The organism is Stenotrophomonas sp. GZD-301 (assembly GCF_049310345.1).
In the GTDB taxonomy this organism is placed as follows: Bacteria; Pseudomonadota; Gammaproteobacteria; order Xanthomonadales; family Xanthomonadaceae; genus Stenotrophomonas.
The window spans coordinates 1-56,454 of sequence record NZ_JBMOWY010000071.1 but is presented as its reverse complement, the minus strand read 5'-3'; the positions used below and the strand labels follow the sequence as shown (position 1 = coordinate 56,454).

At 67.5% G+C, this 56,454-nt stretch carries 46 protein-coding genes and 1 pseudogene; 28 read left to right on the top strand and 19 right to left on the bottom strand.

Going from position 1 to position 56,454, the window contains the following annotated elements:
- Positions 1-571: 571 nt before the first annotated feature.
- Positions 572-1,342, bottom strand: coding sequence for a C40 family peptidase (locus ACO6VK_RS18125; RefSeq protein WP_017355805.1), 771 nt, complete (start codon positions 1,340-1,342; stop codon positions 572-574).
- Positions 1,343-1,473: 131 nt separating this feature from the next.
- On the bottom strand, positions 1,474-2,016 hold the full coding sequence (locus tag ACO6VK_RS18120; RefSeq protein WP_422509587.1) for a C40 family peptidase: 543 nt from the start codon (positions 2,014-2,016) through the stop codon (positions 1,474-1,476).
- A 110-nt stretch (positions 2,017-2,126) separates the two neighbouring features.
- Between ACO6VK_RS18120 and ACO6VK_RS18115 the strand changes: the two genes are divergently transcribed.
- The 7 genes from ACO6VK_RS18115 to ACO6VK_RS18085 all read left to right on the top strand — a co-directional run bounded on the left by ACO6VK_RS18115 (position 2,127) and on the right by ACO6VK_RS18085 (position 8,098).
- Entirely contained in the window at positions 2,127-2,606 is a 480-nt protein-coding gene (locus ACO6VK_RS18115; RefSeq protein ID WP_422509585.1) for an FKBP-type peptidyl-prolyl cis-trans isomerase, read from the top strand.
- Between the two features lie 88 nt (positions 2,607-2,694).
- Positions 2,695-3,954: a DUF418 domain-containing protein gene (locus ACO6VK_RS18110; RefSeq protein ID WP_422509596.1), complete on the top strand. Its 1,260-nt coding sequence runs from the start codon at positions 2,695-2,697 to the stop codon at positions 3,952-3,954.
- A gap of 101 nt (positions 3,955-4,055) precedes the next feature.
- The gene (gene gorA, locus ACO6VK_RS18105; protein WP_422509583.1) at positions 4,056-5,411 is read left to right on the top strand and encodes a glutathione-disulfide reductase; all 1,356 of its coding nucleotides are present in this window, start codon (positions 4,056-4,058) and stop codon (positions 5,409-5,411) included.
- A 97-nt stretch (positions 5,412-5,508) separates the two neighbouring features.
- Positions 5,509-6,429 carry a DMT family transporter gene (locus ACO6VK_RS18100; protein ID WP_422509581.1) on the top strand — a complete coding sequence of 307 codons (921 nt, stop codon included), beginning with the start codon at positions 5,509-5,511 and terminating at the stop codon, positions 6,427-6,429.
- Positions 6,426-6,794: an MGMT family protein gene (locus tag ACO6VK_RS18095; protein ID WP_422509579.1), complete on the top strand. Its 369-nt coding sequence runs from the start codon at positions 6,426-6,428 to the stop codon at positions 6,792-6,794. Before ACO6VK_RS18100 ends, ACO6VK_RS18095 begins: the two co-directional genes overlap by 4 nt.
- Positions 6,795-6,864: 70 nt before the next feature.
- Positions 6,865-7,533 (top strand): rhomboid family intramembrane serine protease, encoded by a 669-nt coding sequence (locus ACO6VK_RS18090; protein ID WP_411851671.1) that lies wholly within the window; start codon positions 6,865-6,867, stop codon positions 7,531-7,533.
- A gap of 19 nt (positions 7,534-7,552) precedes the next feature.
- Entirely contained in the window at positions 7,553-8,098 is a 546-nt protein-coding gene (locus tag ACO6VK_RS18085) for a DUF4166 domain-containing protein (RefSeq protein ID WP_422509577.1), read from the top strand.
- 84 nt (positions 8,099-8,182) lie between these two features.
- On the opposite strand, the gene ACO6VK_RS18080 is transcribed toward ACO6VK_RS18085, so the two are convergent.
- The gene (locus ACO6VK_RS18080) at positions 8,183-10,192 is read right to left on the bottom strand and encodes a M13 family metallopeptidase (protein WP_422509575.1); all 2,010 of its coding nucleotides are present in this window, start codon (positions 10,190-10,192) and stop codon (positions 8,183-8,185) included.
- Between the two features lie 145 nt (positions 10,193-10,337).
- A complete protein-coding gene (locus ACO6VK_RS18075; protein ID WP_422509594.1) occupies positions 10,338-12,446 on the bottom strand; it encodes a M13 family metallopeptidase in 2,109 nt (702 codons plus the stop codon).
- A 225-nt stretch (positions 12,447-12,671) separates the two neighbouring features.
- Between ACO6VK_RS18075 and ACO6VK_RS18070 the strand changes: the two genes are divergently transcribed.
- Positions 12,672-14,270, top strand: coding sequence for a phytoene desaturase family protein (locus ACO6VK_RS18070; RefSeq protein WP_422509592.1), 1,599 nt, complete (start codon positions 12,672-12,674; stop codon positions 14,268-14,270).
- A gap of 64 nt (positions 14,271-14,334) precedes the next feature.
- On the opposite strand, the gene ACO6VK_RS18065 is transcribed toward ACO6VK_RS18070, so the two are convergent.
- The 5 genes and pseudogenes from ACO6VK_RS18065 to ACO6VK_RS18045 form a co-directional block, all read right to left on the bottom strand.
- Positions 14,335-16,203 carry a TonB-dependent receptor domain-containing protein gene (locus tag ACO6VK_RS18065; RefSeq protein WP_422509590.1) on the bottom strand — a complete coding sequence of 623 codons (1,869 nt, stop codon included), beginning with the start codon at positions 16,201-16,203 and terminating at the stop codon, positions 14,335-14,337.
- Positions 16,192-17,406, bottom strand: a pseudogene (locus ACO6VK_RS18060) (TonB-dependent receptor plug domain-containing protein); the annotation flags it as partial. The pseudogene ACO6VK_RS18060 and the gene ACO6VK_RS18065, both read right to left, overlap by 12 nt.
- A gap of 354 nt (positions 17,407-17,760) precedes the next feature.
- Positions 17,761-20,577, bottom strand: a complete 2,817-nt coding sequence (locus tag ACO6VK_RS18055) for a TonB-dependent receptor domain-containing protein (protein ID WP_422509573.1) — start codon at positions 20,575-20,577, stop codon at positions 17,761-17,763.
- A gap of 330 nt (positions 20,578-20,907) precedes the next feature.
- Complete coding sequence (locus ACO6VK_RS18050; RefSeq protein WP_422509571.1) at positions 20,908-23,712, bottom strand: TonB-dependent receptor domain-containing protein; 2,805 nt, start codon at positions 23,710-23,712, stop codon at positions 20,908-20,910.
- 373 nt (positions 23,713-24,085) lie between these two features.
- Positions 24,086-26,890, bottom strand: a complete 2,805-nt coding sequence (locus ACO6VK_RS18045; RefSeq protein WP_422509569.1) for a TonB-dependent receptor plug domain-containing protein — start codon at positions 26,888-26,890, stop codon at positions 24,086-24,088.
- Positions 26,891-27,094: 204 nt separating this feature from the next.
- On the opposite strand from ACO6VK_RS18045, the gene apbC reads away from it, so the two are divergent.
- Positions 27,095-27,952 (top strand): iron-sulfur cluster carrier protein ApbC, encoded by an 858-nt coding sequence (gene apbC, locus ACO6VK_RS18040; RefSeq protein ID WP_017354314.1) that lies wholly within the window; start codon positions 27,095-27,097, stop codon positions 27,950-27,952.
- Positions 27,953-28,041: 89 nt separating this feature from the next.
- Complete coding sequence (dcd, locus tag ACO6VK_RS18035) at positions 28,042-28,614, top strand: dCTP deaminase (RefSeq protein ID WP_019182646.1); 573 nt, start codon at positions 28,042-28,044, stop codon at positions 28,612-28,614.
- Between the two features lie 118 nt (positions 28,615-28,732).
- Here the strand turns inward: dcd and ACO6VK_RS18030 are convergent, their stop codons facing one another.
- From ACO6VK_RS18030 to ACO6VK_RS18020, 3 genes are read right to left on the bottom strand one after another with little or no spacing between them, the layout of a single operon-like run.
- Positions 28,733-28,900 (bottom strand): LiaI-LiaF-like domain-containing protein, encoded by a 168-nt coding sequence (locus ACO6VK_RS18030; protein WP_017354312.1) that lies wholly within the window; start codon positions 28,898-28,900, stop codon positions 28,733-28,735.
- Positions 28,901-28,915: 15 nt separating this feature from the next.
- Positions 28,916-29,338 (bottom strand): HIT domain-containing protein, encoded by a 423-nt coding sequence (locus tag ACO6VK_RS18025; protein ID WP_422509566.1) that lies wholly within the window; start codon positions 29,336-29,338, stop codon positions 28,916-28,918.
- Positions 29,335-30,006: a dienelactone hydrolase family protein gene (locus tag ACO6VK_RS18020; RefSeq protein WP_422509564.1), complete on the bottom strand. Its 672-nt coding sequence runs from the start codon at positions 30,004-30,006 to the stop codon at positions 29,335-29,337. Before ACO6VK_RS18020 ends, ACO6VK_RS18025 begins: the two co-directional genes overlap by 4 nt.
- 188 nt (positions 30,007-30,194) lie before the next feature.
- Between ACO6VK_RS18020 and rimO the strand changes: the two genes are divergently transcribed.
- Complete coding sequence (gene rimO, locus ACO6VK_RS18015; RefSeq protein WP_422509562.1) at positions 30,195-31,562, top strand: 30S ribosomal protein S12 methylthiotransferase RimO; 1,368 nt, start codon at positions 30,195-30,197, stop codon at positions 31,560-31,562.
- Positions 31,559-32,488 carry a DUF3025 domain-containing protein gene (locus ACO6VK_RS18010; RefSeq protein WP_422509560.1) on the top strand — a complete coding sequence of 310 codons (930 nt, stop codon included), beginning with the start codon at positions 31,559-31,561 and terminating at the stop codon, positions 32,486-32,488. The genes rimO and ACO6VK_RS18010 overlap by 4 nt, the downstream gene beginning before the upstream one ends.
- On the opposite strand, the gene greB is transcribed toward ACO6VK_RS18010, so the two are convergent.
- Together greB and ACO6VK_RS18000 are read right to left on the bottom strand one after the other, a co-directional pair.
- Positions 32,376-32,903 carry a transcription elongation factor GreB gene (greB, locus tag ACO6VK_RS18005; protein ID WP_422509558.1) on the bottom strand — a complete coding sequence of 176 codons (528 nt, stop codon included), beginning with the start codon at positions 32,901-32,903 and terminating at the stop codon, positions 32,376-32,378. The two genes, ACO6VK_RS18010 and greB, sit on opposite strands and share 113 nt — an antisense overlap.
- A gap of 34 nt (positions 32,904-32,937) precedes the next feature.
- The gene (locus ACO6VK_RS18000; RefSeq protein WP_422509556.1) at positions 32,938-34,449 is read right to left on the bottom strand and encodes a helicase HerA-like domain-containing protein; all 1,512 of its coding nucleotides are present in this window, start codon (positions 34,447-34,449) and stop codon (positions 32,938-32,940) included.
- Positions 34,450-34,565: 116 nt separating this feature from the next.
- Here ACO6VK_RS18000 and ACO6VK_RS17995 point away from each other — a divergent pair, with 116 nt between their 5' ends.
- Both ACO6VK_RS17995 and ACO6VK_RS17990 read left to right on the top strand, forming a co-directional pair.
- Positions 34,566-36,176 carry a transglycosylase SLT domain-containing protein gene (locus tag ACO6VK_RS17995; protein ID WP_422509554.1) on the top strand — a complete coding sequence of 537 codons (1,611 nt, stop codon included), beginning with the start codon at positions 34,566-34,568 and terminating at the stop codon, positions 36,174-36,176.
- Between the two features lie 64 nt (positions 36,177-36,240).
- Positions 36,241-36,582: a ribonuclease E inhibitor RraB gene (locus ACO6VK_RS17990; protein ID WP_422509552.1), complete on the top strand. Its 342-nt coding sequence runs from the start codon at positions 36,241-36,243 to the stop codon at positions 36,580-36,582.
- A gap of 63 nt (positions 36,583-36,645) precedes the next feature.
- Here ACO6VK_RS17990 and asd read toward each other — a convergent pair whose 3' ends face one another.
- Both asd and ACO6VK_RS17980 read right to left on the bottom strand, forming a co-directional pair.
- Positions 36,646-37,488 (bottom strand): archaetidylserine decarboxylase, encoded by an 843-nt coding sequence (asd, locus tag ACO6VK_RS17985; protein ID WP_422509550.1) that lies wholly within the window; start codon positions 37,486-37,488, stop codon positions 36,646-36,648.
- A complete protein-coding gene (locus ACO6VK_RS17980; RefSeq protein ID WP_422509547.1) occupies positions 37,485-38,135 on the bottom strand; it encodes an SCO family protein in 651 nt (216 codons plus the stop codon). The genes asd and ACO6VK_RS17980 overlap by 4 nt, the downstream gene beginning before the upstream one ends.
- Positions 38,136-38,277: 142 nt before the next feature.
- Between ACO6VK_RS17980 and prmB the strand changes: the two genes are divergently transcribed.
- The 8 genes from prmB (at position 38,278) to ACO6VK_RS17940 (ending at position 46,543) form a co-directional block, all read left to right on the top strand.
- The gene (gene prmB, locus ACO6VK_RS17975; RefSeq protein ID WP_422509545.1) at positions 38,278-39,204 is read left to right on the top strand and encodes a 50S ribosomal protein L3 N(5)-glutamine methyltransferase; all 927 of its coding nucleotides are present in this window, start codon (positions 38,278-38,280) and stop codon (positions 39,202-39,204) included.
- Complete coding sequence (locus ACO6VK_RS17970; RefSeq protein ID WP_422509543.1) at positions 39,194-39,706, top strand: hypothetical protein; 513 nt, start codon at positions 39,194-39,196, stop codon at positions 39,704-39,706. Before prmB ends, ACO6VK_RS17970 begins: the two co-directional genes overlap by 11 nt.
- Entirely contained in the window at positions 39,696-40,799 is a 1,104-nt protein-coding gene (aroC, locus tag ACO6VK_RS17965; protein ID WP_422509541.1) for a chorismate synthase, read from the top strand. The genes ACO6VK_RS17970 and aroC overlap by 11 nt, the downstream gene beginning before the upstream one ends.
- Positions 40,792-41,847, top strand: a complete 1,056-nt coding sequence (locus ACO6VK_RS17960; protein ID WP_422509539.1) for a 2-hydroxyacid dehydrogenase — start codon at positions 40,792-40,794, stop codon at positions 41,845-41,847. The genes aroC and ACO6VK_RS17960 overlap by 8 nt, the downstream gene beginning before the upstream one ends.
- 149 nt (positions 41,848-41,996) lie before the next feature.
- On the top strand, positions 41,997-43,022 hold the full coding sequence (locus ACO6VK_RS17955; RefSeq protein WP_422509537.1) for an aspartate-semialdehyde dehydrogenase: 1,026 nt from the start codon (positions 41,997-41,999) through the stop codon (positions 43,020-43,022).
- Positions 43,023-43,134: 112 nt separating this feature from the next.
- A complete protein-coding gene (locus ACO6VK_RS17950) occupies positions 43,135-45,036 on the top strand; it encodes a FimV/HubP family polar landmark protein (protein ID WP_422509535.1) in 1,902 nt (633 codons plus the stop codon).
- An 80-nt stretch (positions 45,037-45,116) separates the two neighbouring features.
- The gene (gene truA, locus ACO6VK_RS17945; RefSeq protein ID WP_422509533.1) at positions 45,117-45,890 is read left to right on the top strand and encodes a tRNA pseudouridine(38-40) synthase TruA; all 774 of its coding nucleotides are present in this window, start codon (positions 45,117-45,119) and stop codon (positions 45,888-45,890) included.
- Entirely contained in the window at positions 45,887-46,543 is a 657-nt protein-coding gene (locus ACO6VK_RS17940; protein ID WP_411851648.1) for a phosphoribosylanthranilate isomerase, read from the top strand. The genes truA and ACO6VK_RS17940 overlap by 4 nt, the downstream gene beginning before the upstream one ends.
- Positions 46,544-46,642: 99 nt before the next feature.
- Here the strand turns inward: ACO6VK_RS17940 and ACO6VK_RS17935 are convergent, their stop codons facing one another.
- Positions 46,643-47,530, bottom strand: coding sequence for a LysR family transcriptional regulator (locus ACO6VK_RS17935; protein WP_422509531.1), 888 nt, complete (start codon positions 47,528-47,530; stop codon positions 46,643-46,645).
- Positions 47,531-47,625: 95 nt separating this feature from the next.
- On the opposite strand from ACO6VK_RS17935, the gene trpB reads away from it, so the two are divergent.
- The 5 genes from trpB to glmM all read left to right on the top strand — a co-directional run bounded on the left by trpB (position 47,626) and on the right by glmM (position 52,765).
- On the top strand, positions 47,626-48,852 hold the full coding sequence (gene trpB, locus ACO6VK_RS17930) for a tryptophan synthase subunit beta (RefSeq protein WP_422509529.1): 1,227 nt from the start codon (positions 47,626-47,628) through the stop codon (positions 48,850-48,852).
- Complete coding sequence (locus ACO6VK_RS17925; protein ID WP_422509527.1) at positions 48,849-49,547, top strand: hypothetical protein; 699 nt, start codon at positions 48,849-48,851, stop codon at positions 49,545-49,547. Before trpB ends, ACO6VK_RS17925 begins: the two co-directional genes overlap by 4 nt.
- 1 nt (position 49,548) lies before the next feature.
- A complete protein-coding gene (gene trpA / locus ACO6VK_RS17920) occupies positions 49,549-50,361 on the top strand; it encodes a tryptophan synthase subunit alpha (protein WP_422509525.1) in 813 nt (270 codons plus the stop codon).
- Positions 50,362-50,513: 152 nt separating this feature from the next.
- Complete coding sequence (accD, locus tag ACO6VK_RS17915) at positions 50,514-51,398, top strand: acetyl-CoA carboxylase, carboxyltransferase subunit beta (RefSeq protein ID WP_422509523.1); 885 nt, start codon at positions 50,514-50,516, stop codon at positions 51,396-51,398.
- Positions 51,398-52,765 carry a phosphoglucosamine mutase gene (gene glmM, locus ACO6VK_RS17910; RefSeq protein ID WP_422509521.1) on the top strand — a complete coding sequence of 456 codons (1,368 nt, stop codon included), beginning with the start codon at positions 51,398-51,400 and terminating at the stop codon, positions 52,763-52,765. The genes accD and glmM overlap by 1 nt, the downstream gene beginning before the upstream one ends.
- Before the next feature lie 75 nt (positions 52,766-52,840).
- Here the strand turns inward: glmM and ACO6VK_RS17905 are convergent, their stop codons facing one another.
- A complete protein-coding gene (locus tag ACO6VK_RS17905; RefSeq protein WP_422509519.1) occupies positions 52,841-53,695 on the bottom strand; it encodes a polysaccharide deacetylase family protein in 855 nt (284 codons plus the stop codon).
- The gene (locus ACO6VK_RS17900) at positions 53,682-54,965 is read right to left on the bottom strand and encodes a glycosyltransferase family 4 protein (RefSeq protein WP_422509517.1); all 1,284 of its coding nucleotides are present in this window, start codon (positions 54,963-54,965) and stop codon (positions 53,682-53,684) included. Before ACO6VK_RS17900 ends, ACO6VK_RS17905 begins: the two co-directional genes overlap by 14 nt.
- A gap of 199 nt (positions 54,966-55,164) precedes the next feature.
- Here ACO6VK_RS17900 and ACO6VK_RS17895 point away from each other — a divergent pair, with 199 nt between their 5' ends.
- The gene (locus tag ACO6VK_RS17895; RefSeq protein ID WP_422509515.1) at positions 55,165-56,100 is read left to right on the top strand and encodes an isopenicillin N synthase family dioxygenase; all 936 of its coding nucleotides are present in this window, start codon (positions 55,165-55,167) and stop codon (positions 56,098-56,100) included.
- Positions 56,101-56,454 lie beyond the last annotated feature (354 nt).

Below are 56,454 nucleotides of genomic sequence, written 5' to 3'. Positions count from 1 at the left end.
CTTTCCCCTGGGGCCCGCGCACCACGACGGGGCTCGGCTTGCGGTGCGCGCGCGGGAAAGCAGGTCTTTTGAGGCGCCGGCAGTCTCGACACGTGGGCCGCGATGCCCTTGTGGGCGAAGTAAAGGAGGAGGGGGCGGCCACGGGCCGGCGCCGGGGGACATTCGCCGGCAAGGGCATCGTGGCCCAGCGCCCGACGTCCCATCCGCCGCGTGGAGGAGAGATACACGTGCCAGGCGGAGGGCTGAAGCAGAAGGCGCACGGCGCTGTCTCCGCTCGGGTCTGCCGCAAGCGTGAAGGGCCCCGTCGCGGCGCGCAGGCCCCTGGGCAACTGTCCCCCGGCGTCGGCCTTCGGCCGCCCCCTCCTCCTTTATGTTGCCCTGGGGCCCGCGCACCACGACGGGGCTCGGCTTGCGGTGCGCGCGCGGGAAAGCAGGTCTTTTGAGGCGCCGGCAGTCTCGACACGTGGCCCAGCGCCCGACCCACCCGCCGCGATGCATGGAATGGCTCCCAGCGTTCCAAAAAAAAAGCCGCTGCAGGGCAGCGGCCTTTTGGCGGGCGGTGGCGGCGGGCTCAGAGCTCGACGCGACGGGCCTGCATGAACTTGGCGCTCCAGTAACCGGTGACCAGGCTGTCCACGCGGACGTCCTTGCCGGTGCTGGGGGCGTGCAGGAAGCGGCCCTCACCGACATAGATGCCGACGTGGTCGACCCGGCCCTTGCGGCCGAAGAACACCAGGTCGCCGGCTGCCAAGGCATTGCGGTCGTTGATCAGTTCGGCCTCGCCGTCGTGGGCCATCTCGCGCGAGACGCGCGGCAGTTCGATGCCCAGGGCGGTACGAAACACATAGCCGACCAGGCCGCTGCAGTCGAACCCGCTGTCCGGCGAGGTGCCGCCCCAACGGTACGGGGTGCCCAGCAGGGTCATCGCGCGGCGCAGCAGGGACTGCACCTTGCCGTTGTCGGCGGCGCTGCCGACCACGGCGCCGGTGCTGGCGTCGTAATTGGCAAGCAGGCGGCTCAGATCGCCGGCGACCATCGCCGAGCGGTCCATCAGGGGAATGGTGTCGTTGGCGGCCAGGTGCGGAAGCAGGGCGGCGAGGGTGGCGCTGGCAGCGGCATCTGCCTTGCTGCGGGCCGGCGCTTCAGCCTTGGGACGGGCCGGCGCGGTGGAATCGGGGGTAGCGGTGACGGCGGGTGCAGCAGCCTCGGAGCCGGTCGTCGGAGCGGTCTGGGCCCAGGCCGGAAGGCTGGCCAGGCAGAGCGCGAAAGCGAGGAGGGCGGGTCGGGCGCTTCGCCGGGAAGCGGCGGTCTGGCCTTTGCAAGTCAGGTCGTCTGTCGTCACGCGGCGGTCACTGAATAAAAACGATGGGTGATCATGCCGTGTAAGACCTGTGATTTGGTACAAATTCCGTTAAATTTTCGTTTTGGTCAGTGTGATATCCGTCACAAATTTGTACCTTGCCCCTGTTCAGCTTAGTGCAGGACACGTTTCGCCCCCGTGTAATGGTCCTTCCAGTACGACCCACCGAGCGAATCCAGGCGCACCGTTCCGCCGGTGCTTGGGGCGTGAACAAACCGCCCTTCGCCCACATAGATGCCCACGTGCGAGACACTGCCGCGGCTGCCGAAAAAGACCAGATCGCCCGGTGCCAGCCGCTGCGGGTCGATCTTCGGCCCCTGTACCGCCGCCAGGTCGCGCGAGGTGCGCGGCAGGCGCAGGTCCAGCATTTCCCTGTAGACGTAGGCGACCAGGCCGCTGCAGTCGAAGCCGGACTCGGGCGTGTTGCCGCCATAGCGATATGGGGTGCCGACCAGGCCGATGGCGCGCATCAGCACCGCGTTGGCCGCCGCCGGGTCGTTCGGCGCCACCGTGGGCCAGGCATGGCTGGTGGCCGGCGGAGGCGAGGGGCGGACGGCCTTGCCGCCGCCGCAACCGGCCAGCAGGGCGAGCGCGAGCAGGGCCAGCGCCCGGCGGACGGGCAGGCGGGTTGCGGGCGAAACTGGCGTCAGCTGCATGTTGTCCGGATAATGCGCCACCTTAGATGGCCGTCATCATGGCGGCGTATCCGGCGGGCGACAACCCGCCTCACCCGTCTGCCCGATGGCAGTCCCAGACAGAGTTGCGCATGAAGATCGAAAAAGACCGCGTCGTCCGTTTCCATTACACCGTCTCGGAACTCGGCCAGGAGCCGATCGAGAGCTCCAAGGATCGTGATCCGCTGGCGATCCTGATCGGCCACGGCAACATCATCCCGGGCCTGGAAAACGCCATGATGGACAAGGAAGCCGGCGCGACCTTCGCGGTCGACGTGAAGGCGGCCGATGCCTACGGCGAACGCCGTGACGGCCTGAGCCAGCGCGTGCCCAAGAAGCACTTCGGTACCACCCGCCTGGTGCCGGGCCAGCAGGTCGTGCTGCAGACCAACTTCGGCCCGCGCGCGGTCACCGTGCAGAAGGTCGGCATGAGCGTGGTCGACGTCGACCTGAACCACCCGATGGCCGGCAAGGATCTGCACTTCGACGTGGAGATCATCGAAGTGCGTGAAGCCAGCAAGGAAGAAATCGAGCACGGCCACGTGCACGGCGACGGCGGCCACCAGCACTGATTTGCCGCCAACGCGCTGTACCGCAACGGCCCGCTTCGGCGGGCCGTTTGCATCTGCAGCGCCGCCATGCCGCGCGTGCGGCGCCATACTGTCCGCCCTTGCCCCCGGAACGCCCGTGAACGCAGCCGCTCCTTCCTTGCAGCCGATCGGTGCCGGCGAGCGCATCGCGGTGATCGACATCCTGCGCGGTTTCGCCCTGCTGGGCATTCTGCTGATGAACATCGAAGCGCTCAGCGGTCCGCTGGATCTGTCCTTCACCAGCATCGACCCGCACTGGCAGGGCGTCGACTACTGGACGGACGCGGCGATCTACGTGCTCGTCCAGGGCAAATTCTTCACCCTGTTCTCGCTGCTGTTCGGCGCCGGCTTCTCGGTGATGGCGCAGCGTGCGGCGGCCGCCGGCCGCGACTTCACCCCCTTCTACCTGCGGCGCAGCGCCGCGCTGCTGCTGATCGGCCTGTGCCACGCACTGCTGGTGTGGTCCGGCGACATCCTGGTGATGTACGCGCTGATCTCGCTGCCGCTGCTGGCCTGCCGCGAGGCGCCCCGCAGCTGGCTGCCGGTGATGGGCGTGGGCAGCTATCTGCTGGCGGCCGTGCTGTTGCTGCTGCTGGGCGCGCTGATGGGCGCAATGGCCGCCAACGGCGATCCGGGCGGGCAGACCCGCGAGGCGATGCTGCAGGCCCAGCAGACCATCGAACTGCAGCGGCAGGCCTATGGCCACGGCAGTTGGAGCCAGGCCGTCGCGCAGCGGCTCAGCGACCTTGGCGCGATGCTGTCGGGCATCGCCATCATCGGCCCGGAAGTGCTGGGCATGTTCCTGATCGGCAGCTGGTTCGCGCGCAGCGGGGCACTGGCCGAGCCGGCACGCTTCGACCGCCTGTATGCGGCGCTGCGCTGGGTCGCGCTGCCGGTGGGCCTGGTGCTGATGCTGGTCAGCGCGTACTGGGTGCCGTACCTGGCACCGGGCACGTTCACGCCGGCCAGTGGCGCCGCCTACGCGCTGTCGTCGGTGGCCGGCCTGCTGATGTGCCTGGGCTACCTGGCCTGGATCGTGCGCGCACGCGCTCGGCTGCAGTGGCTGGCGCCGGTGGGGCGGATGGCGCTCACCCATTACATCGGCCAGTCGCTGGTGTGCACGTGGATCTTCTACGGGTATGGGCTCAGCCTGTTCGAACAAATGCCGCGGGTGTGGCAGGTGCCGTTCGCGTTGGCGCTGTTCGGCGTGCAGGTGCTGGTCAGCCATTGGTGGCTGCGGCGCTTCCGTTTCGGTCCGCTGGAATGGGTGTGGCGCGCCATGACCTACCTGCAGTGGCCGCCCCTGCGGCGCGCCGACGTGCGCGCGTGAACCCGGCATCCTCACGTATGGCTCGCGGCCGGGCGTGGCATGCTCGGGGTCCTGTCTGAAGGTGGGCGACCGCCCACCTGCCCTCTGTTCGAGTACTGCCAATGACGACGCACTACGACTATGACCTGATCGTGCTGGGGGGCGGCTCCGGTGGGCTGGCCGCCGCCTTCCGCGCCGCGCAGCATGGCCGGCGGGTGGCCATGCTGGAGCCTGGCGAACTCGGCGGCACCTGCGTCAACGTCGGCTGCGTGCCGAAGAAGGCGATGTGGCTGGCGGCGGACCTGGCCGGGCGCATCGGCCTGGCGGCGGCGATGGGCTTCGATGTCCCGGTGCGGCCGGCGTTGGACTGGAAGGAACTGGTGGTGCACCGCCAGGCCTACATCGCCAATATCCATGCCAGCTATCTCAAGCGCCTGGATGAGAACAAGGTGGTCCGCGTGCCGCGCCGCGGCCGTCTGGTCGATGCGCATACGGTGGAATGCAGCGATGGCGTGCGCATCAGCGCCGAGCACATCCTGATCGCCACCGGCGCGCATCCGCAGCGCCCGGACATTCCCGGTGCGGCGCTCGGACAGGTCTCCGACGACTTCTTCAACCTGTGCAGTGCTCCGGCGCGGGTGGCCATCGTGGGCGGTGGCTACATCGCCGTGGAGCTGGCGGGCCTGCTGCAGGCGCTGGGCAGCCGGGTGACGCTGCTGGTGCGTGGCGACCGCCTGCTGGAACGGTTCGACGCGGAGTTGACCGCGCAGCTTGCCGACAACCTTCGCCACCAGGGCGTGCAGCTGCATTTCGGCTATCGCCTGCGCGAGCTGCAGCGCGACGGCGATGCGGTGGTGGCGCTGGGCCACGACGGTCCGGTGGACGGACATTTCGATGCGCTGTTCTTCGCCACCGGTCGCCGCGGCAACAGTGCCGACCTCGGGCTGGAAGCGCTGGGCGTGGGGGTGGGCGACAAGGGCGAGGTGGAGGTCGACGAATGGCAGACCACGGCCGTGCCGAGCGTGCATGCGGTGGGCGATATTGCCGGCAAGGTCGGTCTGACCCCGGTGGCGATCGCCGCGGCGCGCACGCTGATGGATCGCCTGTTCGGTGGCCAGCCGCAGGCGAAGATGGACTATGAGAACGTGGCGAGCGTGGTGTTCTCCCACCCCGCGCTCGGCGCGGTGGGCCTGAGTGAGGAGGAGGCCTGCGCGAGGTACGGCGACGTGCGCGTGTACCGCAGCAACTTCCGCCCCATGCTGCAGGCGCTTGCCGACGGTACCCAGCGCAGCCTGTTCAAGCTGGTCTGCGTGGGCGAAGAGGAACGCGTGGTGGGCGTGCACCTGCTCGGCGAGGCGGCCGATGAAATCCTGCAGGGCTTTGCGCTGGCGGTGAAGATGGGCGCAACCAAGGCGCAGTTCGATGCCACCGTGGCGATCCACCCGACCTCGGCCGAAGAAGTCGTGCTGATGCGGTAAGGCGGCCAGTCCAGCAAGGTCGCCGCGTCGGACCGCGTGCGACAATCCACTCCCCATCGCCTGTTCCGGCCGCCCCGCGCGGCTGCCCGCCGTCCTGATGCCGCCCACCGTGTCGTCGCTTCCCACCTCGTCCAGCCGCATCGCCGCCGGTGGCATCGCGCTGGCCGCGATCGGTGCCATCGCCGCGTCCGGCAAGGCGGTGATCGTCAAGCTGGCCTACCGGCATGGCGTGGATGCGACCACGCTGCTGGCGCTGCGCATGCTGATGGCCTTCCCGTTGTTCGCCGCGCTCGCGGTGTGGTCGGCGCGGCGCGCCACGGCACTGTCCTGGGCGGATCGGGGCAGGGTGGTGTGGCTGGGCTTCACCGGTTACTACCTGTCCAGCCTGCTCGACTTCCAGGGCCTGCAGTACATCAGCGTGACCCTGGAACGGCTGATCCTCTACCTCAACCCGACCCTGGTCCTGCTGATCAGCCTGGTGCTGCTGAAAAAGCGCCCCGGTCGCTGGCAGCTGGCCGCGCTCGCACTGAGCTACCTCGGCGTGCTGCTGGCGTTCGGCCATGACCTGCAGCTGGAGGGCGGACGCATCGTGCTGGGCAGTGCGCTGGTGTTCGCCAGTGCCCTCAGCTACGCGTTGTACCTGTTCGGCAGCGGGCAGGTGGTGGCGCGGATCGGTGCGATCCGCCTGACCGCCTATGCCAGCTGCGTGGCGTGCGTGCTGTGCGTGCTGCACTTCGCGCTGCTGCACCCGCTGGCCGCGCTCGGCCAGGCGCCGGCGCCGGTGTATGGGCTGTCGCTGCTCAATGCGACGGTATGCACGGTCCTGCCGGTGCTGGCGATCATGCTGGCGGTCAAGCGGATCGGTTCGTCGCTGGCCGCGCAGGTCGGTATGCTCGGGCCGGTATCCACCATCGTGATGAGTCTATGGCTGCTCGACGAACCAATGGGCCCGTGGCAGATTCTGGGGACCGCGCTGGTCCTGCTCGGCGTGCTGCTGGTCAGCCGCGTGCGCGCGTGACGGCCGCGCCCCCGGCGAAGGACGACGATCCGGCCGCACAGGCCCGCGAACGCATTCTGGCGGTGATCCGGGCGATTCCGCGCGGGCAGGTGATGGGCTATGGCCAGGTGGCGGCCAAGGCCGGACTGCCGGGACGGGCGCGGTTGACTGCGCGCGTGCTCGGGCAGAACGAGGACCCTGACCTGCCGTGGCATCGGGTGCTGCGCTCGGACGGGCGCATCGCGATGCCGGAAGGATCGCGTGGCTGGCGTGAACAGAGCCAGCGGCTGCGCGCCGAAGGCGTGGCGATCGAACGCGGCAAGGTCAGGCACATGCCGCGCAGCGGCGCCGATGATCTGGATGCGGCGGTGTGGGGCCCGGGCTGACCGGTTGCCCGGGCCGGGTCGGGGATGAACGGGCCGCGCTATGATGCACACGGTTCCAAAGGATGCCTCCATGTTTCCGCGACTGCCCACCGTCACCAAGGCGCTGTTGATCGCCAATATTCTGCTGTTCGTGCTGCAGCAGCCGTTCCTGCTTGGCAACGGCACGTTCGAGCCGTTCATGCTGCAGCCGCTGCGCAGCGGATTCGATCCGTTCTCGCCGGGCGGCAACTTCCAGCCCTGGCAGCTGCTCACCTACGGCTTCCTGCATGGCAGCTTTGGCCACCTGTTCTTCAACATGCTCGCACTGTTCATGTTCGGTGCGCCGCTGGAACAGACCTGGGGTGAAAAGCGCTTCCTGACCTACTACCTGGTCTGCGTGGTCGGCGCCGGCCTGTGCCAGCTGGTGGTCGGCATGATGATGGAGAACCCGGCCACGGTGCTGGGCGCATCCGGTGGCGTATTCGGGCTGCTGCTGGCCTACGGCATGCTGTTCCCGAACCAGCGGGTGATGCTGCTGTTCCCGCCGATTCCGATGAAGGCACGCACCTTCGTGATCGTGTTCGGTGCGATCGAGCTGATGCTCGGCGCCACCGGCTGGCAGCCGGGCGTGGCCCACTTCGCGCACCTGGGCGGCATGCTGTTCGGCTGGCTGCTGATCCGCTACTGGCGCGGCCAGCCGCCGTTCAACCGGCGTCCGCCGGGCGGCCCGCGGCCCAACCACCTGCGTCGGGTCAAGTAGGCCGGGGCAGGGGCGCCACATGCCGGTCGCAAGCCTGTACCACCAGGTGCTGGGCAGCGCCTTCGACGCGCTGCCGGCGCCGGTGCAGGCGCTGCATGCGGATACCGGCGCACGCTGCTGGCGCGGCGAGGCCGAGGTGCGGCGCGGCCGCGGGATGGCGTCGCGCGCCGTCGCGGCCGTCTTCGGATTTCCACCGGCGGGATCGAACGTGCCGGTGAGCGTGCGGCTCTCGCCGGAGCGGGGCGGCGAACGCTGGACCCGCGATTTCGCCGGGCACACCTTTTCCTCCTGGCAACGCCGCGGACACGGCCGGAACGCACACCTGCTGGTGGAGCGCTTCGGCATCGTGGATGTCGCGCTGGCCCTGGTGGTGGACGGGGATCGCCTGCGGCTGGTGCCACGGCGCTGGTCCTGTCTGGGCATCCCGTTGCCGGCCCGGCTGCTCCCGGCTGGCCGTACGTTCGAGACTGCCCACGATGGGCAGTTCGTGTTCGACGTCGAGATCGCCGTGCCGATCATCGGGCTGATCGCCGCGTATCGCGGCACGCTGCAGCCAGGCCGCTAGGCCCGCGCGGGACGGCGAGGCGGGCGAGCCGCAACGAAAAAGGCGCCCATTGGGCGCCTTTTTCAGATCCTCACCGCGACAGGCTCAGCGCCAGACCTTGATCTGGTCGCCGTCCACGCGCTGCATCGGCTGACCCGGCTTGCAGCTGAAGGTCGCGCCGAACGCCGGCAGGTTGGACAGCGGGCCATTGGTGCGCCAGCGGCCCGGGGCCAGGATGTCCGAGGTCACGCGCTGCGCCGCTTCGTTCGGCGACAGCTGCTGCGGCCACAGGGTGGCCCAGGCGCGGAAGAAGCCCTGGCGGGCGGCCGGCTTGGCGTTCGGCTCGACCGCGTTGTAGGCCTCCCACGCCAGTTCCAGGCCGGCCAGATCGGCCAGGTTCTCTTCGCGGGTCAGCTCGCCGTTGACCTTGGCGCCCTTGACGCCCGGGAACTCGTAGCCGCTGTACTGCGCGGCCACGCGGTTGCCGAACAGGGTCCAGGCGGTCTTGTCGGCCGGGGTCCACCAGCTGCGCAGTTCACCCTTGGCATCCACCAGCGCACCCTTGGCGTCGATGGCGCGGGTCAGCTCGTGCGCGACCAGCGCGCCGAAGCTGCCGAACTTGTCGGCGGTGTCGGCCTTGGCGTTGAACACCGGGCCCTGCAGCACGGCGGCGGTGACGATCAGGCGGTTCTGCGCGATGTCGTACGCCAGCGCCGGCTGCTGCGGCAGCACGTCCCAGCGACGGTCCGCGTTGCCCTTGCCGATGCGCTTCATTTCCTCGCGGTGGCGCCAGGTCGAGGCAATCAGCATGTTGCCGCCGAAGCTGCCACGGCCCATCGGCTGCACGGTGTAGTCCAGGTCGCGCAGCGGGGTGCCGATCTCGATCTTCATCGCGGCCAGCTTGGCCTGCGCCTCGGTCTTGGCGTCCGCGCTCATCCAGGTGCTGCGCTTGACCGCGTCGATCTGCACCTCGCGCAGCTTGTCCACGATCAGCGCCGCCTGGCGGCGATCATCGGCCGACAGGTACTTGCTGGCGTACTCGCGGCCGAGCATCGGGCCGGCGGCCACGTTGATGGCATCCAGGGTCTGCTCCCAACGCGCCGGGGCGATGGTTTCGCCACGGATCACACGGCCGCGGAATTCGAACTCGGCGTCGCGGTAGGCCTTGGACAGGTACGGTGCCATCGCATCGCCCACGCGCCAGCGCAGGTAGGCCTTCCACTGGTCCGGCTTGATCCGGGTGACCATGCCGTCGAGCTGCTTGAACAGCGCCGGATCGGACAGCGAGACCAGGTCGTCATTGACGCCCTGTACCTTGAGGAACGCATCCAGCTGCAGGTTGCGGTACCGGCCGGTGAGCTCCTTGGTGGAGATCGGCGCGTAGTTGTTGAACGGGTTGTTGATGCCGGCCAGCGACTGCGCGTTGCGCGCCAGCTCGGTCTCCAGGGCGATCACCGCCTGCGACTCGGCATCCAGCTTGGCGGCCGGCGTACCGGTCAGCGCCAGGATCTGCTTGACGTAGGCGCGGTAGCGGCCCATCAGCGCCACGGTGTCGGCGTCGGTGCGGGTGTAGAACGCCGGATCGGGCAGGCCCATGCCGCCCTGCATGAAGTAGCCGATGTGGCGGTCCAGCGCCTTCAGGTCCACATCCGGGGCGAAGTTGAAGGCCACTGGGATGCCCACCTGGTGCAGCGCGGCGATCGAGGCCGGGACGTCCTTGGCCTTCTTGATCGCGTTGATGCGGGTCAGCAGCGGGGCGATCGGGTTGGAGCCGTCGGCCTCGACCGCCGCCTCGTCCAGGCCGCTGGCCCAGAAGTCGCCCAGCAGCTTCTGCACGTTGCCCTGCGGGGCCGTCATCGCGGCATCCAGCAGTTCGCGCTGCTGCACGCGGGTACGCTCGGCCATCAGGCCCAACGCCGTGGTGGCTCCCACCTGCGGCACCGGATTGGACTTCAGCCAGGCGGCATTGGTCGCCTCGTAGAAATCGGTGCACTGCGCGCTGGCGGCCGGCACGCGGGCGGCCTTCTTCTTGGGAGCGGCATGGGCGTCGTTGGCGGCGACCAGGGTGACCAGGCTGAGGCCCAGCGCGATGGCGAGCGGACGGAAGTTGGGCATGTAAAGCAAATCCATCGAGGATTGAAGATCGCGCGAGTGTACCAAGCCGCGCTGCACGGCGGCATGCATGGCGCATCCTTCCTCGCGTCCAAAAGCAAAGGCCCGGAAATCCGGGCCTTTGCGGGTTCAACAGGTCAGGCGGGGCTTACCAGATCACCACCTGCTGGTCGCCGGCACGGACCATCGGCGAGCCGGCCTTGCACTGGAAGGCGGCCGCGAAGGTCGGCAGGTTCGACGGCGCGCCCATCGCACGGAACTGCGAGGGGGCGTGCGGATCGGTGGCCAGGCGGACCTTGGCGTTCTCCGGGGTGTACTTGGTGCGCCACACGGTGGCCCAGTTGAAGAAGAAGCGCTGGTCGCGGGTGAACCCGTCGATCTTCGGATCTTCCTTGCCGGCCGACGCCTTCTGCAGCGCGTCATAGGCGGTGGCCAGGCCGCCCAGGTCGGCGATGTTCTCGCCCAGGGTCAGGCTGCCGTTGACGTGCTGGTCGCCGACTTTGTAGCCGTCGAACTGCTTGACCAGCTTGCCGGTCAGGCCGCTGAAGTTCTTGGTATCGGCCGGGGTCCACCAGTTCTCGAAGTTGCCCGTCGGCCCGAAGCGGCTGCCCTGGTCGTCGTAGCCGTGGGTCATTTCGTGGCCGATCACCGCGCCGATGCCGCCGTAGTTCAGCGCGTCGTCGGCCTTGGGATCGAAGAACGGCGGCTGCAGGATGGCGGCCGGGAACACGATCTCATTCTGCAGCGGGTTGTAGTACGCGTTGACCGTCTGCGGGGTCATGCCCCACTCGGTCTTGTCGACCGGCTGGCCGATCTTGGACAGCGCGAACTTGTAGTTGAACGCGTTGGCGGCACGCACGTTGCCCAGGTAGCTGTCACGGGCGGTGGTCAGGCCGCTCCAGTCGCGCCACTTGTCGGGGTAGCCGATCTTCGGGGTGAAGGTTTCCCACTTGGCGATGGCCTTGGCCTTGGTCTCATCGCTCATCCAGGTCAGGCCCTGGATGCGTTCCTTGAGCGCGGCGGCGAGGTTCTTGACCAGCACTTCCATCTTCGCCTTGGCTTCCGGCGAGAAGGCGACCTTGACGTACAGCTGGCCGAAGGCTTCGCCTGCGTCGTTCTCGATGGTGCCGAGCACGCGCTTCCAGCGCGGTTTCATTTCCTTCTGGCCGTTGAGGGTCTTGCCGTAGAACTCGTAGTTCTCCTGCACGAACGCGTCGGCCAGGTACGGCGAGGCCGCATCCACGGTACGGAAGCGCAGGTAGGCGCGCCACACCGACGGGTCGGTATCGCCCAGCGCCTTGCTCACTTCCTGGTGGAAGGCCGGCATGGCCAGCGAGAACTTCTCCGGCGCGGCGATGCCCTGGGCTTCGAAGAACTTGCTCCAGCTGAAGTTCGGGGTCAGCTTGTCGGCGTCCGCCACGGTGACCGGGTTGTAGAACAGCTCGACGTTGCGGGAGAGTTCCACGCTCGACTTGGACGCCTTGGCCAGGCGGGTCTCGAACTTGACCACGTCGGCCGCCTGCTTGGCGGCGTCGGCGGCGGCCACGCCGGACAGTTCCAGCACCTTGGCCACGTGAGCCTGGTAGGCCTTCAGCTTGTCGGCGTTCTTGGCATCGGTGTAGTAGGTGGTGTCGGGCAGGCCCAGGCCGCCCTGGCTGGCGTAGGCCAGGTTCATCGTCGAGTTCTTGAAGTCCGCTTCCGGACCAAAGCCGAACAGCACGTTCTCGCCCTTGGCGGCGGTGCTGCGCAGGTAGTCGGCGATGGCGTCCTTGTTCTGCAGGCTGTCGATCGCGGTCAGGTCGGCCTTCAGCGGCTCGATGCCCTGCGCGTTGATCTTCGCCTCGTCCATGCCGGAGGCCCAGAAGTCGCCGACGATCTTCTCGATGCCGGTCGGGTTCTTGATCGCGGCCACCTGTTCGGCGAGCTGGTGCTGGACGGTCACCGAGCGCTCGTCAAGGATGGTGAAGGCGCCCCAGCTGGTGCGGTCGGCCGGGATCTCGTTGGCGGCCAGCCACTTGCTGTTGACGTAGTCGCCGAACGCAGTGCACGCATCCAGGCTGGTATCCAGGTCGGACGGGTGGAAGGCGTTGTAGGCCGGCAGCTTGGCCTCGTCCAGCGTCAGCGCGGGAGCGGCGGCGGGGGCCGGCGCGGCGGTGGAGGCGGCGCTGTCCGCAGGGGGCGTTTCGGTCTTGCCGCAGCCGACCAGCGCGGCCGAGACGGCCAGGGTCAGCAGAACGATCTTGGGTGTGCGAGCGATCACTTGAATGGCCTCCAGGCCGATGAGTCATGCGGAGTGCCCCCGGAAGGGCCGTGGGCCAGACGATACGCCGCTGGCCCGGCCTGCAAGGGTGTCGAAGGTCATGGCCGATGGTCAAGGGGGACAGGCAGGTGGCCAATGCCCCGGCCAAGTACAGCGACCGGCCGCGATCGGCACGCCCGCGATGGCCGGGCAGGGCCCCACCCGGCGGTGTATATAGTGCGTATGGCACACGCATCGGCCCGGACGTGGGACGCGGTCATCATCGGCGCCGGTCACAACGGCCTGGTGTGCGGCGCCTATCTGGCCCGCGCCGGCAGGCGCGTGCTGATCCTGGAGCGCCGGGCCACGGTCGGCGGGGCGGCGGTGACCGAGACCTTCCATCCAGGCTTCCGCAATTCGGTGGCGTCCTACACCGTGTCGCTGCTGCAGCCGCAGGTGATCGCCGACCTGGACCTGGCCGGCCACGGACTGCGCGTGGTACCGCGCCGCATCAACAACTTCCTGCCGCTGTCGGAGAACCGGTATCTGCTCGCCGGGCAGGGCCGGACCGTGGCCGAGGTGGCGCGCTTCTCCGCCCGCGATGCCGAGCGCCTGCCGCTGTATGAGCAGCGTCTGGAGGTGTTTGCCGACGTGCTGCGCGCGCTCGCGCTGCAACCGCCGCCGAACGTGGGCGAGGGCGGCTGGCTGCATGCGCTGCCGGCGCTGTGGCAGGCAGGCAAGCTGGGCAGGCAGCTGTACGCGTTGTCGCCGGCCCTGCGCCAGGAGCTGCTGGACCTGTTCACCATCTCCGCCGCCGAGTACCTGGACCGCTGGTTCGAGAGCGAACCGATCAAGGCGCTGTTCGGTTTCGATGGCATTGTCGGCAACTACGCCAGTCCCTATGCGCCAGGCACCGCCTACGTGCTGCTGCATCACGCCTTCGGGCAGAGCAACGGGGTCAAAGGGGCCTGGGGCCACGCGCTCGGCGGAATGGGGGCGATCACCCAGGCGATGGCGGCCGCCGCCACTGCGGCCGGTGCCACCGTGCGCACCGAGGCGGGCGTTCGCCGCGTGCTGGTCGAACATGGCCGCGCGGTCGGCGTGGAAACCCTGGCCGGCGAGCGCATCGCCGCGCGCAGCGTGGTTGCCAACGTCAATCCGAAACTGCTGTACGAGCACCTGCTCGCGCCGGACGAGGTGCCCGAGGCCACCCGCGAACGCATGGCCCACTGGCGCTGCGGGTCCGGCACGTTCCGCATGAACGTGGCGCTGTCGCGCCTGCCATCCTTCACCTGCCTGCCGGGGCCGGGCGATCACCTCACTGCCGGCATCATCATCGCTCCCAGCCTGGATTACATGGACCGCGCCTGGCAGGACGCGCGCGCGCACGGGTGGTCGCGCGAGCCGGTGGTGGAGCTGCTGATTCCCAGCACGCTGGACCCGTCGCTGGCGCCGCCCGGGCAGCACGTGGCCAGTCTGTTCTGCCAGCACGTCGCGCCGCAGCTGCCGGGCGGCCGGCACTGGGACGACCATCGGGAAGAAGTGGCCGACCTGATGATCGCCACGGTCGAGCGCCATGCGCCGGGATTCGCCGCCTCGGTGTTGGGGCGGCAGAGCATGAGTCCCCTGGATCTGGAGCGCACCTTCGGCTTGATCGGTGGCGACATCTTCCACGGCGCCCTCAGCCTCAACCAGCTGTTCAGTGCGCGCCCGATGCTCGGCCAGGCGGACTACCGGGGCGCGTTGCCCGGGTTGTATCTGTGCGGTGCCGGTACCCATCCCGGGGGCGGCGTCACCGGCGCGCCGGGCCACAACGCCGCGCGCGCCATCCTCGCCGACTGAGCGGCGCAGGCAAAGAAAAAGCCCGGCGGATGCCGGGCTTTTTCGTGGTGCGGTTCTGGATGGATCAGAACTTGTAGGTGATGCCCATGTACATGTAACGACCAATGCTGTCGTACAGGGCGGCACCGGCGTCGGCACCGAAGTAGTTCACCGGCGGATCCTTGTCGAACACGTTGTCCACGCCCACGTAGACGTCGATGCCCGAGTTCGGGAACTTATAGCCGACCTGCATGTTGTGGTACAGGTACGACGGGTTGCGGATCGGGCTCTGCGAACCCGGGTTGGAGTTGTAGCTGTCCGGGGTGACGCGCAGGTTGCCGTCGACGTAGGTCATGTCCCACGAAGCGCGCCAGTCACCACGCTTGTACGTGGTGGTGAACTGACCGCGCCAGCGCGGATCGGTGTAGTACGTGACGTATTCGGTGAACTCGTCCGGGAACGACTGGAAGGCCCATTCACGCGACTGGATCAGACGGGTACCGACCAGGCGCATGGTGGTGAAGCCACCCAGCAGGTTGAAGCGGTAGTCCATTTCCAGATCGACGCCGACGCGACGCGACTTGGCCAGGTTTTCCGAGATCGCAACCCAGTTGTAGATGCTGTATTCCGGGAATGCGGTGCCGGTCGGCGAGGTGTAGCCGCCCACCGGGGCGCGCTTGATGGAATCGCAGAACGGGTTGTTCTGCACGCCTCCCGGCGAATCCACGCAGCGGGTCGCCAGGGTCTGGGCGGAGACCGAACCGATCGCGTCGGTCAGGGTCACGCGCCAGTAGTCCATGGACATGCCGAAGCCTTCCAGGAACTCCGGCTGCCACACGAAGCCGAACGACAGGGTCTTGGCTTCTTCCGGCTTCAGGTTCGGGTTGCCACCGCTGACGCCCGGACGGTTGGCCGAGTAGGTGTCAACCCAGTTGGCCGGGATGCCCAGCGCGGCGCAGTTGGCAGCGCGCAGTGCCGGGTCCTTGGCGGTCGCCGGACGGTTGCTGTTGGTGCTGAGCGTGCTGCAGGGATCGGCGATGGTCGCGAAGTTCTGCGACTGCGGGTTGTACAGCTCGCCGATGCTCGGTGCACGCACGGCGCTGGCGTAGGTACCACGGACGCGCAGGCTGCTCAGGATTTCCCAATCCAGACCGACGTTCCAGGTCTTGGTGTCGCCGATGGAATCATAGTCCGACCAACGGCCGGCCAGATCCAGGTTCAGTCGACGGATCAGCGGCAGGTCGGCCAGCAGCGGCACGGTGGTTTCCGCGAACACTTCCTTGACGTTGTACTCACCGCCGCGGCTCGGAATGGCGTTGAGGAAGGTCAGGCCCAGGGCCGACAGGGCGTCGGTGTTTTCCTGGCTCTGTTCCTTGCGGTATTCCACACCGCCGGCGAAGCCGACGTCGCCGGCCGGCAGCGAGAACAGCGAGTTGTTGGCGACCGAGGCGCTGAACACCTGCTGCTTCAGCTTGGACTGGTTCAGCGAACGGGTGTTGAACCACTCGGCCGCTTCCTTGGAGATCGCGCCGTTGCCGAAGACCGAGAACGGCACGCAGCCGGCGATCAGGGCCTGGTTGTAGCGCTGCCCGGTGTTCGGGTTGATCGCGTTCGGGTCCAGCGAGGCGCGGCAGACGACACGGCCGCTGGAATCCAGCGCGGTATCCATACCGGCGTGCCAACGCTCGGTGATGCGGTTGTTCAGGTTGATGCGGTCGATGGTGGTCTGGCCGAAGTTGGCCGACGCTTCATACGTCCACTCTTCGCCCAGGTTGCCTTCCAGACCCAGCACGGCACGGGTGGTCTGGCGTTCGATCTGCTCACCGCGACGGCCGGCGTCGACGTTGAAGCGGGCCAGGATCAGGTTGCTTTCCGTGTTGTTGCTGTCGTTCGAGATCGCACGATTGGTGGTGCTGCCATCGGCGTTCGTCACGATCACGCGGCGCGAATCCATCAGCGCGCGCAGGTCGTTGGAGATGTACGCATTGTCGCGGCGCAGGCGCAGGCTGCTGTCGAACGCCGGCTGACCGTAGAACTCCGACTCGGTCTTGGTGTACTTGCCTTCGAAGAACAGACGGTGGTTGTCGTTCAGTTCGAAGTTGAGCACGGTGTTGAAGCTGACGCGGTCGAACGACGGCTGCAGGTCGGCAACGGCGTTCAGGTCGGCGAAGTCGCAGTCCACGCAGCTGGTGGCGCTGACGATGGTGCCGTCGTAGCGGTTCTTGCGGTAGCTGCCGTCATCGTTGAACAGGTAACGATTGGCCGGGCTGAACGCCGTGGTGCGGGTGCCGGTACGCGAGATCGTCATCGGCCCCAGGTCCATCGTACCGCCGTACGAGATGGAGTGGTTGCCACCCGGGCTGGCCAGGATGGTCTGCGGGTTGCTTTCGCTCGGCGGCTTGGTGCGGTCGTAGTTCGGGTTCGGCACCGAGACCTGGTAGCGACGGCCGATTTCACGGTCGCCACGGCCGAAGCGGCCCTGCTTGCTGTATTCCAGTGCGATGGCGGCGCTGCCGCGGCCGTCGGCGAAGTCGCTGCCGCCCGAGAAGCTGACGAACGAGCGGTCGAAGCTGCCTTCGTCCGCCTGGCCCGCCTGGGCACGCAGCTCGAAGCCTTCGAAGCTCTTCTTCATGATGAAGTTGACCACGCCGGCCACGGCGTCGGCGCCGTACACGGCCGAGGCGCCGCCGGTGATCACTTCAACGCGCTCGATCCATTCCACCGGGATCGTGTTGACGTCGACCGAGGTCGAGCCCGGGCTGGCGCCCACGTGGCGACGACCATTGACCAGCACCAGGGTGCGCGACGGACCCATGCCGCGCAGATCCATCAGGCCCAGACCAGCGGTACCGATGAAGCGGGTCGAGTTGCCCAGCGAGTAGCTCGGGGTCAACTGCGGCATCTTGTTCATCAGGTCGCCGATGTTCAGCGCGCCCGTGCTGCGGATTTCCTCAGCGGTGATCGCCGTCACCGGCGACGGGGTCACAAAGCCGGTACGCGCGATGCGCGAGCCGGTTACGGTCACTTTGTCGAGGTCGATCGGGTTGGTGCCGGCTTCCTGCGCGAACGCGGGGGCCGAACCGGCGGCGACTGCCAGGCCGGCCAGCAGGGCGCTGGTCAGCGGGTGGCGGATGTGCCGGATGCTGTGGTTGGTCATCTATGAATCCCCTGGTGAAGTGAGACGGCCTCATTCCGTGGTGGCCGTTTTGTGTAGGTTCAGTCGCCGTCCTAGCGTCATTCGAACCTAACACGCAATTAACAAGAAATGTACATCACCCTCACGCGAGTGAACGAATTCACCCCCGGCTTTTAAGAAAAGTGCAATAAATACAATTGCTTGGTTGTCATCACGGTTTGCTCATCCTGTCTTTATGAGTGAACTATGAATAGGTGACTTCGTATCGTTTTGCGCAATTGGGCGGTTCGCAGACACAGTGCGACACAAAGAAAAGGCCCCCGTCCGAAGACGGGGGCCTTGAGCGACACGGCAGCGTGGCCGGTCGGGTTCGGGTCAGTTGCTGCTCACCCCGAAGTCATACTTGGCCTGCACGTAGATGGCCCGGCCATACGGGTTGTACATGTAGGTGTTGTACGGCGAGGCAATGTTGCCGGCGTAGCTGTGGGCCTGGCCGTCGGGCATCTTGTTGAAGACGTTGTTGACCATCACCGACAGGGTCAGGTTGTCCAGGGCCCGGTAGTTCACGCTCAGGTTGTAGGTGGTGTAGGAGCCCCACTTGCCGGCCTTGTAGCCGGACGAATGGACGTAGTCGAAGCTCTCGCCCAGGTAGGACATGTAGTTGGCGGTCTTGCCGATGTAGTTGAAGTACATCGTGGTGGTCCACTTGTCCTTGGCCCAGCCGACCGAGCCGTCGGTGCGCACCTTGGCGTAGGCGTCGTAGTACCACATCGCGTACGGGTCACGCAGCAGGTCCAGGTAGTTGTCACCCGGCTGCGGCTGCAGTTCGCGCTTGAGGATGTTGGTGTAGTTGCTGGCGAACTGCAGCGAGCCGAAGCGGCCGATGTCCTGCACGTACTTGAAGCTGGCGGTGATGGCCTGCAGGTTCTGGCGCGCCACGTTGAGCTTCGGGGTGAAGATCTGCTCCAGGTTGCCCGCGGCATCGCGGGTGATCCAGTCGGCCACGTTGTCGCAGGTGGCCGAGGTGGCGTTGTCCAGGTTGTTGCGGCAGTAGTACTCCGCGCGCAGCAGCTGGTCCGAGCTGAGGTTGTCCACCTCGTTCTCGATCTTCCAGTTGTAGTAGTCCACCGACAGCGACAGGTTGCTCATCGGCGCCCACACGATGCCTGCGTTCCAGACATCGGCGGTGATCGGCTCCAGGTCCGGGTTGCCGGCCTGGGTGCCGAACACCGATTCCTGTGCGTACGGGCAGCCGACGGTATCGGCCGGGTCGTAACCGAGCTGGCCGCAGCGGTAGTAGTCCACTGCGCCGTTGGCGTAGAAGCCGCTCTCACCCTGGAAGGCATCGGGCAGGGTCGGCGCGCGGAAGGCGGTGCCGTACTTGCCGCGGAACAGCAGGCTTTCGATCGGGCGGTATTCCACGCCAATGCTGTAGGTCGCCTTGTCGACGGTGTTGTCGGCGATCTTGAACGCGTCATAGCGGCCCGAGCCGGTCACGGTCAGCGATTCCAGCAGTGGCAGGCGCAGTTCGGTGGTCAGCGCGTAGTTGCTGCGATGGCCGGCGCCGGCCACCGAGGTGGTGCCCCACACCGTGCCATCCATCAGGCGCGCGTCGGGGGTGTAATCCCAGCCTTCGCTGCCTGCTTCGGCAACCACGGCGAAACCGGCATCGCCGCCGGGCAGGGTGAACAGCGAACCATTGGTGATCTGGAAGCGGCCCAGGTTCTGCCAGGTGCGGCTTTCACTGGTGGTGAAACCGGTGAAGCTCTGGAAGTCGCCGGCCGGCAGCGTGGCGTAGAACGCGGTCCAGTTCGGGTTGTAGATGTTGTAGCCGTCATCGGTGGTGCCGAGCACCGGGCCCAGCACGTGGTCCTCGAAGTAGCCGTCGATCGCATCGGCCCAGCGCACGAAGCCACGTTCGGTCAGCTTGTACTCGCCGCGGCTGAAGCTGGCGCTGTAGTCCCAGTTGCCGAACGTGCCGCGGCCGCCCAGGGTGAACTGGTAGGCCTTGTTGCGGTCGGTGTTGAGGATGTCCTTGTAGCCGTTGGGCCCGATGTCCTCCGGCGCGAACGCGCGCTGCAGGTTCATGTACTGGTCGGTGCCCTGGTCATAGAACGCACCGAAGCTCAGGTCGCTGCCCCAGAAGGTGTAGCCCGAACCGGCGGTGTACTTGACCTCTTCCAGGCTGTACAGCGCATCGGCGAACAGCTCGAAGTTGTCGTTCACATCGAACGTCATCGAGCTGTAGAACTGGCTGCTTTCCTTGTCGTTCTTCAGCGTGCGGTAGCCGGCGCCGTAGGCCGAGCCGCAGGACTCGCCGGAGGTGCGGGTGCCCAGCACGGTGGTGCCCCCGAACTGCCCTGCGACGTTCGCGCAACGGCTCGGGTCCATCATCACGAACCGGTTCTGGTTCGCCGGCAGGTACACCAGGAAGTCGTTGGACGGCACCTGCGGGCTGTAGCCGTGCGCGTTGTTGGTGCGGGTCAGGTCACGCTGGTAGCCCCAGATCGGGCTGCTCTTTTCGTACTGCACGTTGACCAGTGCGTTGAAGCGGTCATCGGCGCTGTTGAAGCCCTTGGCCCCGCTCAGGCGGAAGTTGCTGCCGCCGCCCTCGGAGTAGGCGCCGCCACGGACGTTGAGCACGCCGCCGTCCATGCGCTCCTTGAGGATGATGTTGACCACGCCGGCGATCGCGTCCGACCCGTACAGGGAGGACTGGCCGCCCGGCAGGATTTCGATGCGCTCGACGATGTCGATCGGGATGCCGCTGAGGTTGTTGAAGGCGTCGCTGCCGTTGTACAGCGCCGGGTACTGCAGCATCGGGCGGCCGTTGATCAGGTACTTGGTGTAGCCCGGATCCAGGCCGAACATGCCCGACGCCTCGGCGCCCTGGGTGAATGAGGCCGCGGTCTGGCCGCCCTGCAGACCGCCGGTGGTCAGCGAGGACTGCTGCAGCACTTCGGCCACGCTGGTGAAGCCGCGGGTCTGGATGTCTTCGGCGGTGACGGTCAGCACCGGGGTGTGCGTTTCGATCTGGGTCTGCGGGATCAACGAACCGGTGACGGTGACGCGATCCAGGTTGGTCGCAGGCTCGCTGTCCTGCGCGAGGGCGCTGGCGCTGACGAACAGCAGGCCGGACAGAACGGCGGCGGTGAGCGGATGACGCGAAATCTTCAAACCTTGGCAGGACATGTGGATACCCGTGTTGTGGTGAAGTCGAAGCTTTCCCTTCCGTGGGGCTGACACGCGGTTGAACGGACGCTGTCAGGGAAAGTAACGCAGGCTTAACGTGCTTGCCGCAGGGTTGTCAATTAATCGACGTTGGTGAATGTGCGGGCAAAGTGAAAAAGCACGTAAAAACAAGTGGTTGCAAAATCAACAAAAAATGCGATCTGCATCATCATGAGTGGTAAGTGAATATGCACGCGGTATTAACAATTGAGATTGATCGCCGGATCGAGTTTCACACCGCAAAAAAAAGCCCCGCCGAAGCGGGGCTCTGAAGCGGGGTGAACGCGGCGGTCAGTGGCCGAATTCGTACTTGGCCTGCACATACACCGCGCGGCCGTAGATGTTGTAGAAGTAATTGTTGTACGGCGTGCCCGAGGTGCCCGGGTAGTTGCTCGCCTGGTTGTCGGGCATCTTGTTGAACACGTTGTTGACCATCAGCGAGAAGGTCACGTTGTCCAGCGCACGGTAGTTCACGCTCAGGTTGTAGGTGGTGTACGACCCCCACTTGCCTGCCTTGGCACCCGACGGATGCACGTAGTCGTACCCGTTGCCGGCATAGGCGAGGTAGTTCGGGGTCTTGCCGACGTAGTTGAAGTACAGCGTGGTGGTCCACTTGTCCAACGCCCAGGCCAGCGAGCCATCGGCGCGCACCTTGGCGTAGGAGTCGTAGATCCACATGTTGTACGGATCGCGCAGCAGATCCAGGTACGCGTCACCCGGCTGCGGCTGCAGCTCGCGCTTGATCATGTTGGTGTAGTTGGTGGAGAACTGCAGCGAGCCGAAACGCCCCAGTTCCTGCAGGTACTTGGCGCTGGCGGTGACGGCCTGCAGGTTCTGGCTGGCCACGTTCATCTTCGGCGTGTAGATCTCATCGAGCACACCGGAGGCGTCGCGGGTGATCCAGTCGGCCACGTTCTGGCAGCTGGCCGAGGTGTTGTTGGTCTGGCCGTTGCGGCAGTAGTACTCGGCCAGCAGCAGCTGGTCCGAGCTCAGCGTGTCGACTTCGTTCTTGATCTTCCAGTTGTAGTAGTCCACCGAGAACGAGAGGTTGTTCAGCGGTGCCCAGACGATGCCGGCGTTCCAGACGTCGGCGGTGATCGGCTCGAGGTCCGGGTTGCCGGCGCGCTGGCCGAACACCGAGACGCTGTCGTAGGCGCAGCCGGTGGTGTCAGTGGGCGCGTAGCCGAGCTGGCCGCAGCGGTAGTAGTCGGTGGCGCCATTGGCGTAGTAGCCGCTCAGGCCCTGGAAGGCATCGGACAGGCTGGGCGCGCGGAAGGCGGTGCCGTACTTGCCGCGGAACAGCAGGCTCTCGATCGGACGGAACTCCACGCCGATGCTGTAGGTCGCCTTGTCCACGGTGCTGCTGCCGATCTTGAACGCGTCGTAGCGGCCCGAACCGGTCACGGTCAGCGAATCCAGCAGCGGCAGGCGCAGTTCGCTGGTCACCGAATAGTTGCTGCGGTGGCCGGCACCGGCGACGGCGGTGGTGCCCCACACGCTGCCGTCCATCAGGCGCGGATCGGGCGTGTAGTCCCAGCCTTCGCTGCCGGCCTCGGCGACCACGGCAAAGCCGGCGTCACCGCCCGGCAGCGAGAACAGCGAGCCGTTGGTGATCTGGAAGCGGCCCAGGTTCTGCCAGGTACGGCTCTGGCTTTCGGTATAGCCGGTGAAGGTGGCGAAATCGCCTGCGGGGATCGGCGCGTAGAACGCCTCCCAGTTCGGTGCGAACACGGCATAGCCACTGCGGGTACCCAGCTGCGGGCCGAGCACGTGCTCTTCAAAATAGTTGTTGATCGGATCGGCCCAGCGCACGAAGTTGCGCTCGGTCAGCTTGTACTCGCCGCGGGTGAAGTTGGCGCTGTAATCCCAGTTGCCGAATGTGCCGCGGCCGCCGAGGGTGACCTGGTAGGCCTTGTTGCGGTCGGTATTGAGGATGTCCTTGTAGCCGTTCGGTCCGATGTCTTCCGGGGCGAACGCGCGCTGCAGGTTCATCCACTGGCCGCTGGTCTGGTCCCAGAAGCGGCCGTAGCCGGATGCGGTGCCCCACCAGGTGTAGTTCGAGCCGGTCGCGTACTTGACGTCCTCGTAGCTGTACAGCGCATCGCCGAACAGCTGGAAGTTGTCGTTCACGTCGAAGGTGAACGAGCTGTAGAGCTGCGCGCTGTCCTTGCCGTTCTTGACGGTCTTGTAGCCCGGGCTGTAGATCGAGCCGCACGACTGGCCCGCCGCGCGGGTGCCCAGCACGGTGGTGCCGCCGAACTGGCCGGCCACGTTGGCGCACAGGTTGGGGTCCATCATCAGGTAGGCGTTGCCGGCCGCCGGATTGACCACCAGGAAGTCGTTGGTCGGCACCTGTGCGGTGTAACCCTTGCCGTTGGTGGTCCTGGTGATGTCGCGCTGGTAGCCCCAGATCGGATTGCTCGACTCGAACTGCGCGTTGACCAGTACGTTCAGGCGGTCGTCGGCGCTGTTGAAGCCCCTGGCGCCGCTGACGCGGAAGGTGCTGCCGCCGCCTTCGGTGTAGGTGCCGCCACGGACGTTGAGCACGCCGCCGTCCATGCGTTCCTTGAGGATGATGTTGACCACGCCGGCGATCGCGTCCGACCCGTACAGGGAGGACTGGCCGCCCGGCAGGATCTCGATGCGCTCGACGATGTCGATCGGGATGCCGCTGATGTTGTTGAACGTGTCGCCGCCGTTGTACAGGGCGGGGTAGGACAGCATCGGCCGGCCGTTGATCAGGTACTTGGTGTAGCTCGGGCTCAGGCCGAACATGCCGGCCGCTTCAGCGCCCTGGGTGAACGAGGCGGAGGTCTGGCCGCCCTGCAGGCCGCCGGTGGTCAGCGAGGACTGCTGCAGCACATCGGCCACGCTGGTGAATCCGCGGGTCTGGATGTCTTCGGCGGTGACCGTCACGACCGGGGTATGGGTCTCGATCTCGGTCTGCGGAATCAGCGAGCCGGTGACGGTGACCTTGTCCAGGTTGACAGTGCTGCTGTCCTGGGCGAAGGCGGTGGCGGCGCTGGCCATCAGCATGCCGGTGAGGACGGCAGCGGTCAGCGGGTGACGCGAAATCGTGGAGCGTTGGCGAGACATGGGGATCCCCGTAAGCAGAAGTGACGTGGCGGTGTTCCGTCCTGGAACCGCTTTCAGCGGCGCGCTGAATGCGTCCTTGCTTCGTGGCTGAACGTAACATGGGCTTAACGATGGCTACACGGGGGTGTCACATTGCCAAACGGAATAAGGTGTCGAAAATCCTTAAAAATCAATACAAAACAACAATGTAATAAAAGGTATCAATTTGTAACCTGAGGCTAGATGAGCCTCGGCTGAATAGTTGCAGCTGAAAACGGTTTCTGTTTTCCGGGTTCCAGGCGATGCCGGAAACGCGAAACGCCCCTTTCGGGGCGTTCCGGGTGGCGTCCGGCAGGGCAGGGCCCTGCCCGGTCGCCGGTGGTGCCTGCGGCGCTTACTTGCCGAAGTCGTACTTCATCTGCGCGTACACGGCGCGGCCGTAGATGCTGTAGAAGGCATTGTTGTACGGCGTGCCGGAGGTGCCCGGGTAGCTGTACACCTGGCCTTCCGGCATCTTGTTGAACACGTTGTTGACCATCACCGACAGCGTCAGGTCGTCCTGTGCACGGTAGTTCACGCTCAGGTTGTAGGTGGTGTACGAACCCCACTTGCCTGCCGACTTGCCCGACGCGGGGTGGGTGTAGTCGTAACCGTTCAGACCGGCCAGGTAGTTCGGCGTCTTGCCGACATAGTTGGCGTAGGCGGTGGTGGTGAACTTGCCGATCGACCAGGCCACGGCGGCATCGCTGCGCACCTTGGCGTAGTTGTCGTAGTTCCACATCGCGATCGGGTTGCCCAGCAGATCCTGGAAATCTTCACCCGGCTCGGACTGCACTTCACGCTTGAGCATGTTGGTGTAGTTGCCCGAGAACTGCAGCGCGCCGAAGCGGCCGATGTCCTGCAGGTACTTGAAGCCAACGGTCACGGCCTGGAGGTTCTGGCGCGCGACGTTCATCTTCGGCGTGTACAGGCTGCTCAGGTTGCCGGCGGCGTCGCGCACGACCCAGTCGGCCACGTTCTGGCAGCTGGCCGAGGCGGCGTTGGGCAGGCTGTTGCGGCAGTAGTACTCGGCCAGCAGCAGCTGGTCGGTGCTGGCGGTGTCGACTTCGTTCTCGATCTTCCAGTTGTAGTAGTCGGCGGAGATCGACAGGGTCGGCATCGGCGCCCAGACCAGACCGGCGTTCCACACGTCGGCGGTGATCGGCTCCAGGTCCGGGTTGCCGGCGCGCTCGGAGTACACCGAGACGCTGTTGTCGTAACGGCAGTCGGCGGTGTTGCCCGGGGTGTAGCCCAGCTGGCCGCAACGGTAGTAGTCGGTCGAGTTGTTGGCGTAGTAGCCGCTGGTGCCCTGGAAGGCATCGGACAGGGTCGGCGCGCGGAAGGCGGTGCCGTACTTGCCGCGGAACAGCAGGCTCTCAAGCGGACGGTATTCCAGACCCAGGCTGTAGGTGGCCTTGTCGACGGTGTTGTCGGCGATCTTGAAGGCGTCGTAGCGACCCGAGGCGGTCACGGTCAGCGATTCCAGCAGCGGCATGCGCAGCTCGGAGGTCACCGCGTAGTTGCTGCGGTGGCCGTTGCCGGCCACGGCCGACGAGCCCCATGCCTGGCCGTCCAGCAGGCGCTGGTCGGGGGAGTAGTCCCAGCCTTCGCTGCCGCCTTCGACGACGACCGCGAAGCCGGCATCACCGCCCGGCAGCGAGAACAGCGAGCCGTTGGTGACCTGCGCGCGGGCCAGGTTCTGCCAGGTGCGGCTGCGGTTGTGCGCGTAGCCGGTGAAGCTGGCGAAATCTTCCGGCGAGATCGCCGAGTAGAACGCGCCCCAGTTCGGGTTGTAGATGTCCCAGCCGTCGGCGGTGGTGCCCAGTACCGGACCCAGCACGTGCTCGGCAAAGTAGTTGTTGATCGGGTCCTTCCAGCGCATGAACTTGTTCTCGGTGAGCTTGTACTCACCGCGGGTGAAGCTGGCGCTGTAGTCCCAGTTGCCGAAGGCGCCCTTGGCACCCAGGGTCACCTGGTAGGAGCGGCTCTCATCGCTGTTGAGCACGTCCTTGTAGCCCTGGCCGCCGATGTCTTCCGGTGCGAAGGCGCGCTGCAGGTTGACCACCTTGCCGGAGGACTGGTCGTAGAAACCGCCCATCGTGCTCTTGGTGCCCCACCACAGGTAGTTCGAGCCGGAGGTGTATTCGGTCTTTTCCTTGCTGTACAGCACGTCGGCGAACAGCTGCAGGTCGTCGTTGACGTCAAAGGTCATCGCCGAATAGAACTGGCCGCTGTCCTTGCCGTTCTTCAGGGTCTTGTAGCCGGCGCCGTACACCGAGCCGCAGGACAGGCCGGAGGCGCGCGAACCCATCACGGTGGTGCCACCGAACTGGCCGGCGACGCTGGCGCAGTTGGTCGGGTCCATCATGTACAGGCGGTTGGTGTCGGCGTCGATGACCGCGAAGTCGTTGCCCGGCACCTGTGCGGTGTAGCCGTTGGCATTGGTGGCCTTGGTCAGGTCGCGCTGGTAGCCCCAGATCGGGTTGCTCGACTCGATCTGCACGTTGACCAGTGCGTTGAAGCGGTCATCGAAAGCGCTGAAGCCGTGGGCCGCGCTGACGCGCAGGTTGTTGCCGCCGCCTTCGCTGTAGGTGCCGCCACGGACGGTGAACGTGCCACCTTCCATGCGTTCCTTGAGGATGATGTTGACCACGCCGGCGATCGCGTCCGACCCGTACAGGGAGGACTGGCCGCCCGGCAGGATTTCGATGCGCTCGACGATGTCGATCGGAATGCCGCTGATGTTGTTGAACGTATCGCCGCCGTTGTACAGCGCCGGGTACGACATCATCGGGCGACCGTTGATCAGGTACTTGGTGTAACCCGGGTTCAGGCCGAACATGCCGGCCGCTTCAGCGCCCTGGGTGAACGAGGCGGAGGTCTGGCCGCCCTGCAGGCCGCCGGTGGTCAGCGAGGACTGCTGCAGCACTTCGGCCACGCTGGTGAAGCCGCGGGTCTGGATGTCCTGCGCGGTGATGGACATCACCGGGGTCTGGGTTTCGAGGTCGGTCTGCGGAATCAGCGAGCCGGTGACGGTGACTTTGTCCAGCGTCGTGGCCTGGTCCTGTGCCAGGGCCGGTACGGCCGCGGTGGCGATCAGGGCAGAGAACAGTGCAGTTGCGAGGGTGGTGCGACGAGCGGTATTGCGTGGGTAATTCATTGATAGTCCATAGAGCAGATACGAATGCACGACGCCAATGATTCCCTCCCGAAAACGCGCAGAAAACGCTCAACGTGGTGCCAATCGAACGTAACATGAACTTAACGAAAATTGCATGGATTCCTAGCAAGTCCGATTCTTAGTCAGGCACCGTCAAGGTTGTATAGTGTTTGGTTCCCCTGAAGCGTTTCCGGAGTGCCCGCAGTGAGTGCCAGCCAGTCTCGTCGTCCCCATGCCAGCCAGGTGCAGAAGGGGCTGACGCCGCATCCGCGCATCCGCAACGTGATCGCCGTTGGCTCGGGCAAGGGCGGTGTCGGCAAGTCCACCACCGCCGTCAATCTCGCCGTCGCACTGGCCCGTCTGGGCGCGCGCGTCGGCCTGCTGGATGCCGACATCTACGGCCCCAGCGTGCCGATGATGCTCGGCCTGAGTGGCCGCCCGGAAAGCCCGGACAACAAGTCGATCGAACCGCTGCGTGCGTTTGGCGTTGAAACCATGTCGATCGGCTATCTGATTGAGGACGAGACGCCGATGATCTGGCGCGGGCCGATGGCGACCTCGGCGATGACGCAGTTCTTCAACGACACGCTGTGGGACGACCTGGACTATCTGCTGATCGACCTGCCGCCGGGCACCGGCGACATCCAGCTCACCCTGACCCAGAAGATTCCGCTGGCCGGTGCGGTGATCGTCACCACGCCGCAGGACATCGCCACGCTGGATGCGAAGAAGGCGCTGAAGATGTTCGAGAAGGTCGAGGTGCCGGTGCTGGGCCTGGTCGAGAACATGGCCGTGCACACCTGCAGCAACTGCGGCCACGTCGAGCACCTGTTCGGCCAGGGCGGTGGCGAGCGCATGGCCGCGCAGTACGGCGTGCCGCTGCTCGGCTCGCTGCCGCTGGACATCGGCATCCGCGAGCAGGGCGACGCGGGCACCCCGATCGTCGCCGCCGCACCGGACTCGCCGGCCGCGCAGGCCTATCTGCGGGCGGCCGAACGGCTGGTGGAAGAGATGGGCAAGCGCCCGCGGGCCAGCATTCCGATCCTGTCCTCGCTGCTCTGACCGGCTGCTCTGACCGGCTGCGGGGGGCGGCTGCTAGAATCGTGCCCCGGGCGCCTCCGCCGTGCCCCCACTGCCTCCAGGACCCCTACATGAGCATCAAGAGTGACCGCTGGATCCGCCAGATGGCCGAGCAGCACGGCATGATCGAGCCGTTCGAAGCCGGCCAGGTCAAGCAGGCCAACGGCCAGCGCATCGTCAGCTACGGCACCTCCAGCTACGGTTACGACGTGCGCTGCTCGCGCGAGTTCAAGGTGTTCACCAACATCAATTCCACCATCGTCGACCCGAAGCATTTCGACCCGGGCAGCTTCGTGGACATCGTCGGCGACGAGTGCATCATTCCGCCGAACAGCTTCGCGCTGGCCCGCACCGTGGAGTACTTCCGCATTCCGCGCGACACGCTGGTGGTGTGCCTGGGCAAGAGCACGTATGCGCGCTGCGGGATCATCGTCAACGTGACCCCGCTGGAGCCGGAGTGGGAAGGCCACGTCACCCTGGAATTCAGCAACACCACGCCGCTGCCGGCGCGCATCTATGCCAACGAAGGCGTGGCGCAGATGCTGTTCTTCCAGGCCGACAAGGACGATATCTGCGAGACGTCCTACAAGGATCGCGGCGGCAAGTACCAGGGCCAGACCGGCGTGACCCTGCCGCGCACCTGAGCGGCAGGTCGGGCTGCGTCACCGCCTCAGGTAGAGCCGACCGTTGGTCGGCTGCCTGTCGCCCGGAAACAAAAAAAGCGCGGAGCGATCCGCGCTTTTTCCGTTCACCGCCGCCGCGTCATTTGCCGCGGCCGAACAGCAGTCCGATGCCAACCGCCACCAGGATCACCGGCCACCAGGTAAGGATCAGGCGGCCCATGTTCATGTTGGTCCAGCCCAGGTTGCTGGCCAGCAGAAACAGGCCCACGAGGATCAGGACGATGGCGGCAATCAGGTTCGAACGCATCAGGGGCAGGGTCCGTCAGGAGTGGGCCGGATATCCTAGCCGTTCCTTCCAGTACGCGACACGCTGGGTGAGCACGTCCGGATCGTGACGGTGGGCCTGGCCGTGGCCCCAGACCGGCCCGGGCCACGCCGGGTCGCCGACGTGGCGGCCGATGACGTGGAAGTGCAGCTGGCGCACGATGTTGCCCAGCGCGCCGATGTTGATCTTTTCCACACCGTCGGTGCCCTTGAGCGCCTTGCAGGCCCGGTTCAACTCGGTGCGCAGTTTGTCCTGCTGGTCGCCGTCCAGCTCGATCCATTCGGTGATGCCGGCCAGACGCGGCACCAGGATCAACCACGGGTACCGCTCGTCATTCATCAACCGCACTTGCGACAACGGCCCTTCTGCTACCAGTACGCTATCGGTGGCCAGGCGTGAATCCAGTTCGAACTCGCTCATCCAAGATGCTCCGCAAAGAAGTCCAGGGTGCGTTCCAGCGCCAGGGTGGCGCTGTCTGGATCATACGCATGTCCGACGTTGCGGTTGAAGGCATGGTCGGCCGGGTAGACGAAGGTGGCCATCTGCGGCAGTTTCTCGCGGTGGGCCTTGATCGCCTCCGGCGGGATGCTCCTGTCCTGGGCGCCGAAGTGGAACAGCACCGGTGCCTTGGGCGTTTCGTCGAGGAACTGCACGTTGCGCGCGCCGTAGTAGCTGACCGACGGCAGGCCAAGGCGCAGCGCGGCCAGCAGCGCGATGCTGCCGCCCCAGCAGTAGCCCACGGTGCCGACCCTGCCCGCCGGGGCCAGCCGCGAGGCGGCAGCGCGGACGACCTCCAGGGCCTTCTCCACCCCCAGGGCGTTGACGCGCTCCAGCCCCTGCTTCACGCCGTCCGGGTCGTAGGGCAGGGCATCGGGGTCGGCGTCCGGGCCGTCAACCAGATCGAAGAAGGAGGGCGCCAGCACCGCGTAACCTGCGGCGGCGAAGCCTTCGGCCACCTCACGGATGTGCGCGTTGGTGCCGAAGATCTCCTGGATGACCACCAGCCCGCCGCGGGGCTTGCCGTCCGGTTCGGCCTGCCAGGCGCGGACCGGTCCGTGATGCGTGTCGAGCGTGACCCACTCACCCATGATGCGAGACTCCCGTTGGTGAAGGGATTCATTATCGGGCCCGCACCGGTTAGCGCGGCGTCACCGGCCATGCCGGGTCTGGCGGCTGGGTCGGCGATCCGGTTCAGGGCTGGACGTGCAACGCCGGTATACTTGCCGCCGTTTCCGGCCCCAGGTCATTCCGACCCAGGCCCCCAGAGTCCTGATCCATGTCCCAGCTGAACCCCAAAGTCGGCTTCGTCAGCCTTGGCTGCCCCAAGGCCCTCGTCGATTCCGAGCGCATCCTCACCCAGCTGCGGTCCGAGGGCTACGACATTGTTCCGTCCTACGATTCGGCCGACGTGGTGGTGGTCAACACCTGCGGCTTCATTGATTCGGCGGTGACCGAATCGCTGGATGCGATCGGCGAGGCGATGAACGCCAACGGCAAGGTGATCGTCACCGGTTGCCTGGGCAAGCGCCCGGAACAGATCCGCGAGGCCTACCCGAACGTGCTGGCCGTGTCCGGCCCGCAGGACTACATGAGCGTGATGGAAGCGGTGCACGCCGCGCTGCCGCCCAAGCACGATCCGTTCGTGGACCTGGTGCCGGACTACGGCATCAAGCTGACCCCGCGCCATTACGCCTACCTTAAGATTTCCGAGGGCTGCAACCACACGTGCAGCTTCTGCATCATTCCGTCGATGCGCGGCAAGCTGGTCTCGCGCCCGGTCGACGAGGTGCTGCGCGAGGCCGAGCGGCTGGTGCGCGGCGGCGTCAAGGAACTGCTGGTGGTCTCCCAGGACACCTCGGCCTACGGCGTGGACGTGAAGTATGCCGAGCGCATGTGGCGCGACAAGGCGTACCAGACCCGTCTGAAGGCGCTGTGTGAAGGCCTGTCCGAACTGGATGCCTGGACCCGCATGCACTACGTGTACCCGTATCCGCATGTGGACGAGATCGTGCCGCTGATGGCCGAGAACCGGATCCTGCCGTACCTGGACATCCCGTTCCAGCACGCCAGCCCGCGCATCCTCAAACTGATGAAGCGCCCGGGCGCGGTCGACAAGACCCTGGAGCGCGTACAGCGCTGGCGCCAGTTGTGCCCGGACATCACCGTGCGCTCGACCTTCATCGTCGGCTTCCCCGGCGAGACCGAGGCCGAGTTCGAGGACCTGTTGTCGTTCCTGGACGAGGCACAGCTGGATCGGGTCGGCGCCTTTGCCTACTCGCCGGTCACCGGCGCCACCGCCAACGATCTGCCCGGCGCGGTGCCCGACGAGGTCAAGCAGGAGCGCCTGGCCCGCTTCATGGCGCGCCAGGCGGAGATCTCCGCCGCACGCCTGGAGGCCAAGATCGGGACGGTGCAGCAGTGCCTGGTGGACGCGATCGAAGACGGTATCGCCGTGGCGCGTTCCAAGGCCGATGCACCGGAAATCGACGGCCTGGTGCATATCCAGAATGCCGACGAGGCGCGCCTGCGGGTGGGCCAGTTCGTTGATGTGGAGATCACCGAAAGCGACGAGCACGATCTGTACGGCGATGCGCTGATCGATGAAAGCGCGGCGCAGACCCGGCTCGACATCAAGGTGCTGTGACCGACCCGGCCGCCCGTGAGGCGGTGGGCCGCCGGCGTTTCCGTGCGCCGGCGCGTGGGGAGGTGGACCGCGCGTGCTTCGGCCACCCGCTGTTGGCGGCGGTCTCGGCCTACGAGGATCTGCTGGTCGCTGCCGACTGGCCGGCCGTGGACGCACTGGACAGACGCCTGGCGCTGCCCGGTCGGCAGCTGGTCGAGCAGGATGACGCGTTGCTCGCCGATGGACTGCATTACGAGCAACGCATTGCGCAGGGTCGTATCGCAACCCGTCCGTGCAGCTGGCATGACCTGTTCAATGCGCTGGTCTGGGCGCGCTACCCGGCGATCAAGCAGGCGTTGAATGCACGCCAGTGCCGGCACATCGCCGCGCACGGACCGGCGTTGCGCAACCGCGCGCAGGCCGCGCTGACCCAGTTCGACGAGACCGGGGTGATCGTGCGGGTGCGCGACCCTGCGCTGCTGGACGCCTGGGACCGGCACGACTGGGTGGCGTTGTTCGTCGCGCGTGCGGAGGCCTGGCGCACCGGCGATATCGCGGTGGCCGGCGTGATTGGCCATGCGCTGATGGAGCAGGCGCTGCTGCCGGCACGCATGCTGGTGGGCAAATGCGTGGTGGTGCAGGGCGATGACGATGCGCAGGCGGTTGCCCGCACGGCGGCGATGATCGAGAACGATCATCTCCTGGATGACCCGTTGGAGCTGCGTCCGCTGCCCTTGATGGGCATCCCGGGCTGGCATGCGCGGCAGGACCTGGCGTTCTACCGGCAGGCCGACTATTTCCGGCCGGTGCGCGAAGGCAGGACGTACCCGCCGATCAACGGGCGGGTTGCTCCGCCGCGTGCGCTTCATACGCCACGGTCAGCACCGCAAACCCGGTGCGACCGCTCGGCAGCTCCACCTCGAACTCGTCGTCCACGCGCTTCTTGAGCAGCGCGCGCGCCAGCGGCGAATCGATGCTGATCCACCCCGCGCCCGCATCGGTTTCGTCCGGCCCCACGATGCGGTACCGGCTGACATCGCCGCTGTCCACATTCTCAAGTTCCACCCACGCGCCGAAGAACACCGCCTGCGGATCGCTCGGAACGGTGTCCACCACCCGCAGCGATTCCAGCCGCTTGGTCAGGTAACGCACGCGGCGGTCGATCTCGCCCAGCTGCTTCTTGCGGTAGGTGTATTCGGCGTTCTCCGAGCGGTCGCCTTCCGCCGCGGCGGCCGCCAGCGCCTTGACCACCTCCGGCCGGCGCACCCGCCACAGATCGTCCAGCTCGGCTTTCAGCCGCTGGTGGCCCTGCGCGGTGATCAGGGCCGTACTCTTTTCCGCAGGGGGACGCCAACGCGACATCAGGTCTTCTTGTTTCGTGAGGAGGTGACGCGGCTCAACGCTTGCCGCCGAAAATCCCGCCGAGGATACCGCGCACGATCTGGTTGCCCAGCTTGGTGCCCACCGTCCGGGTGGTCTGCTTGGCCATCGTTTCGATCATGCCCTGGCGCCGTTTGGTGCCGAAGATGGCGTCCTTGATCGACTGGCCGAAACCGCCGGCCTGGTCGTCGTCCTGCTCACGCGTGCGGGCCTTGGGGGCGTCGGCCTGCTGCACCGCCTTCTGCGCGCGCTGGGCCAGCAGCTCGGCGGCCGACTCGCGGTTGATGGCGGTGTCATAGCGGCTGCCCACCGGGCTGCCGGCGCGCACCTGGGCACGCTCGGCCTCGGTGATGGCGCCCATGCGGCAGCGTGGCGGCGCGATCAGGGTCTGCTGCACGGGCGAGGGGATGCCCTTGTCCTGCAGCGTGGAGACCAGCGCCTCGCCGGTGCCGAGTTTGGCCAGGGTGGCGGCAACATCGAGCTTGGGATTGGGCACGAAGGTCTCCGCCGCCACCTTCACCGCCTTCTGGTCGCGTGGGGTGAAGGCGCGCAGCGCATGCTGCACGCGGTTGCCGAGCTGGCCGAGGATGTTGGCCGGGACGTCGTCGGGGAACTGCGAGCAGAAGTACACGCCCACGCCCTTGGAGCGGATCAGCCGCACCACCTGCTCGATGCGCTGCACCAGTGCCGGCGGCGCATCGTCGAACAGCAGGTGCGCCTCGTCGAAGATGAAGACCAGCTTGGGTTTGTCCAGGTCGCCCACTTCCGGCAGCGTTTCGAACAGCTCCGACAGCAGCCACAGCAGGAACGTCGAGTACAGTCGCGGCTTGAGCACCAGCTGGTCGGCGGCGAGGATGCCGATCACGCCGCGGCCGTCGTGATTGACCCGCATCAGGTCGGCCAGCTCCAGTGCCGGTTCGCCGAAGAAGGCTTCGCCGCCGTCCTGCGACAGGCGCAGCAGCGAGCGCTGGATGGCGGCCACGGTCTGCGCGCTGACCAGGCCGTACTCGGTGGAGATGTCCTTGCGCTCCTCGGCGACCAGGCCGAGCAGGGCGCGCAGGTCGTCCAGGTCAAGCAGCAGCAGGCCGCGGTCGTCGGCCAGCTTGAACACGATGTCCAGCACGCCGGCCTGGGTGTCGTTGAGTTCCAGGATGCGCGCCAGCAGGGTCGGGCCCATCTCGCTGACGGTGGTGCGCACCGGGTGGCCCAGCTTGCCGTACAGGTCCCAGAAGATCGCCGGGCTGGCGGCCGGGGCGTAATCGGCCACGCCGATGTCGTGGGCACGCTGCAGCAGCGCATCGCCGCCCGCGCCGGCCACCGCCAGGCCGGACACGTCGCCCTTCACATCGGCCAGGAATACCGGCACCCCCAGCCGCGAGAAACCTTCAGCCAGGGTCATCAGGGTCACGGTCTTGCCGGTGCCGGTGGCGCCGGCCACCAGCCCGTGCCGGTTGCCCAGGCGGGGCAGCAGGGTGACCGGGATGTCATCGGTGATGCCTTTGCCGAGCAGAATCGGGTCCATGGTCAACTCGTTGTGTGAATGCGCGGGATTCTAAATAGTGGCAGCGGGCGCGGCGATGAGCGGGTTGCCCCGATGCGATGGCCGCGGCTACTCTGCCCCATCTCTCGCACACAGTGCCAAAAATGCCCGTTCCTGTCTTGCTTGTCCGCGCTTGGCCATTGTTGGCGCTCGCTGCGATGGTGTCGTTGGTGCCGGAGGCACATGCCCAGCGGGTCTCGGCCCGCGACCGGGTGAAGATCGAAGCGCTGGAGCAGCGCATGACAGCCGCGGAGAAGCGCTACGGCGACGCGCTGGTGCTGGTGGCCAACGCCGACCCCAAGGGCCGCAACGAGGCCGATGCGGCGCTGGAGGACATGGAGGATGTGATCAGCGCCTGTGTGGCCCAGAAGGGCTGCCAGGTCAGCAATCTGCTGACCACCTACAAGCGCCTGCTCAAGAACACCGCCGATGGTCAGGGTGAGGACGCCGATGCCATCGTCGCCGACGGCGTCCTGCTCGAGGCCGATCCGGACCATGTCGGGCCGCTGGCGGCCGATGTGCCCGAAGCGGCGCGTGCGGCCGCGCTGCTGAACGACAAGCGCCACGCCTTCGACAGCATGGTCGAGTACAACCCGGCCGTGCAGGCGGGTATCCGCCGCTGGCTCACCGACATGCGCCCGGCGCTGCTCACCAGCTATGAGAACTACCAGAACCTGCGCGCGGTGATGTGGCCGGAGTGGGAGAAGCGTGGCCTGCCCGAGGCCCTGCTGTTCGGCATCATGGCCAAGGAATCCAATGGCCGCGTGCACGCCTCCTCGCGCGCCGGCGCGGCCGGCCTGATGCAGTTCATGCCGGCCACCGGCCGCCGCTTCGGGCTCGGCCCGGATGGCACCGGGTTCGACACCCGCTTCGATGCACGCAGCGCCGCCGAGGCCAGCGCCTCGTACATGAACGAGCGCATGCGTGAGCTCAACAAGAACATCGAACTGTCGCTGGCCGCCTACAACGGCGGTGAGGGCCGTGCGGCGCGGGTGTATCGCCAGAGCGCGGGCCAGGGCTTCTGGACCGACAGCGTCTACAACCAGTTCCCCGGCGAGACCAAGGACTACGTGCCGATGGTGATCGCGGCCGCGTGGATCTACCTGCACCCGCAGCAGTACGGTGTGGAGTTCCCCAAGATCAGCGCGCAGCCGGCCACCCTGCGCCTGGCCAAGTCCACCACGATCTACGAACTGACCATCTGCCTGGGCAGTGCCGGTACGCGCGACGGCTACATGCGTGTGCTGCGCAACCTCAACCCGCGTTACGAAGCCGACGGCTGGATTCCGGCGGGCACCACGATCAACGCCACCACGCGCATCGCCGGGCTGTACAACCGCTACTGCGTCAGCGGTCCGCGCGCGGACCTGGCGCGCACGCTGATCACCGCCGACCTCAACGCCGCCATCGTGCGCCCGTCGGCCGCCACCTACACCGGCAATGTGGCGGTGGGCAGCGTGGTGCCGATCGCCGAAGCGCAGGACAGCGCCCCGGCGGTCACGCCGGCCGCCCCCGTGGCCGTGCCGCGTGCGTCGTCCAAGCCGAAGCCCAAGCCGGTGCGCAGCCACAAGGTGGGCAAGGGCGATACGCTGGGCCGCATTGCCGCCAAGTACCAGTGCGACCTGCCGGCGCTGGCGCGGGCCAATGGCCTCAAGGCGCCGGGCTACGCGCTGCGCCCCGGCCAGACGCTCAAGCTGCAGGGCTGCGACAGGTAACCGACATCCATCACCGGCCGTGGCAGCGCGCCACGGCCCTCATGTAACAGACAAAGGAAGCAAGATGGATATCACCGCGATCAACGAGATGTTCGCCAACATCCGCGAGAACACCGATTGGGACCTCAACGGCCCGATGCTGTGGGGGTACTTCTTCGTCAACACCACGCCGGAACCGCTGAACGGCCTGGGCGAGAAGCTGGTGGCGATGGGCTACACCCTGGTGGAAATTTTCGAGCCGGAGCTGGAGGAGGGCGAGGCGCCTTACCACGTGCTGCACGTGGAGCGCGCCGAGGTACACACCGAGGCCTCGCTGGATGCCCGCAACCACGAGCTGCAGACCCTGGCCGAGCAGAACGGAGTGGAAGATTACGACGGCATGGACGTTGGGCCGGTCGAGATCTGACCGCACGTCAGGCTCTGCCCGCAACGGCAAACGCCCCGCGAAAGCGGGGCGTTCTGCGTTGGGTCAGCGCAACGTCGCCAGCGCCTGACCCAGCTGCACGGCGTGCTCGGCGTCCAGGTGCGGCGCGAAATCGGCCACGCCCGGCGGCAGCAGCACGATCACGGTGGAGCCGTAGTTGAAACGGGCCATCTCCGCGAACCGTGCCAGGGTAATCCCCTTGCCGCGGTAATCCTTCCGCGTGATCGTGTCGCCATAGCGCGGGATCTCTTCGCCGCCCCACACCGTTTCCACGCCCGATACCAGCAGCGCACCGACCATCACCGACACCATCGGCCCGAAGTCGGTATCGAAATGGCAGACCAGCCGCTCGTTGCGGGCAAACAGGCCCGGCACCGTGTTGACCGCTGCCGGCCCGACGCTGAACAGCCGGCCGGGCACGTGCACCGTCTCGCGCAGGGTGCCGGTCCACGGCATGTGCACGCGGTGGTAGTCCTTCGGCGAGAGGTACACGGTGGCGTACAGACCGTGGCGGAAGACCTCGGCATCGGCGGCGTCGCCCAGCAGTTCGGCGGCCGTGAACGACTGGCCCTTGGCCTGGAAGATCCGCCCGTCTTCGATCGCGCCGAGCTGGCTGATCCGGCCGTCGGCCGGCATCACCAGCGTGCGCGGATCGGGATCGGCTACGCGTGCGCCGGGCCTCAGGGCGCGGGTGAAGAACTGGTTGAAGGTGGCGTAGCTGCGCGGGTCCGGGTTGGCGGCTTCGGCAAGGTTGACGCCGAACCTGGCGGTGACCGTATCGATCAGCCAGCGCGAGATGCGCGGATTGCTGGAATACGCCAGGCGCCGCGCCATCGAAGACAGCAGACGGTGGGGCAGGGCATAGCTCAGCGTGGTCATCAGACTCATGGGGCGGATTTCTCGGTCAGCAGTTGCAGGTCGCGGGCGATGGCCGGCGCAGTGAAGGGAGGGCGGATCAGGCCGGCCAGGCGGCCCTGCGGGTCCAGCACGGCCAGGCTGGCCGAGTGCTCGACGGTGTAATCCTCGGGGTTTTCATCGAAGTGCTTGCCGGGCACCTTCTGGAACACGAAGCCCAGCGAGGTGGCAAAACGCTCCAGAGACGGCACGTCGGCGGTGGCGGCCAGGGTGTCCTTGTGGAACGCATGGACGTACTCGCCCAGGCGGGCCGGCGTGTCGCGCTCGGGGTCGACCGAGATGAACACCAGCCGCGGGCGCAGCGTCTCGGGCAGCGCTTCCCACTGTTTCTGGGCCTGGGCCAGGTCGCCCAGGGTGGTCGGGCAGACATCCGGGCAGAACGTGAAGCCCAGGAACACCAGGGTCCAATGCCCCTTCAGTTCGCCCGGAATCAGGCGCGTGCCGTCAGATTGGCCCAGATTGAAGTCGGGCAGGGGCCGCGGCTGCGGATAGAACGTGATCGACTCGGTGGCCGGTCGGTCGCCGGTTGGCGTGGGCGCGAACACCTTCTGGGCCACGACCAGGCCCAGCCCGGCGGCCAGCGCGATGAGCAGGATGATGCCGACGTTGCGATTGAACATGTAAGGCCCGTTCCCGGAAGGGGCCACCATGATAGGGGCGGTGGCGGCCTGGGTGGTTGTTCTCCACCCGTTTCTTCTGCAACGGATGCTGGCCGGCATGGGGTCGCCTATAATCGGGGGCCACTTTGTCTGTTGCCCCGCCATGACTGCCGAAACGGCCGCCGAACTCCACACGATCATCGATCTGATCCGCTACGGCACCAGCCGTTTCAACGCCGCCGGGCTGACCTTCGGGCACAGCTACGACAACGCCCTGGACGAAGCGACCCAGCTCGTCCTGCACACCCTGCACCTCCCGCATGACCTCGGCCCGGCCTATGGCGCCGCCCGGGTCACCACGCCGGAGAAGGCCGAGGTGCTGGCCCTGTTCGAGCGCCGCATCACCGAGCGCCTGCCGGCCGCCTACCTGACCGGGGAAGCCTGGTTCGCCGGCCTGAGCTTCAAGAGCGACCCGCGTGCCCTGGTGCCGCGTTCGCCGATCGCCGAACTGATCGAATCCGGTTTCGACTTCTGGCTGGGCGGCCGTGACGTGCACCGCGCGCTGGACCTGTGCACCGGCTCGGGCTGCATCGCCATCGCGATGGGCCACTACTACCCGCATTGGGAAGTGGATGGCGTGGACCTCAGCGACGACGCACTGGCCCTGGCCGCCGAGAACAAGGAACGCCTCGACGCCCACAACGTCACCCTGATCAAGTCCGACCTGTTCAACGGCCTCACCGGCCGTCACTACGACCTGATCGTCACCAACCCCCCGTACGTCACCAACGACGAGACCGATGCCCTGCCGCAGGAGTACTCCTACGAGCCGGAAATGGGCCTGCGTGCCGGTGACGACGGCCTGGATCTGGTGCTGAAGATCCTCCGCGACGCCCCGCTGCACCTCAGCGAGGATGGGCTGCTGATCTGCGAAGTGGGCGAATCCGAGCGTCACCTGAACAAGCTGCTGCCGGAGGTGGTCTTCAACTGGATCGAGTTCAAGGTCGGCCAGATGGGCATCTTCGCCATCGAATGCCGCGAGCTCATCGCCCACAGCGCCCGCATCACCGAGCTGGCCAATGCCCGATAGGCCGGCCATCGCCACGCGCGTCCGCTGGGCCGATCTGGCCCTGCTGATGCCGTTGGCGCTGCTGCTGCCGTTCGCGCTGATCATCGTGATGATGGCCCTGCAGAGCGGCGTCGCCTGTTTCAGCGGCGACACGATGCACTGCCGGTACGCCGCCGAGCCCACCGAACAGCTCTGGTATCACCTCAAGGGCCTGGCGTACGGCGTCTCGGGCCTGCTCGGTGGGGCCGCCGTGGTCTGCTGTGCGATCGTCGATGGAGCGCTGCTGCAACGACGCCCGCTGCTGTCGCGGGCGCTGACTGTCGCCCTGCTGATCGGTCTTGCCGTCGCCGTGGCCACCGTCGTCGCCAGCGTCGGCAGCAGCCCGGACGGCTGGCGCGGCGGCTGGGGCCGCCCGGTGTTCATTCTCAGCTTCACCCTGCTGCCGGCCATCGTCGCCGTACGCCACCTGCCGCGCGTGCTGCGCGCCGCCTTCCCCCGTCATGCGGTATCCCATGTCCAGTAATACCTTCGGCAAGCTGCTCTCGGTCACCACGTTCGGCGAATCGCACGGTCCGGCGATCGGCTGCGTGATCGACGGCTGCCCCCCGGGACTGGAGATCGACGCCGCGGAATTCGCCCACGATCTGCAGCGCCGTGCCACCGGCAAGAGCCGGCACACCTCCGCGCGCCGCGAAGAAGATGCCGTTGAAATCCTGTCCGGCGTCTATGAAGGGCGTACCACCGGTACCCCGATCGCGCTGCTGATCCGCAACACCGACCAGCGCAGCAAGGACTACAGCACCATCGCCCAGCAGTTCCGTCCCGGCCACGCCGACTACAGCTACTGGCAGAAGTACGGCATCCGCGACCCGCGCGGCGGCGGGCGCTCGTCCGCACGCGAAACCACCATGCGCGTGGCCGCCGGCGTGATCGCCAAGAAGTGGCTGCTGCAGCGCTACGGCGTGCGTGTGCGCGGCTACCTGTCGCAGCTGGGCGAGATCACCCCGACCGGCTTCGACTGGTCGGCGGTGGAAGAAAATCCGTTCTTCTGGCCGGTGGCCGGGCAGGTGCCCGCACTGGAAAGCTACATGGACGCGCTGCGCAAGTCCGGCGATTCGGTCGGTGCGCGCGTCAACGTCGTGGCCGACGGCGTGCCGCCGGGCTGGGGCGAGCCGATCTACGGCAAGCTCGACGGCGAACTGGCCGCCGCGCTGATGAGCATCAACGCGGTCAAGGGTGTGGAGATCGGCGACGGCTTTGCCAGCGCTGCCCAGAAGGGCACCGAGCACCGCGACCTGATCACCCCCGACGGCTTCGCCAGCAACCATGCCGGCGGCATCCTCGGTGGCATTTCCACCGGCCAGCAGGTCACCGCCTCGATCGTGCTCAAGCCGACCTCCAGCCTGCGCCTGCCCGGCGCCACGGTGGATGCCAGCGGCGCGGCCGTCGAGGTGATCACCACCGGCCGTCACGATCCCTGCGTGGGCATCCGCGCCGCCCCGATCGCCGAGGCGATGATGGCGCTGGTGCTGATGGACCAGGCCCTGCGCCACCGCGCCCAGTGCGGCGACGTGGGCGACATCACGCCGCGCATCCCGGGCAGCATCGATGGCTGATCCGCGCCCCAGGGTCTGGGTCAGCCAGCCGCTGTTCGACGATGTCGTCGAACGGCTCGGGCAGCATTTCGATCTGGACATGACCGGCGAGGTCACTCGCTACACGCCATCGCAGCTGGCCGAGCGGCTGGCAGGCGTCGACGGCGCGCTGATCACCCTCAACGAACGCATCGGCGCGGCCGAAATCGCCAACGCGCCGCAGCTGCGTGCCATCGCCAATGTCGGGGTGGGCTACAACAACCTGGATGTCGACGCGCTCAGCGCCGCCGGCATCCTGGCCAGCAACACCCCGGACGTGCTGACCGAAACCACCGCCGATCTCGGCTTCGCGCTGTTGATGGCCGCCGCCCGCCGCATCACCGAGTCCGAGCGCTGGCTGCGCGACGGCCAGTGGGGGCAGTGGTCGTTCCAGACCATGCTCGGCGCGGACATCCACGGCAGCACGCTGGGCATCCTCGGCATGGGCCGCATCGGCCAGGGCATCGCCCGCCGTGGCGCGCTGGGCTTCGGCATGCGCGTGCTGTACCACAACCGATCGCGCCTGCCGGAGGCCACCGAGGCCGAGGTCGGCGCGGTGTACGTCGACCTGGACACGCTGTTGGCGCAGGCCGACCACCTGGTGCTGGTGCTGCCGTACAACGCCGCGTCGCACCACATCATTGATGCGGGCGCACTGGCGAAGATGAAGCCGGGTGCCACCCTGATCAACATCGCGCGGGGCGGCATCGTCGACGAGCTGGCGCTCGCCGATGCCCTGGCCAACGGCCGCCTGGCCGCCGCCGGGCTGGACGTGTTCGAGGGCGAGCCCACGGTCCGCCCGGAACTGCTGGCCCTGCGCAACGTGGTGCTCACCCCGCACATCGGCAGCGCCAGCCAGGCCACGCGACGGGCGATGGTGCAGCTGGCCGTGGACAACCTGACGGCCGCGCTGGACAAGGGGCCCCATGCCGGCCACCCGCCGAGTGCGATCAATGCCGACGCCGTGAACGCTGCCCGTACCGGCGGCGCGATCGCGGGCGCGAAAAAAACCGACGACGCAAAACGATAGGGAACCGCCGCGGACATCACGCGAGGTTCCCCGAACCCACTCCGCGTTCCATATACATCCGGCAGGTGCCGACCGTTGGTCGGTACGCCCTTCAAACAAACACGGCAGGTGCCGACCCTTGGTCGGCACGCCATCACACGAGGTTCCCCATGAACAATCCAGATCGTCGTTTCCACGTCGCCGTCGTCGGTGCCACCGGTGCTGTCGGCGAAACCATGCTGGCCATCCTGGCCGAGCGTGATTTCCCGATCGCCACGCTGAGCCTGCTCGCGTCCTCGCGCTCGGCCGGCGGCGAGATCGAGTACCGGGGCGAGAAGATCAAGGTCCAGGACCTGGCCGAGTTCGATCCGGCCGGCGTGGACATCGCGCTGTTCTCCGCCGGTGGCAGCGTCTCCAAGGAGTTCGGTCCGAAGTTCGCCGCCGCCGGTGCGGTGGTGATCGACAACTCCTCGGCCTTCCGCTATGACGACGATGTGCCGCTGGTGGTGTCCGAAGTAAACCCGGAGGCGTTGAAGAACCGCCCCCGCGGCATCATCGCCAACCCGAACTGCTCGACCATGCAGATGCTGGTGGCGTTGGCGCCGCTGCATCGCCAGTACGGCATCCAGCGCATCAACGTGGCCACCTACCAGTCGGTGTCCGGCGGCGGGCGCTCGGCGTTGGAAGAGCTCGGCAAGCAGACCGGCCAGCTGCTCAGCTTCCAGGAAATCGACCCGCAGCGCTTCCCGGTGCAGATCGCCTTCAATCTGATCCCGCACATCGACGACTTCCAGGACAACGGCTTCACCAAGGAAGAAATGAAGCTGGTCTGGGAAACCCGCAAGATCCTCGGCGACGACAGCATCCTGGTGAACCCCACCGCCGTGCGCGTGCCGGTGTTCTACGGCCACTCCGAAGCGGTCACCATCGAAACCCGCGACAAGGTCACCCCCGATGCCGCGCGTGAGCTGCTGTCGCGTTCGCCGGGCGTGGAAGTGGTCGACCGGCATGAGGCAGGCGGCTATCCGACGCCGGTGACGCATGCGTCGGGCAACGATGCGGTGTATGTCGGCCGCATCCGCGAGGATCTGTCGCACCCGCGCGGGCTCAACCTGTGGATCGTGTCGGACAACATCCGCAAGGGCGCCGCCCTCAACGCCGTGCAGCTGGCCGAGCTGGTCGCCGCCGAAGGGTGAGCGGGTGGGCGGTGGCGGCATGGGGATGCCGCCGACCGCACCACATGAATCATCGCCGATCAAGGGGGGAGCCTGTAGATTGTCCACAAGGAAGAACCGGGCTCCGGGCGCATTGCGCCCGCTCAAGTATGTGTCGACGCTGCTGCTGGCTCTGGCCAGCAGCTCCGCCCTGGCCCTCGGCCTGGGCGATATCCGTGTGCTGTCCAAGCCCGGCCAGCCGCTCCTGGCTGAAATCCCGGTGATTTCGGCCGATCCGGCCGAACTGGAACAGCTGCGGGTCTCGCTGGCCTCGCCGGCCACCTTCGCCCGCGTCGGGCTCGAGCCGCCCAGTGGTCTTGTCAGCGAACTGCAGTTCGAGCTGACCCGCAATGCGCAGGGCCGCGCGGTGGTCCGGGTGAGCAGCCATGCACCGGTCGCGACGGCGTCGCTGAACTTCCTGATCGAGGCCGACTGGGGGCAGGGCAGGCTGGTACGCGAGTATTCGGCGCTGGTCGATGCGCCCAACAGCGCTGCTGCTGTTGCCGAGCCCGAGATCGTTGCGCCTGCCGGTGCCCTGTCCAATGCCATCGTGCGCGAGCCGGCCGCCGCGCCGGCTGTCGCGGCCCCGGCCGCCGCGGCACCCGCCCCGCGTCCGGCGGCGGGTCCCGCGCGCGCCGCGTCTGCCCGTCCACCGGCCCCGGCCGCCGTGGGCGCGGACGGCATCACCGTCCAGCGTGGCCAGACCCTGTCGCAGATCGCCGCGACGGTCGCACGCGAGCAGGGCGTCAGCCGCGACCAGGCGATGGTCGCGCTGCTGCGCGCCAACCCCGAGGCCTTCATCCGCGGCAACGTCAACCTGCTCAAGCAGGGCGCGGTGCTGCGTGGTCCGGCCGGCAACGGCGGCGAGGCCATCGATGCCAACGAGGCTGCCGCGATCGTGCGCGAGCACACCGCCCAGTGGCGCCAGTCGCGCGCGGCGATTCCGCAGCCGGCCGACACCGCCGCCAACACGCCGGTCCCTGCCGGCGCCGCGGCGGCGCCGGTCGCCACGCCGCGCCAGGGCGCGCGTCTGGAAATCGCGCCGGCCGTCGCCGCTGCCGACCACACCGCAGGAACAACCACCGGCACCGCCGCCGGCAGTGAGGGTGACATGCTGGGCAACGAACAACTGCGTCAGGCCAAGGAAGAGGTCGCCACCCGTGATGCCGAGATCCAGGAGCTGCGCAATCGCGTCGCCGAGCTGGAGAAGCTCAAGACCCAGCAGCAATCGCTGATCGCAATGAAGGACAGCGATCTGGCTGCAGCACAGCAGCGCCTGGCACAGGCCCCGTCGCCGCGCGAAGGCAGCAGCGGCGGGTGGTACTGGTTGGGCTTGGTGGTGCTGGTGATGGGCGTGGTGGGCTGGCTGTTCAGCCGCCGTCGCAAGGCCTCGCCGCTGCCGCCGCTGTCGCGCGACAGCCTCGACGGTGCCGCGCTCGCCGCCGCCGTGCCGGCCGCCGATTACGTGGATGAGCTGGCCGCGCAGCAGCGCACGGCCGACGATGACGAGGACGCATACGTTGCAGCCCCGGACGACGCCCCGCTGGCCGATGGCCTGCGCCGCGAGCCGGTGTTCGCGCTGGAACCGGTGACCAGCGACAGCCCGGCCGTGGACGAGGCTGCGGACCCCGTCGATGTCGTGACGGAGGTCGAGCCCGAGCCTGCACCGGTGCTGCCCGGTCCGCCGGCGCACGCGCTGGAAGCGGCGGCGCAGCCGTCCTTCCGTGGCGTGTTCGAGTATCCGGCCGAGCCGGTGTCCGGCGCCGATGCAACGGATACCGACGCGGCGAGCGACGAAGCGGTCGACGCCGTGGACGCGCCTGCCGATGACAGCGTGTTCGCGCCTGCGCCGGGACGTGACCGGCTGGAGCTGGCGATCGCCTACCTGGACCTGGGCGACGCCGAAACCGCGCGCACCCTGCTGCAGGAAGTGGCCGTGGGTGCGGACCCGCACATGCAGGCCGAAGCGCGCGAGCTGCTGGCGCGCCTGGGGTGAACGACGCGCGTGTCCGTCGTTCCCCGGCTTGATTCCCGGGCCGTTTCCGGCCCGGTTCCCCGACGAAACAGAGGTTGAGCATGCGCTACGCGTTGGGCGTGGAATACGATGGCAGTGAGTACAAGGGCTGGCAGCAGCTGGGCGAGAGTGGTTGCCCGAGCGTGCAGGCCAGCCTGCAGGAGGCGCTGTCCTCGGTGGCCGATGCCCCGATCCAGGTGACCTGCGCCGGCCGCACCGATGCCGGCGTGCACGGCGAATGCCAGGTGGTCCATTTCGATACCGACGTGGTGCGCGATCCGCGCGGCTGGACGTTGGGCACCACGACCCGGTTGCCGCGTTCGATCGCCGTGCGCTGGTGCGTGCCGGTGGCCGACGATTTCCACGCGCGCTTCTCGGCCCGGGCGCGGCGCTACCGCTACCGGCTGCTCAACCGGCAGGTGCGGCCGGCGCTGTACCGCCAGACCCTGAGCTGGGAACGCCGCCCGCTGGACGCCGGGCTGATGCACGCAGCCGGCCAGGCGCTGCTCGGCGAGAACGACTTCAGTGCCTTCCGCAGCATCCAGTGCGAGGCCCTGCATGCCCGGCGCGACCTGCAGGCGATCAGCGTGGCCCGTCACGGCGAGGTGGTGGAGGTCTGCGTTCAGGCCAATGCATTCCTTCATCACATGGTGCGCAATATCGTCGGCTCACTGATCCTGATCGGTTGTGGGGACAAGCCGGTGTCGTGGATGGCCGAGCTGCTGGCTGGCCAGGACCGCACCGTGGCCGGTCCCACCGCCCCCCCGCAGGGACTGGTGTTCGTTGGACCGCTGTACCCCGACAACTGGCATCTGCCCGCCGAGGTCACCTTATGAGCCGCTCTTTCTATCGCACCCGCATCAAGTTCTGCGGCATGACCCGGGCCGGCGATGTCCGCCTGGCCGGCGAGCTGGGCGTGGACGCGGTCGGCTTCATCTTCGCCCGCGAGAGCAAGCGCCGTGTCGCCCCGGCCGAGGCCCGGGCGATGCGCCAGGCCATCGCGCCGATGGTGGATGTCGTCGCGCTGTTCCGCGACAACAGCAAGGAGGAGGTCCGCGAAGTGCTGCGCACCGTGCGGCCGACCCTGCTGCAGTTCCACGGCGACGAAGACGAGTCGTTCTGCCGCAGCTTCAACATGCCCTATCTGAAGGCCGTGGCGATGGGCGGGCGCGACGACGTCAACGCCCGTCAGCTGCAGCTGCGCTATCCCAGCGCGGCCGGCTTCCTGTTCGACAGCCACGCACCGGGCGGCGGCGGTGGCACCGGGGTCGCGTTCGACTGGACGCGTCTGCCGACCGGCCTGCACCGTCCGTTCCTGCTGGCGGGTGGCATCACCCCGGACAACGTGTTCGATGCCATCGTCGCCACCCTGCCGTGGGGCGTGGATGTGTCCAGCGGCATCGAAACCGAACCGGGCATCAAGGACGGCTACAAGATGCGCAAGTTCGTCGAGGAAGTGCGCCGCGCCGACTGCCACGAGGCGGACTAGGGTCGCCGGCGCCCATCCGCGGCAGCGCCCGCCCGGTGGGCGGGACAGCGTTGAGGCGTCCATGCGCCGCAATGCCGCGCAGCCGGCCAGCGCCCGGCACTACGTGAGATTCCCGGCCAGCCAGTCCGCCAGCGCGTCCACCCGCGCATCCTGCGCCCCTTCCGGCGTTGCCAGCACCCAGAAGCCGCCGGTCGCGCCGAATCCCCACGGCGCGAGCAGGCGTCCCGCCGCCAGGTCGTCGGCCACCAGGGGTTCGGGCGCGATCGCCACGCCCAGTCCGGCCACGGCCGCCTCCAGCAGGTAGTACAGGTGCTCGAACCCGGTGCCCAGCTGCAGTCGCGCGGGGTCCAGCCCGTGCGACGTTGCCCACTCCGGCCACGCCTGCGGGCGTGAGGTGGTATGCAGCAGCGCTTCGTCCAGCAGCGCCTGCGGCGGATGCCCGCGCAGGCGCGACGCGGCAGGATGGTGCGGGCTCACCACCACGCCGACCCGTTCCGGCGCCAGCGGGCGCACCCGCCAGCCGCGCGGCCACGGCGGCTGCGCCAGCAGCAGGATGGCATCCAGCGCCTGCTGCTCCGTGGTGAAGCTGCCATCCTGGGCCGACCAGTGCAGCGGCAGCCCGGGCAGGGCGGTCTGCAGTGCCTGCAGCCGTGGAATCATCCAGCGCGCCAGGATGCTGCCACTGCAGCCGAGCACCAGCGGGCCTGGGCGTTGCTCGCGCCTGACCACCGCGACGGCGTCGCGGATCTGGGCGAAGGCACCCTCACAGGCGGTCTGCAGTACGGTGCCGGCCGGGGTCAGCCGCAGCCCGCGGCCGTCGCGCACGAACAGGGCCACGCCCAGCACGTCTTCGAGCACGCGCAGCTGACGGCTGATCGCGCCATGCGTCACATGCAGGGCCTCGGCGGCGCGGCCCACGCCGCCGAGGCGAGCCGTCGCCTCGAAACTGCGCAGGGCGTTGAGCGGGGGCAGGGCGGGGGCGCTCATGTGAGTTTTCCTGACGGGTCGTGGCAGATATTGTCGATATTACTGTCATGACCCGTGCGTTAAAGTGTCAACCTGTCTCCACCGGTCATCGCGCCATGTCCTCCTCCCCCGCGTCCCCCATCGCCGATTTCCATGCCTATCCGGATGCCCAGGGGCATTTCGGCCGCTACGGCGGCAGTTTCGTCGCCGAAACCCTGATCGGGCCCTTGCAGGAGCTGGCTGCCGCCTACGACGAGGCGCGCCGCGATCCGGCCTTCATCGCCGCCTACGACAAGGACCTGACCCACTACGTGGGCCGGCCGAGCCCGATCTACCACGCCGAACGCCTGAGCCGTCAGGTCGGTGGCGCACAGATCCTGCTCAAGCGCGAAGACCTGAACCACACCGGCGCGCACAAGATCAACAACACCATCGGCCAGGCGCTGCTGGCCGCGCGCATGGGCAAGAAGCGGATCATCGCCGAGACCGGCGCCGGCCAGCATGGCGTCGCCAGTGCCACCGTGGCGGCACGCCTGGGGCTGGAATGCGTGGTGTACATGGGCGCCACCGACATCGAGCGGCAGAAGATCAACGTCTATCGGATGAAACTGCTGGGCGCCACCGTGGTGCCGGTGACGTCCGGGTCGGCCACGCTCAAGGACGCGCTCAACGAGGCGATGCGCGACTGGGTCACCAACGTGCGCGACACCTTCTACATCATCGGTACCGTCGCCGGCCCGGACCCCTACCCGCGCATGGTCCGCGATTTCAACGCCATCGTCGGACGCGAAGCGCGCGCGCAGATGCTGACCGATTACGGCCGCCTGCCCGATGCGATCACCGCCTGCGTGGGCGGCGGCAGCAACGCCATCGGCCTGTTCCATGCCTTCCTCAACGACCGCGAGGTCCGCATCGTCGGCGCCGAAGCCGCCGGTGACGGCATCGAAACCGGCCGCCACGCCGCCTCGATCGCGGCCGGCCGCCCGGGCGTGCTGCACGGCAACCGCACCTACGTGATCTGCGACGACGACGGCCAGATCATCGAAACCCATTCGGTTTCGGCCGGCCTGGATTACCCCGGCGTGGGCCCGGAGCACGCCTTCCTGGCCGATGCCGGCCGCGCCGAGTATGTCGGCATCACCGACGACGAAGCGCTCGCTGCGTTCCATCAGCTGGCGCACAGCGAAGGCATTCTCGCCGCGCTGGAATCCAGCCACGCGGTCGCCCAGGCGATCAAGCTGGCGCGCGAGCTGCCCAGCGACAAGCTGGTGCTGTGCAATCTGTCCGGCCGGGGCGACAAGGACGTACATACCATCGCTGCACGCGAGGGTCTGATGCTGTGAATCCCCTGCTGCGCCAGGGAAGTGCGCTGCTGATCGTGGTCGGCCTGACCGGCTGCACCCCGCCGGACCCGCCGGTGCTGCCGGCCGCGCCGGCGGTACCGAGCGCGATCGCCCCGGCACGGATGCCGGCGAGCAACGAAGATGACATCGCCAACCGTCCGATCGAGGACGACCCGGCGCCCGAGCCGGCCGTCGAACCGGTTGCCCCCGACGACGACGCGCCTGCGGTGGTCTCGGTGGCCCTGGACCACGCCGGCGACATCGTGATCGGGCAGCGCTTCAGCGTGGCCGATGCCGATGACCAGTGGCATTCGGCGGGCCTGAGCGAGGGCGGGGCGCCGGGGCGCTGCGAGTTCTATGAGCGCGGCAGCCTGCCCGAGGGCGTCTCGATGATGGTCCAGGATGACCACGTGCTGCGTTTCGACCTGGCGCTGCTGGACGGATCGGGCGAGACCATCACCCAGCCCGGGCCGTTCGGGCTGCGTCTGGGCATGTCGCGCGACGACGCGCTGCGGCGCCTGCCCGGCGGCAGCACCGTGCAGCCGCATGCCTACGTCCCCGACGGCGGCGAGTACCTCACCTGGCAGGACCCGGGCTCGGATCTGGCGATCCGGCTGGAAATCGTCGATGGGGCGATAACGAAGATGTACTGGGGCGCCAGCGGCGCTGTTGAAACGTTCGAAGGATGTGCCTGACATGAGTGTGGACCGTATCGATGCCTGCTTCGCCCGCCTGCGCGCCTCCGGCCGCAAGGCGCTGATTCCCTTCATCACCGCGGGCGACCCGGGCCTGGAGGCGACCGTGCCGGTCATGCACGCATTGGCTGCCGCCGGAGCGGACGTGATCGAACTGGGCGTCCCGTTTTCCGATCCGATGGCCGACGGACCGACCATCCAGCGCAGCTCCGAGCGCGCGCTGGCACGTGGGGCAGGGCTGCGCTATGTGCTGGAGACCGTGGCGGCCTTCCGCCGTGACGATGCCACCACCCCGGTGGTGCTGATGGGCTATCTCAACCCGGTCGAGATCCACGGCACCGCGCGCTTTGCCGACGCGGCGATTGCCGCCGGCGTGGACGGCGTGCTGCTGGTGGACCTGCCGCCGGAAGAAGCCGCTGAAACCCGGGAGATCTTCACCGCCGCTGGCCTGGCCCTGATTCTGCTGGCCTCGCCGACCACCGCCGATGCGCGGCTGGATACCCTGTCCGCGATGGCCCAGGGCTACCTGTACTACGTCAGCTTTGCCGGCGTTACCGGTGCATCCGACCGCCTGGACAGTGCCGCCGCCAGCACCCGCCTGCGCGATCTGCGCAGCCGCTCGCAGGTGCCGGTGGTGGCAGGGTTCGGTATCAAGGACGCGGCCAGTGCGGCGGCGATGGCGGTGGAAGCCGATGGTGTCGTGGTCGGCAGCGCCCTGGTTGCCGCCCTGGCCGAGACCGGTGATGCCGCAGCCGCCGCCAAGGTGGCCCGCACCTTCCTGCAACCGCTGCGCGAGGCGCTGGACGCGCGGTAATTGCGACCGCCGCGCACCCCCGAACGTACGCCCCAGCACGGTTTTCACGCCCGCGTTACCGCACCGGCAGGGGGTCCCGGGCACCGTACGGGTGAGCTAGACTGTCCGCCTTTGCGGCCCTCGGGCCGCCCTGAACGGAAGTAGCATCCCGCATGAGTTGGCTCAGCAAGTTGATGCCGTCTGGCATCCGCACCGACAACGTCCCCAGCAAGAAGCGCAGCGTCCCCGAGGGCCTGTGGGAGAAGTGCAGCAGCTGCGGCAGCGCGCTCTACCGTCCCGAGCTGGAGGAGAACCTCGAGGTCTGTCCCAAGTGTGGCCATCACATGGCCATCCGCGCACGCGCGCGTCTGGCCGCGCTGTTCGACGCCGACAGCACCACCGAGATCGGCGCACGCCTGGGCCCCACGGACCTGCTCAAGTTCAAGGATCAGAAGAAGTACAGCGAACGCATCAAGGCCTCGCAGAAGAACACCGGCGAGTACGACGCGCTGATCGCCATGCAGGGCCTGATGAAGGGCCGCCCGCTGGTGGCCTCGGCCTTCGACTTCGCCTTCATGGGCGGTTCGATGGGCTCGGTGGTGGGTGAGCGTTTCTCGCTGGCCGCCGAAAAGGCGCTGGAGATCGGCGCACCCTACGTGTGCTTCTCCGCCAGCGGCGGTGCACGCATGCAGGAAGGCCTGTTCTCGCTGATGCAGATGGCCAAGACCTCGGCCGCGCTGGGTCGCCTGCGCGACGCCGGCCTGCCGTACATCTCGGTGCTGACCCACCCGACCACCGGTGGCGTGTCGGCCTCGTTCGCCATGCTGGGCGACATCAACATCGCCGAACCGCAGGCGCTGATCGGCTTCGCCGGCCCGCGCGTGATCGAACAGACCGTGCGTGAAAAGCTGCCCGAGGGCTTCCAGCGGTCGGAGTTCCTGCTCGAGCATGGTGCGATCGACCAGATCTGCGATCGCCGCGAAATGCGCGACCGCCTGTCCGAGCTGCTGGCCATGCTGGGGCGCCAGTCCGCGCCGGCTGCGGACGCCGCTGCCTGATGGGCGCGCGCAGATATTTCGGCACCGACGGCATCCGCGGTCGGGTCGGTCAGGGCGTCATCTCGGCCGACTTCGTGCTGCGCCTGGGCAATGCGCTCGGTCGCGTGCTGACCGCCCGCAACGGCCATCGCCCGGGCCACCGCCCGGTGGTGGTGATCGGCAAGGACACGCGCATCTCCGGCTACATGTTCGAAGCCGCGCTGGAAGCCGGGCTGGTTGCCGCCGGCGCCGACGTGCAGCTGCTCGGGCCGATGCCTACCCCGGCCGTCGCGTTCCTGACCCGCACGCTCGGGGCCGATGCCGGCATCGTCATCAGCGCCTCGCACAACCCGCATTACGACAACGGCATCAAGTTCTTCTCCGCCGATGGCGAGAAGCTCGATGACGCCACCGAGCTGGCACTGGAAGCAGCGCTGGACGAACCGTTCATCACCGCCGAATCGGACCGCCTTGGCAAGGCCATGCGCGCCCGTGATGCGGTGGGCCGCTACATCGAATTCTGCAAGGCCAGCGTGCCGCGCGCCTTCGACCTGCGCGGGTTGAAGATCGTGCTCGACTGCGCCCACGGCGCCACCTATCACATTGCGCCGCTGCTGTTCCGCGAGCTCGGTGCGGACGTGGTCGCCATCGGCGCCGAGCCCAACGGCGTGAACATCAACGACGGCGTCGGTTCGATGCACATCGACAACCTGGCCGCCAAGGTGCGCGAGGCCGGTGCGGATCTCGGCATCGCCTTCGATGGCGACGGCGACCGCGTGCTGATGGCCGATGACCAGGGCAACCCGGTCGACGGCGACGACCTGCTGTACGTGCTGGCGCCGTCCTGGCGTGGGAATGGTCGTCTGCGCGGCCCGGTGGTGGGCACCCTGATGACCAACTTCGGGCTCGAGCAGGCGATGGAGCGGCTGGACATTCCGTTCCTGCGCAGCAACGTCGGTGACCGCTACGTGCACCAGGCGCTGGTCGAGGGTGGTGGCGTGCTGGGCGGTGAGGCGTCCGGGCACCTGCTGTGTCTGGATCGCGCCACCACCGGCGATGCCATCGTCAGCGCACTGCAGGTGCTGGAAGTGCTGCGGCGTGAGAACACGTCGCTGCGGCAGGCGCTGTCGGGCCTGCACAAGGTGCCGCAGAAGACCGTCAACGTGCGCCTGGCCGGCGTCTCGGCCAAGGCCATCGTGCAGTCCGACGGCGTGCAGGCCGCGCTCGCGGCCGCGCAGCAGGCCGTGCAGGGTCGCGGTCGTGCGTTCCTGCGTCCGTCCGGCACCGAGCCGGTGGTACGCGTGACCGTCGAAGCGGACAGCGGCGAGCTGATGCAGTCCACGCTGGACAACCTGTCCGCCGCGGTGAAGGCGGCGGCAGCGGCCTGACCGTCGCCGGTGGCGCACAAAAAAACCCGGCTTCGGCCGGGTTTTTTCATGGCGCCGGCGTCAACCTCCCGCCGCTCAGGGCCCCGGCACCATCTTCTTCTGCGTCGCCTTGAACCGGTTGAACAGCGGTGCGATCAGCGGGTGGTAACTCCACGCGATGCGCTTTCGCAGCCAGCGTGCCGGGCGGTTGCGGATGGCGAAGCGGTAGATGTGGGCCGGGTCGCCGCCGACCACATTGCGGCCGAACGGGTGGGTGGTATGCAGGTGGGTGAAGCCCTGCTGCCGTGCGATCGCCACGTAGTCCTCGTCGAAATCGCCATACGGCCAGCACAGGGTGTCCGAGACCGTGCCCAGTTCCTGCTGCAGTACGTCGCGCGCACGCGACAGGTCGCCCTCGATGCCCGCGCACTTCTGCGCACGGCTGATCGCCTGCTTCATCCAGCGCGTGTGCGTATGGGTATGGCAGTGCACTTCAAAGGTGCCGGCGGCGATCATCGCGCGCGCCTCGCTCCAGCGCATCATCACCGTGTCCGCGCGGTCGTCTTCCAGGATCGCCGCTTCGCAGCCGCGATGATCCGGTGTGGCCGGCAGGGTCACGCCGGCCTGGCCCGCATGCGGCCGTTCCGGGCCATCGCCCATCCAGCCGGTGACCACGAACACCACCGCGTGCATGCCGTACTTGAGCAGGATCGGGTGGGCGTAGACCCAGTTGTCCAGGTAGCCATCGTCGAAGGTGATCACGATCGACTTGCGCGGCACCGGCTTGCCGGCCAGAAAGCCGGCGTACTGCTCCAGCGTCAGCGAGGTCCAGCCATCGGCGGCCAGCCACGCGATCTGGCTTTCGAAGTTTTCCGGGGACACGGTGATCATGCCCGGCGAGGGCGACACATGGTGATGCATCAGCACCGGGACGGATCTAGCGTTGGCCATGCCCAAGTTCCTTCAACCACTGGTGGTAATAGTGTTCGGTCGCTTCGGTGTGCCCGGAGGGCGTGAAGCGCTGCGCGCTGTGCATCCATTCCCAGCCGGCACGGCCCATGCGGCGGCGTTCCTGCGGCTGTTCGACCAGCGTTTTCAATGCGTGGGTCAGCGCGGCCTGGTCGCCGAGCGGCGCGAGCATAGCATTGCTCCCTTCCATCACCATTTCCGGCACGCCGCCCACCCGCGTGGCCACGATCGGCACGCCCACGTAAGCCGCTTCCAGGAACACGGTACCGGCCGCCTCCTTGTGGCTGGCGAGCGCGAAGATGTCGAACGCGGTCATCAGGCGGCACGCGCCCAGGCGGTAGCCCAGCAGGTGCACCTGGCTGGCGATGCCCAGTTCCTCGCGCAGCGCCAGCAGGCGGTCCATCACCGGTTGGCCGTCGCCGACGATCACCAGCTGCAGGGTGGGGTGCCGGCGGCAGAGCGGGGCGATGGCGTGCAGCAGGTCGGCGTGGCCTTTCGGCTCGCGCAGCACCGCCACGCAGCCGACCACGATCTGGTCGTCGTCGAAGCCGAGTTCACGCCGGACCTCGGCGCGGGTCTCCTGCAGGCACTGCCACGGATCGTCCTTGTTGATCTGCGTCCACTGCGGCGGGACCGCGATGGGCGGCACGATGCCGATCCGGTCTCCGGCGATGCCGCGCGTCACCAGCAGCTGCTTCACGAAACTGCTGACGGTCAGTACCCGGTGCGGCAGACCGGTATAGGTGAGCAGCGAATTGACCGGGCTCATCAGGTGACGCGAGCGCACCACCAGCGGCGTGCCGCCCAGGCGCGCCCCGGCCGCGGCGATCAGGCTGTCGCGCCGGCTGGTGGTGTTGACCACGTGGTAGCCGTGGCGCCGCACCAGGCGTGACACCGAGCCGATGCCGCGCAGCAGGCGCAGCAGGCCGCCCATTTTCAGGGTGTGCACGGTGAAGCCGGCTTCCCGCGCGATCTCGCCGAGCCGCGCGCCGGGTTGGCACAGCAGCGAGACGTCATGACCGCGGTCGCGCATGGCCAGCATGTGCCGGTAGATGTAGATCTCCTGGCCGCCAAAGCCCTTGGCCGCCTCGGTGTGCAGGATCTTCAGCGGGATGACGCGGTGGCCGGGTGCCTCCGCGGACTCCGCGTTGGCGCGGGCGAAGGGATCGGCGATGGGCGGCCAGGCATCGGCCTGCCGGGTGCTGCCAACGAAGGAGGAGGGCACAGCGGGAACCGGCGAGGTGGCGTCCATAGGGCGGATCGAGTGCTGCAGCAGAGGAGGGGACGCGTGGCGGCGGCGGCGTCGTTGGCCCGTTCAGTTGGCACGGGTGGCGCGCATTGTATCGGCTTGTATCAATGTATCGGTGGCGGCATGAGCCCGATCTGTCACAATGTTCAGCCGGGCCACAGGTGCGGCCCTTCGTCCATCCAAGAACAAGCCAGGTAACGCTGTGAGCCAGATTCCGACCCTCGACATCACCCGTTTCGACAGTGACCGCGACGCCTTCGTCGCAGAGCTGGGCGCGGCCTACCGCGAATGGGGTTTCGCGGGCATCCGCAACCACGGTATCCCGCAGGCCGACATCGACGCGGCCTACGACGTCTTCAAGGCCTTCTTCGCTCTGCCGGAGGAGACCAAGCGCCAGTACCACGTGCCGGGCAGCGGCGGCGCCCGCGGCTACACCCCGTTCGGCGTGGAAACCGCCAAGGGCTCCCAGCACTTTGACCTGAAGGAGTTCTGGCACATCGGCCGCGAGATCCCGGACGACTCCAAGTACCGTGACGTGATGGCGCCGAACCTGTGGCCGTCCGAGGTTCCCGGTTTCCGTGAGCGCGGCTATGCCCTGTACCAGGCCCTGGACAACCTGGGCTCGCGGGTCCTGTCGGCGCTGGCGCTGCACATCGGTCTGCCGATCGACTTCTTCGCCGACAAGACCAACAACGGCAATTCGATCCTGCGCCCGATCCACTACCCGCCGATCACCGCCGAGAACATCCCCAACGTGCGCGCCGGCGCCCACGGCGACATCAACTTCATCACGCTGCTGGTCGGTGCCAGCGCGGCGGGCCTGGAAGTGCAGTCGCACGAAGGCAAGTGGGTGCCGTTCACCTCCGACGCGGACACCATCGTGGTCAACATCGGCGACATGCTGCAGCGCCTGACCAACCACGTGTACCCGTCCACCATCCACCGCGTGGTCAACCCCCCGGGCGAGCAGGCACGCCAGCCGCGTTACTCGGTGCCGTTCTTCCTGCACCCCAACCCGGACTTCCTGATCGACGTGCTGCCGACCTGCATCACGCCGGAAAACCCGAGCCGCTACCCGGAGCCGATCACCGCCCACGGCTTCCTGGAAGAGCGCCTGCGCGAGATCAAGCTGAAGTAACCGCCCACCCGACCGGACCGGTGGGTACCGACCGAACCGGTAGGTACCGACCGTTGGTCGGTACGCCCCAGAGGGCTGCCAAAAGGCCACCGTCATGGTGGCCTTTTTGTTTGTCGCGAACTGCGCGGCTGCTCCTTGCCATCAGCGCGGGGCGAGGCCCGGCACACCCCTCCGCGACACGCCGTGAACCCATCCCTGGGGGCTGCTCCAAAACATCCATGTTTTGGAGCGTCGCTGCGGGGTGCACCGGGCCTCACCCCTCAGACAGTCCCTCGACCGGATCGGACAGCAGATTCAAGCCGTCGGCATTGGCCGCTTCTGCCGTCCGGTCGCCACCATCTGTAGGGGGCTGGG

Excerpts from the sequence above, each read along its gene's own strand:
- glmM (WP_422509521.1), top strand. The coding sequence starts at position 51,398 with ATGGGCGCGCGCAGATATTTCGGCACCGACGGCATCCGCGGTCGGGTC.
- trpA (WP_422509525.1), top strand. The coding sequence starts at position 49,549 with ATGAGTGTGGACCGTATCGATGCCTGCTTCGCCCGCCTGCGCGCCTCC.
- ACO6VK_RS17955 (WP_422509537.1), top strand. The coding sequence starts at position 41,997 with ATGAACAATCCAGATCGTCGTTTCCACGTCGCCGTCGTCGGTGCCACC.
- ACO6VK_RS17900 (WP_422509517.1), bottom strand. The coding sequence starts at position 54,965 with ATGGACGCCACCTCGCCGGTTCCCGCTGTGCCCTCCTCCTTCGTTGGC.
- ACO6VK_RS18085 (WP_422509577.1), top strand. The coding sequence starts at position 7,553 with ATGCCGGTCGCAAGCCTGTACCACCAGGTGCTGGGCAGCGCCTTCGAC.
- gorA (WP_422509583.1), top strand. The coding sequence starts at position 4,056 with ATGACGACGCACTACGACTATGACCTGATCGTGCTGGGGGGCGGCTCC.
- ACO6VK_RS18050 (WP_422509571.1), bottom strand. The coding sequence starts at position 23,712 with ATGTCTCGCCAACGCTCCACGATTTCGCGTCACCCGCTGACCGCTGCC.
- asd (WP_422509550.1), bottom strand. The coding sequence starts at position 37,488 with ATGAGTCTGATGACCACGCTGAGCTATGCCCTGCCCCACCGTCTGCTG.
- accD (WP_422509523.1), top strand. The coding sequence starts at position 50,514 with ATGAGTTGGCTCAGCAAGTTGATGCCGTCTGGCATCCGCACCGACAAC.
- ACO6VK_RS18080 (WP_422509575.1), bottom strand. The coding sequence starts at position 10,192 with ATGCCCAACTTCCGTCCGCTCGCCATCGCGCTGGGCCTCAGCCTGGTC.
- prmB (WP_422509545.1), top strand. The coding sequence starts at position 38,278 with ATGACTGCCGAAACGGCCGCCGAACTCCACACGATCATCGATCTGATC.
- dcd (WP_019182646.1), top strand. The coding sequence starts at position 28,042 with ATGAGCATCAAGAGTGACCGCTGGATCCGCCAGATGGCCGAGCAGCAC.
- ACO6VK_RS17935 (WP_422509531.1), bottom strand. The coding sequence starts at position 47,530 with ATGAGCGCCCCCGCCCTGCCCCCGCTCAACGCCCTGCGCAGTTTCGAG.
- ACO6VK_RS18115 (WP_422509585.1), top strand. The coding sequence starts at position 2,127 with ATGAAGATCGAAAAAGACCGCGTCGTCCGTTTCCATTACACCGTCTCG.
- ACO6VK_RS17970 (WP_422509543.1), top strand. The coding sequence starts at position 39,194 with ATGCCCGATAGGCCGGCCATCGCCACGCGCGTCCGCTGGGCCGATCTG.
- ACO6VK_RS17905 (WP_422509519.1), bottom strand. The coding sequence starts at position 53,695 with ATGGCCAACGCTAGATCCGTCCCGGTGCTGATGCATCACCATGTGTCG.
- ACO6VK_RS17995 (WP_422509554.1), top strand. The coding sequence starts at position 34,566 with ATGCCCGTTCCTGTCTTGCTTGTCCGCGCTTGGCCATTGTTGGCGCTC.
- ACO6VK_RS18070 (WP_422509592.1), top strand. The coding sequence starts at position 12,672 with ATGGCACACGCATCGGCCCGGACGTGGGACGCGGTCATCATCGGCGCC.
- ACO6VK_RS18055 (WP_422509573.1), bottom strand. The coding sequence starts at position 20,577 with ATGTCCTGCCAAGGTTTGAAGATTTCGCGTCATCCGCTCACCGCCGCC.
- ACO6VK_RS18030 (WP_017354312.1), bottom strand. The coding sequence starts at position 28,900 with ATGCGTTCGAACCTGATTGCCGCCATCGTCCTGATCCTCGTGGGCCTG.
- aroC (WP_422509541.1), top strand. The coding sequence starts at position 39,696 with ATGTCCAGTAATACCTTCGGCAAGCTGCTCTCGGTCACCACGTTCGGC.
- rimO (WP_422509562.1), top strand. The coding sequence starts at position 30,195 with ATGTCCCAGCTGAACCCCAAAGTCGGCTTCGTCAGCCTTGGCTGCCCC.
- ACO6VK_RS18090 (WP_411851671.1), top strand. The coding sequence starts at position 6,865 with ATGTTTCCGCGACTGCCCACCGTCACCAAGGCGCTGTTGATCGCCAAT.
- ACO6VK_RS18100 (WP_422509581.1), top strand. The coding sequence starts at position 5,509 with ATGCCGCCCACCGTGTCGTCGCTTCCCACCTCGTCCAGCCGCATCGCC.
- ACO6VK_RS18020 (WP_422509564.1), bottom strand. The coding sequence starts at position 30,006 with ATGGGTGAGTGGGTCACGCTCGACACGCATCACGGACCGGTCCGCGCC.
- trpB (WP_422509529.1), top strand. The coding sequence starts at position 47,626 with ATGTCCTCCTCCCCCGCGTCCCCCATCGCCGATTTCCATGCCTATCCG.
- ACO6VK_RS17960 (WP_422509539.1), top strand. The coding sequence starts at position 40,792 with ATGGCTGATCCGCGCCCCAGGGTCTGGGTCAGCCAGCCGCTGTTCGAC.
- ACO6VK_RS18120 (WP_422509587.1), bottom strand. The coding sequence starts at position 2,016 with ATGCAGCTGACGCCAGTTTCGCCCGCAACCCGCCTGCCCGTCCGCCGG.
- truA (WP_422509533.1), top strand. The coding sequence starts at position 45,117 with ATGCGCTACGCGTTGGGCGTGGAATACGATGGCAGTGAGTACAAGGGC.
- ACO6VK_RS17940 (WP_411851648.1), top strand. The coding sequence starts at position 45,887 with ATGAGCCGCTCTTTCTATCGCACCCGCATCAAGTTCTGCGGCATGACC.
- greB (WP_422509558.1), bottom strand. The coding sequence starts at position 32,903 with ATGTCGCGTTGGCGTCCCCCTGCGGAAAAGAGTACGGCCCTGATCACC.
- ACO6VK_RS18045 (WP_422509569.1), bottom strand. The coding sequence starts at position 26,890 with ATGAATTACCCACGCAATACCGCTCGTCGCACCACCCTCGCAACTGCA.
- ACO6VK_RS18025 (WP_422509566.1), bottom strand. The coding sequence starts at position 29,338 with ATGAGCGAGTTCGAACTGGATTCACGCCTGGCCACCGATAGCGTACTG.
- ACO6VK_RS17980 (WP_422509547.1), bottom strand. The coding sequence starts at position 38,135 with ATGTTCAATCGCAACGTCGGCATCATCCTGCTCATCGCGCTGGCCGCC.
- ACO6VK_RS17990 (WP_422509552.1), top strand. The coding sequence starts at position 36,241 with ATGGATATCACCGCGATCAACGAGATGTTCGCCAACATCCGCGAGAAC.
- ACO6VK_RS18065 (WP_422509590.1), bottom strand. The coding sequence starts at position 16,203 with ATGGATTCGCGCCGCGTGATCGTGACGAACGCCGATGGCAGCACCACC.